This is a genomic window from Streptomyces sp. NPDC002520 (assembly GCF_053595235.1).
In genome coordinates this window covers 323,578-375,071 of record NZ_JBSFXG010000004.1, presented here as the reverse complement: position 1 = coordinate 375,071, position 51,494 = coordinate 323,578, and the positions used below count along the sequence as shown (strand labels likewise).

Annotated in this window: 74 protein-coding genes and 2 tRNA genes; 14 read left to right on the top strand and 62 right to left on the bottom strand. The window is 70.4% G+C overall.

The genetic code is table 11. The features are described 5' to 3' along the window. Positions 1-137 precede the first annotated feature (137 nt). The 54 genes from ACWD5D_RS09975 to ACWD5D_RS09710 all read right to left on the bottom strand — a co-directional run bounded on the left by ACWD5D_RS09975 (position 138) and on the right by ACWD5D_RS09710 (position 24,543). Complete coding sequence (locus ACWD5D_RS09975) at positions 138-335, bottom strand: hypothetical protein (protein ID WP_451372296.1); 198 nt, start codon at positions 333-335, stop codon at positions 138-140. Between the two features lie 60 nt (positions 336-395). Then, positions 396-524 carry a hypothetical protein gene (locus ACWD5D_RS09970; protein WP_451372295.1) on the bottom strand — a complete coding sequence of 43 codons (129 nt, stop codon included), beginning with the start codon at positions 522-524 and terminating at the stop codon, positions 396-398. Next, entirely contained in the window at positions 521-934 is a 414-nt protein-coding gene (locus tag ACWD5D_RS09965; protein ID WP_451372294.1) for a DUF6221 family protein, read from the bottom strand. Before ACWD5D_RS09965 ends, ACWD5D_RS09970 begins: the two co-directional genes overlap by 4 nt. A gap of 5 nt (positions 935-939) precedes the next feature. After that, positions 940-1,719, bottom strand: a complete 780-nt coding sequence (locus tag ACWD5D_RS09960) for a tRNA(His) guanylyltransferase Thg1 family protein (RefSeq protein WP_451372293.1) — start codon at positions 1,717-1,719, stop codon at positions 940-942. Beyond that, entirely contained in the window at positions 1,716-2,063 is a 348-nt protein-coding gene (locus ACWD5D_RS09955) for a hypothetical protein (protein WP_451372292.1), read from the bottom strand. Before ACWD5D_RS09955 ends, ACWD5D_RS09960 begins: the two co-directional genes overlap by 4 nt. Beyond that, positions 2,060-2,584: a hypothetical protein gene (locus ACWD5D_RS09950; protein ID WP_451372291.1), complete on the bottom strand. Its 525-nt coding sequence runs from the start codon at positions 2,582-2,584 to the stop codon at positions 2,060-2,062. The genes ACWD5D_RS09955 and ACWD5D_RS09950 overlap by 4 nt, the downstream gene beginning before the upstream one ends. Continuing rightward, entirely contained in the window at positions 2,581-3,009 is a 429-nt protein-coding gene (locus tag ACWD5D_RS09945) for a hypothetical protein (RefSeq protein WP_451372290.1), read from the bottom strand. Before ACWD5D_RS09945 ends, ACWD5D_RS09950 begins: the two co-directional genes overlap by 4 nt. After that, on the bottom strand, positions 3,006-3,473 hold the full coding sequence (locus ACWD5D_RS09940) for a hypothetical protein (protein ID WP_451372289.1): 468 nt from the start codon (positions 3,471-3,473) through the stop codon (positions 3,006-3,008). Before ACWD5D_RS09940 ends, ACWD5D_RS09945 begins: the two co-directional genes overlap by 4 nt. After that, complete coding sequence (locus tag ACWD5D_RS09935; protein ID WP_451372288.1) at positions 3,470-4,318, bottom strand: hypothetical protein; 849 nt, start codon at positions 4,316-4,318, stop codon at positions 3,470-3,472. Before ACWD5D_RS09935 ends, ACWD5D_RS09940 begins: the two co-directional genes overlap by 4 nt. After that, entirely contained in the window at positions 4,318-4,584 is a 267-nt protein-coding gene (locus ACWD5D_RS09930) for a hypothetical protein (RefSeq protein ID WP_451372287.1), read from the bottom strand. The genes ACWD5D_RS09935 and ACWD5D_RS09930 overlap by 1 nt, the downstream gene beginning before the upstream one ends. Then, on the bottom strand, positions 4,584-5,129 hold the full coding sequence (locus tag ACWD5D_RS09925; protein WP_451372286.1) for a hypothetical protein: 546 nt from the start codon (positions 5,127-5,129) through the stop codon (positions 4,584-4,586). Before ACWD5D_RS09925 ends, ACWD5D_RS09930 begins: the two co-directional genes overlap by 1 nt. 19 nt (positions 5,130-5,148) lie before the next feature. Further along, a complete protein-coding gene (locus tag ACWD5D_RS09920) occupies positions 5,149-5,523 on the bottom strand; it encodes a hypothetical protein (protein ID WP_451372285.1) in 375 nt (124 codons plus the stop codon). A 94-nt stretch (positions 5,524-5,617) separates the two neighbouring features. Further along, entirely contained in the window at positions 5,618-5,974 is a 357-nt protein-coding gene (locus tag ACWD5D_RS09915; RefSeq protein ID WP_451372284.1) for a hypothetical protein, read from the bottom strand. Positions 5,975-5,976: 2 nt separating this feature from the next. Next, positions 5,977-6,429, bottom strand: coding sequence for a group I intron-associated PD-(D/E)XK endonuclease (locus ACWD5D_RS09910; protein WP_451372283.1), 453 nt, complete (start codon positions 6,427-6,429; stop codon positions 5,977-5,979). A 1-nt stretch (position 6,430) separates the two neighbouring features. Then, positions 6,431-6,504: transfer RNA gene (locus ACWD5D_RS09905), tRNA-Tyr, on the bottom strand. 111 nt (positions 6,505-6,615) lie between these two features. After that, complete coding sequence (locus ACWD5D_RS09900; protein ID WP_451372282.1) at positions 6,616-6,972, bottom strand: hypothetical protein; 357 nt, start codon at positions 6,970-6,972, stop codon at positions 6,616-6,618. A 12-nt stretch (positions 6,973-6,984) separates the two neighbouring features. Beyond that, complete coding sequence (locus ACWD5D_RS09895; protein ID WP_451372281.1) at positions 6,985-7,230, bottom strand: hypothetical protein; 246 nt, start codon at positions 7,228-7,230, stop codon at positions 6,985-6,987. Between the two features lie 162 nt (positions 7,231-7,392). Further along, on the bottom strand, positions 7,393-7,959 hold the full coding sequence (locus ACWD5D_RS09890; protein WP_451372280.1) for a hypothetical protein: 567 nt from the start codon (positions 7,957-7,959) through the stop codon (positions 7,393-7,395). Then, on the bottom strand, positions 7,946-8,311 hold the full coding sequence (locus ACWD5D_RS09885) for a DUF6085 family protein (protein ID WP_451372279.1): 366 nt from the start codon (positions 8,309-8,311) through the stop codon (positions 7,946-7,948). Before ACWD5D_RS09885 ends, ACWD5D_RS09890 begins: the two co-directional genes overlap by 14 nt. Then, entirely contained in the window at positions 8,308-8,778 is a 471-nt protein-coding gene (locus ACWD5D_RS09880) for a hypothetical protein (protein WP_451372278.1), read from the bottom strand. Before ACWD5D_RS09880 ends, ACWD5D_RS09885 begins: the two co-directional genes overlap by 4 nt. Further along, entirely contained in the window at positions 8,775-8,924 is a 150-nt protein-coding gene (locus tag ACWD5D_RS09875; RefSeq protein WP_451372277.1) for a hypothetical protein, read from the bottom strand. The genes ACWD5D_RS09880 and ACWD5D_RS09875 overlap by 4 nt, the downstream gene beginning before the upstream one ends. A gap of 3 nt (positions 8,925-8,927) precedes the next feature. Continuing rightward, positions 8,928-9,314, bottom strand: coding sequence for a hypothetical protein (locus ACWD5D_RS09870; RefSeq protein ID WP_451372276.1), 387 nt, complete (start codon positions 9,312-9,314; stop codon positions 8,928-8,930). Next, on the bottom strand, positions 9,307-10,068 hold the full coding sequence (locus tag ACWD5D_RS09865) for a WhiB family transcriptional regulator (RefSeq protein ID WP_451372275.1): 762 nt from the start codon (positions 10,066-10,068) through the stop codon (positions 9,307-9,309). The genes ACWD5D_RS09870 and ACWD5D_RS09865 overlap by 8 nt, the downstream gene beginning before the upstream one ends. 6 nt (positions 10,069-10,074) lie before the next feature. Beyond that, the gene (locus tag ACWD5D_RS09860) at positions 10,075-10,365 is read right to left on the bottom strand and encodes a hypothetical protein (RefSeq protein WP_451372274.1); all 291 of its coding nucleotides are present in this window, start codon (positions 10,363-10,365) and stop codon (positions 10,075-10,077) included. Beyond that, positions 10,362-10,679 carry a hypothetical protein gene (locus ACWD5D_RS09855; RefSeq protein WP_451372273.1) on the bottom strand — a complete coding sequence of 106 codons (318 nt, stop codon included), beginning with the start codon at positions 10,677-10,679 and terminating at the stop codon, positions 10,362-10,364. The genes ACWD5D_RS09860 and ACWD5D_RS09855 overlap by 4 nt, the downstream gene beginning before the upstream one ends. Further along, complete coding sequence (locus ACWD5D_RS09850) at positions 10,676-10,942, bottom strand: hypothetical protein (RefSeq protein WP_451372272.1); 267 nt, start codon at positions 10,940-10,942, stop codon at positions 10,676-10,678. The genes ACWD5D_RS09855 and ACWD5D_RS09850 overlap by 4 nt, the downstream gene beginning before the upstream one ends. A gap of 220 nt (positions 10,943-11,162) precedes the next feature. Then, positions 11,163-12,014 carry a hypothetical protein gene (locus ACWD5D_RS09845; RefSeq protein WP_451372271.1) on the bottom strand — a complete coding sequence of 284 codons (852 nt, stop codon included), beginning with the start codon at positions 12,012-12,014 and terminating at the stop codon, positions 11,163-11,165. A 3-nt stretch (positions 12,015-12,017) separates the two neighbouring features. Continuing rightward, on the bottom strand, positions 12,018-12,230 hold the full coding sequence (locus ACWD5D_RS09840; RefSeq protein WP_451372270.1) for a hypothetical protein: 213 nt from the start codon (positions 12,228-12,230) through the stop codon (positions 12,018-12,020). Continuing rightward, positions 12,227-12,469 carry a hypothetical protein gene (locus ACWD5D_RS09835; RefSeq protein WP_451372269.1) on the bottom strand — a complete coding sequence of 81 codons (243 nt, stop codon included), beginning with the start codon at positions 12,467-12,469 and terminating at the stop codon, positions 12,227-12,229. The genes ACWD5D_RS09840 and ACWD5D_RS09835 overlap by 4 nt, the downstream gene beginning before the upstream one ends. Then, positions 12,469-12,678 (bottom strand): hypothetical protein, encoded by a 210-nt coding sequence (locus ACWD5D_RS09830; RefSeq protein WP_451372268.1) that lies wholly within the window; start codon positions 12,676-12,678, stop codon positions 12,469-12,471. Before ACWD5D_RS09830 ends, ACWD5D_RS09835 begins: the two co-directional genes overlap by 1 nt. Then, complete coding sequence (locus tag ACWD5D_RS09825) at positions 12,675-13,634, bottom strand: hypothetical protein (RefSeq protein ID WP_451372267.1); 960 nt, start codon at positions 13,632-13,634, stop codon at positions 12,675-12,677. The genes ACWD5D_RS09830 and ACWD5D_RS09825 overlap by 4 nt, the downstream gene beginning before the upstream one ends. Beyond that, the gene (locus tag ACWD5D_RS09820) at positions 13,631-14,098 is read right to left on the bottom strand and encodes a WhiB family transcriptional regulator (protein ID WP_451372266.1); all 468 of its coding nucleotides are present in this window, start codon (positions 14,096-14,098) and stop codon (positions 13,631-13,633) included. The genes ACWD5D_RS09825 and ACWD5D_RS09820 overlap by 4 nt, the downstream gene beginning before the upstream one ends. 3 nt (positions 14,099-14,101) lie before the next feature. Continuing rightward, complete coding sequence (locus tag ACWD5D_RS09815; RefSeq protein WP_451372265.1) at positions 14,102-14,464, bottom strand: HU family DNA-binding protein; 363 nt, start codon at positions 14,462-14,464, stop codon at positions 14,102-14,104. Between the two features lie 152 nt (positions 14,465-14,616). After that, positions 14,617-14,796, bottom strand: coding sequence for a hypothetical protein (locus ACWD5D_RS09810; protein ID WP_451372264.1), 180 nt, complete (start codon positions 14,794-14,796; stop codon positions 14,617-14,619). Next, on the bottom strand, positions 14,793-15,038 hold the full coding sequence (locus ACWD5D_RS09805; protein WP_451372263.1) for a hypothetical protein: 246 nt from the start codon (positions 15,036-15,038) through the stop codon (positions 14,793-14,795). Before ACWD5D_RS09805 ends, ACWD5D_RS09810 begins: the two co-directional genes overlap by 4 nt. Then, positions 15,038-15,391 carry a hypothetical protein gene (locus ACWD5D_RS09800; RefSeq protein WP_451372262.1) on the bottom strand — a complete coding sequence of 118 codons (354 nt, stop codon included), beginning with the start codon at positions 15,389-15,391 and terminating at the stop codon, positions 15,038-15,040. The genes ACWD5D_RS09805 and ACWD5D_RS09800 overlap by 1 nt, the downstream gene beginning before the upstream one ends. Beyond that, on the bottom strand, positions 15,388-15,744 hold the full coding sequence (locus ACWD5D_RS09795; RefSeq protein ID WP_451372261.1) for a hypothetical protein: 357 nt from the start codon (positions 15,742-15,744) through the stop codon (positions 15,388-15,390). Before ACWD5D_RS09795 ends, ACWD5D_RS09800 begins: the two co-directional genes overlap by 4 nt. Continuing rightward, positions 15,741-16,166, bottom strand: a complete 426-nt coding sequence (locus ACWD5D_RS09790; RefSeq protein WP_451372260.1) for a hypothetical protein — start codon at positions 16,164-16,166, stop codon at positions 15,741-15,743. The genes ACWD5D_RS09795 and ACWD5D_RS09790 overlap by 4 nt, the downstream gene beginning before the upstream one ends. 17 nt (positions 16,167-16,183) lie before the next feature. Continuing rightward, positions 16,184-16,492: a hypothetical protein gene (locus ACWD5D_RS09785; protein WP_451372259.1), complete on the bottom strand. Its 309-nt coding sequence runs from the start codon at positions 16,490-16,492 to the stop codon at positions 16,184-16,186. Beyond that, positions 16,489-17,769 carry a hypothetical protein gene (locus ACWD5D_RS09780; protein ID WP_451372258.1) on the bottom strand — a complete coding sequence of 427 codons (1,281 nt, stop codon included), beginning with the start codon at positions 17,767-17,769 and terminating at the stop codon, positions 16,489-16,491. Before ACWD5D_RS09780 ends, ACWD5D_RS09785 begins: the two co-directional genes overlap by 4 nt. A 46-nt stretch (positions 17,770-17,815) precedes the next feature. Then, positions 17,816-17,971 carry a hypothetical protein gene (locus tag ACWD5D_RS09775; protein ID WP_451372257.1) on the bottom strand — a complete coding sequence of 52 codons (156 nt, stop codon included), beginning with the start codon at positions 17,969-17,971 and terminating at the stop codon, positions 17,816-17,818. A gap of 3 nt (positions 17,972-17,974) precedes the next feature. Further along, a complete protein-coding gene (locus tag ACWD5D_RS09770) occupies positions 17,975-18,487 on the bottom strand; it encodes a hypothetical protein (protein WP_451372256.1) in 513 nt (170 codons plus the stop codon). Continuing rightward, positions 18,484-18,969, bottom strand: coding sequence for a RusA family crossover junction endodeoxyribonuclease (locus ACWD5D_RS09765; protein WP_451372255.1), 486 nt, complete (start codon positions 18,967-18,969; stop codon positions 18,484-18,486). The genes ACWD5D_RS09770 and ACWD5D_RS09765 overlap by 4 nt, the downstream gene beginning before the upstream one ends. Further along, positions 18,966-19,322 (bottom strand): hypothetical protein, encoded by a 357-nt coding sequence (locus tag ACWD5D_RS09760; RefSeq protein WP_451372254.1) that lies wholly within the window; start codon positions 19,320-19,322, stop codon positions 18,966-18,968. Before ACWD5D_RS09760 ends, ACWD5D_RS09765 begins: the two co-directional genes overlap by 4 nt. Next, a complete protein-coding gene (locus tag ACWD5D_RS09755; RefSeq protein ID WP_451372253.1) occupies positions 19,319-19,678 on the bottom strand; it encodes a hypothetical protein in 360 nt (119 codons plus the stop codon). Before ACWD5D_RS09755 ends, ACWD5D_RS09760 begins: the two co-directional genes overlap by 4 nt. After that, positions 19,675-20,583 (bottom strand): recombinase RecT, encoded by a 909-nt coding sequence (locus ACWD5D_RS09750; protein WP_451372252.1) that lies wholly within the window; start codon positions 20,581-20,583, stop codon positions 19,675-19,677. The genes ACWD5D_RS09755 and ACWD5D_RS09750 overlap by 4 nt, the downstream gene beginning before the upstream one ends. Before the next feature lie 2 nt (positions 20,584-20,585). Then, complete coding sequence (locus ACWD5D_RS09745) at positions 20,586-21,914, bottom strand: lambda-exonuclease family protein (RefSeq protein WP_451372251.1); 1,329 nt, start codon at positions 21,912-21,914, stop codon at positions 20,586-20,588. Further along, positions 21,911-22,381, bottom strand: a complete 471-nt coding sequence (locus ACWD5D_RS09740) for a hypothetical protein (protein ID WP_451372250.1) — start codon at positions 22,379-22,381, stop codon at positions 21,911-21,913. The genes ACWD5D_RS09745 and ACWD5D_RS09740 overlap by 4 nt, the downstream gene beginning before the upstream one ends. After that, positions 22,378-22,743, bottom strand: coding sequence for a hypothetical protein (locus ACWD5D_RS09735; RefSeq protein WP_451372249.1), 366 nt, complete (start codon positions 22,741-22,743; stop codon positions 22,378-22,380). Before ACWD5D_RS09735 ends, ACWD5D_RS09740 begins: the two co-directional genes overlap by 4 nt. Then, positions 22,740-23,396 (bottom strand): response regulator transcription factor, encoded by a 657-nt coding sequence (locus tag ACWD5D_RS09730; RefSeq protein ID WP_451372248.1) that lies wholly within the window; start codon positions 23,394-23,396, stop codon positions 22,740-22,742. The genes ACWD5D_RS09735 and ACWD5D_RS09730 overlap by 4 nt, the downstream gene beginning before the upstream one ends. Continuing rightward, positions 23,386-23,691: a hypothetical protein gene (locus tag ACWD5D_RS09725; protein WP_451372247.1), complete on the bottom strand. Its 306-nt coding sequence runs from the start codon at positions 23,689-23,691 to the stop codon at positions 23,386-23,388. The genes ACWD5D_RS09730 and ACWD5D_RS09725 overlap by 11 nt, the downstream gene beginning before the upstream one ends. Next, positions 23,684-23,911: a hypothetical protein gene (locus tag ACWD5D_RS09720; protein WP_451372246.1), complete on the bottom strand. Its 228-nt coding sequence runs from the start codon at positions 23,909-23,911 to the stop codon at positions 23,684-23,686. The genes ACWD5D_RS09725 and ACWD5D_RS09720 overlap by 8 nt, the downstream gene beginning before the upstream one ends. Positions 23,912-23,993: 82 nt before the next feature. Then, complete coding sequence (locus tag ACWD5D_RS09715) at positions 23,994-24,185, bottom strand: hypothetical protein (protein WP_451372245.1); 192 nt, start codon at positions 24,183-24,185, stop codon at positions 23,994-23,996. A gap of 118 nt (positions 24,186-24,303) precedes the next feature. Continuing rightward, the gene (locus ACWD5D_RS09710) at positions 24,304-24,543 is read right to left on the bottom strand and encodes a helix-turn-helix domain-containing protein (RefSeq protein WP_451372244.1); all 240 of its coding nucleotides are present in this window, start codon (positions 24,541-24,543) and stop codon (positions 24,304-24,306) included. A 151-nt stretch (positions 24,544-24,694) separates the two neighbouring features. Between ACWD5D_RS09710 and ACWD5D_RS09705 the strand changes: the two genes are divergently transcribed. Next, positions 24,695-25,189: a hypothetical protein gene (locus ACWD5D_RS09705; RefSeq protein ID WP_451372243.1), complete on the top strand. Its 495-nt coding sequence runs from the start codon at positions 24,695-24,697 to the stop codon at positions 25,187-25,189. Positions 25,190-25,335: 146 nt separating this feature from the next. Continuing rightward, complete coding sequence (locus ACWD5D_RS09700; protein WP_451372242.1) at positions 25,336-26,199, top strand: hypothetical protein; 864 nt, start codon at positions 25,336-25,338, stop codon at positions 26,197-26,199. Here ACWD5D_RS09700 and ACWD5D_RS09695 read toward each other — a convergent pair. From ACWD5D_RS09695 to ACWD5D_RS09685, 3 genes are all read right to left on the bottom strand, one after another. Then, a complete protein-coding gene (locus ACWD5D_RS09695) occupies positions 26,196-27,863 on the bottom strand; it encodes a recombinase family protein (protein WP_451372319.1) in 1,668 nt (555 codons plus the stop codon). The two genes, ACWD5D_RS09700 and ACWD5D_RS09695, sit on opposite strands and share 4 nt — an antisense overlap. A gap of 564 nt (positions 27,864-28,427) precedes the next feature. Further along, positions 28,428-30,608 (bottom strand): GTPase, encoded by a 2,181-nt coding sequence (locus ACWD5D_RS09690; protein WP_451372241.1) that lies wholly within the window; start codon positions 30,606-30,608, stop codon positions 28,428-28,430. A gap of 351 nt (positions 30,609-30,959) precedes the next feature. Next, positions 30,960-32,567 carry a dynamin family protein gene (locus tag ACWD5D_RS09685; protein WP_451372240.1) on the bottom strand — a complete coding sequence of 536 codons (1,608 nt, stop codon included), beginning with the start codon at positions 32,565-32,567 and terminating at the stop codon, positions 30,960-30,962. 271 nt (positions 32,568-32,838) lie between these two features. Here ACWD5D_RS09685 and ACWD5D_RS09680 point away from each other — a divergent pair. After that, positions 32,839-32,911, top strand: a tRNA-Arg gene (locus ACWD5D_RS09680). 355 nt (positions 32,912-33,266) lie between these two features. Here the strand turns inward: ACWD5D_RS09680 and ACWD5D_RS09675 are convergent. After that, a complete protein-coding gene (locus tag ACWD5D_RS09675; RefSeq protein WP_451372239.1) occupies positions 33,267-34,031 on the bottom strand; it encodes an IclR family transcriptional regulator in 765 nt (254 codons plus the stop codon). Between the two features lie 183 nt (positions 34,032-34,214). Between ACWD5D_RS09675 and ACWD5D_RS09670 the strand changes: the two genes are divergently transcribed. The 5 genes from ACWD5D_RS09670 (at position 34,215) to ACWD5D_RS09650 (ending at position 38,306) form a co-directional block, all read left to right on the top strand. After that, the gene (locus ACWD5D_RS09670; RefSeq protein ID WP_451372238.1) at positions 34,215-34,676 is read left to right on the top strand and encodes a hypothetical protein; all 462 of its coding nucleotides are present in this window, start codon (positions 34,215-34,217) and stop codon (positions 34,674-34,676) included. Positions 34,677-34,862: 186 nt separating this feature from the next. Beyond that, positions 34,863-36,311, top strand: coding sequence for an amino acid permease (locus ACWD5D_RS09665; RefSeq protein WP_451372237.1), 1,449 nt, complete (start codon positions 34,863-34,865; stop codon positions 36,309-36,311). Next, the gene (locus ACWD5D_RS09660) at positions 36,308-36,988 is read left to right on the top strand and encodes an HAD hydrolase-like protein (protein ID WP_451372236.1); all 681 of its coding nucleotides are present in this window, start codon (positions 36,308-36,310) and stop codon (positions 36,986-36,988) included. Before ACWD5D_RS09665 ends, ACWD5D_RS09660 begins: the two co-directional genes overlap by 4 nt. Then, positions 36,985-37,776, top strand: coding sequence for a cyclase family protein (locus ACWD5D_RS09655; RefSeq protein ID WP_356205516.1), 792 nt, complete (start codon positions 36,985-36,987; stop codon positions 37,774-37,776). The genes ACWD5D_RS09660 and ACWD5D_RS09655 overlap by 4 nt, the downstream gene beginning before the upstream one ends. Before the next feature lie 92 nt (positions 37,777-37,868). Then, entirely contained in the window at positions 37,869-38,306 is a 438-nt protein-coding gene (locus ACWD5D_RS09650) for an Lrp/AsnC family transcriptional regulator (RefSeq protein WP_451372235.1), read from the top strand. Here the strand turns inward: ACWD5D_RS09650 and ACWD5D_RS09645 are convergent. From ACWD5D_RS09645 to ACWD5D_RS09635, 3 genes are read right to left on the bottom strand one after another with little or no spacing between them, the layout of a single operon-like run. After that, complete coding sequence (locus ACWD5D_RS09645) at positions 38,290-39,717, bottom strand: aspartate ammonia-lyase (RefSeq protein WP_451372234.1); 1,428 nt, start codon at positions 39,715-39,717, stop codon at positions 38,290-38,292. The genes ACWD5D_RS09650 and ACWD5D_RS09645 overlap by 17 nt on opposite strands. After that, positions 39,714-41,144 carry an aldehyde dehydrogenase family protein gene (locus ACWD5D_RS09640; RefSeq protein ID WP_451372233.1) on the bottom strand — a complete coding sequence of 477 codons (1,431 nt, stop codon included), beginning with the start codon at positions 41,142-41,144 and terminating at the stop codon, positions 39,714-39,716. The genes ACWD5D_RS09645 and ACWD5D_RS09640 overlap by 4 nt, the downstream gene beginning before the upstream one ends. Continuing rightward, complete coding sequence (locus ACWD5D_RS09635; RefSeq protein ID WP_451372232.1) at positions 41,137-42,222, bottom strand: homoserine dehydrogenase; 1,086 nt, start codon at positions 42,220-42,222, stop codon at positions 41,137-41,139. The genes ACWD5D_RS09640 and ACWD5D_RS09635 overlap by 8 nt, the downstream gene beginning before the upstream one ends. A gap of 185 nt (positions 42,223-42,407) precedes the next feature. Between ACWD5D_RS09635 and ACWD5D_RS09630 the strand changes: the two genes are divergently transcribed. Next, complete coding sequence (locus ACWD5D_RS09630; protein WP_451372231.1) at positions 42,408-43,217, top strand: IclR family transcriptional regulator domain-containing protein; 810 nt, start codon at positions 42,408-42,410, stop codon at positions 43,215-43,217. A 193-nt stretch (positions 43,218-43,410) separates the two neighbouring features. Here ACWD5D_RS09630 and ACWD5D_RS09625 read toward each other — a convergent pair whose 3' ends face one another. Continuing rightward, on the bottom strand, positions 43,411-43,896 hold the full coding sequence (locus ACWD5D_RS09625; protein ID WP_451372230.1) for an SLATT domain-containing protein: 486 nt from the start codon (positions 43,894-43,896) through the stop codon (positions 43,411-43,413). A 1,266-nt stretch (positions 43,897-45,162) separates the two neighbouring features. Here ACWD5D_RS09625 and ACWD5D_RS09620 point away from each other — a divergent pair. The 5 genes from ACWD5D_RS09620 to ACWD5D_RS09600 form a co-directional block, all read left to right on the top strand. Next, positions 45,163-45,519 (top strand): hypothetical protein, encoded by a 357-nt coding sequence (locus ACWD5D_RS09620; protein ID WP_451372229.1) that lies wholly within the window; start codon positions 45,163-45,165, stop codon positions 45,517-45,519. Between the two features lie 550 nt (positions 45,520-46,069). Next, positions 46,070-47,248, top strand: coding sequence for a CapA family protein (locus ACWD5D_RS09615; RefSeq protein ID WP_451372228.1), 1,179 nt, complete (start codon positions 46,070-46,072; stop codon positions 47,246-47,248). Positions 47,249-47,917: 669 nt separating this feature from the next. Next, positions 47,918-49,336 carry a DUF2079 domain-containing protein gene (locus ACWD5D_RS09610; RefSeq protein WP_451372227.1) on the top strand — a complete coding sequence of 473 codons (1,419 nt, stop codon included), beginning with the start codon at positions 47,918-47,920 and terminating at the stop codon, positions 49,334-49,336. 66 nt (positions 49,337-49,402) lie between these two features. Continuing rightward, positions 49,403-50,539, top strand: a complete 1,137-nt coding sequence (locus ACWD5D_RS09605; protein ID WP_451372226.1) for a glycosyltransferase — start codon at positions 49,403-49,405, stop codon at positions 50,537-50,539. 111 nt (positions 50,540-50,650) lie between these two features. Further along, a partial coding sequence (locus ACWD5D_RS09600; protein WP_451372225.1) for an SH3 domain-containing protein occupies positions 50,651-51,494 on the top strand: 844 nt, incomplete at its 3' end.

The window sequence follows — 51,494 nt, the reverse complement described above, 5'->3', positions numbered from 1 at the left end:
GCGCGCATCACCGTGGCGCGGGTGTGGGCGTGGCTTCGAATCGCCCCTATGTACTGGGTGCCGCCTGAGGGCAATGGGCCATGCGCCCGATTCGACCAGAAGGGAAGGGGTGTGCCTGGTCCAGTCGACCCGTGGGCCTATGGTGCGCCTTCGTCGTCAACGTCGTAGCCAAGTACGCGGAGGCGTCGGTACTCGAGAGCCCTCCCCGCTACCTCGTGGGCCAGGCGCCGGGCGAGCAGGTAGAGCCGGTGGGTCGTATGTTCGCGGCCCTTGTCTCCTTCGTCGTCCTCGACTTCGACGAGGATGCTGAGGCGGACACGGCGCGGGCTGCTCACGGTGCCACGGTACGTGGGCCGGTCCTGGGGCGCGGGAAGCGGCCGGGCCGCTTCACACCTTCAGCGGGTCGAGCCACTCCCGTCGGCGGCCTTGCGGTAGCCGCGGCGCCCCTCGAGGGCCTGGACAACGATCTCGGCCTGGTCGCCGAACAGCAGCAGGACTCGGACGGTCACTCGCTCGGTGGTCATGGGCGCCATTCCTCTCGGTAGTCGGGGTGGGCGGCATACTTCATGGCCCGGCACCGCACGGCCTCGCCCAATCCGACTGCGCGGCCGTCGGCGAACTCTGGCTCGGCGTCCTCTCTGTCCATGTCGGCAACAGCCTCGTAGAGGGCCAGCAGTGTCCGGTCAGCTTCGATGTCGGCCAGGACGCGGGCCGGATCCTGCCGGGACGCGAACTCGGCCGCGTCGATCGCCCCGTATCCGTCGAAGACGGGCTTGCCCGGGGCAGAGACGATCCGAGCATCGAAGCTGTTCTCTGCGTAACGCCGCCAGTCAGCCCGCCAGTCAGCGGAGCCGGTTACGCGCTGAGCTTGTCGCGCGATCTGCGCCCTCTCATCGAGGCGCGCGCGGACGAAGGCCACCAGATCGTTGGTCATAGCGGTCATCTTCTCGTGAGGGTCGGCAGGGCGGGGATGACCTCTGCGAGCCAGGAACCCGGCTCAGTGGTGAAGTGTGGAGCCGCGGTCGTCTCCCACCAGGAGCGCACCGCGGTCGTGAGCACGGTCTGCTGCGTGCGCTTGTCGAAGTACTCGACGGTCCGCTCGCCCGTGAGCCGCACGGTGACGCGGCCGCGCTTGCAGCCGTCAGGGAAGTCGTTCCAGTTGATCCCAGCCTCAGACCGGAGCAGCTCCTGCATCCCGTTCGTGTCCACGCCGTGCAGCCGCCGGTGGGAGAAGTGGGCCTGTGCCGCCATGCTGACGGAGTTCCGCACGGCGTCGCGCTGCCGCCACAGGAAGTAGTTCGCCACTTCAACCGGGTCCGAGAGCGTGAAGACGCGGGCGTCGAACAGGGCGCGGCGCCCGGGCCGGCGTTCGTTGAGGACGGCGGTGGCGATCGCGGCGGAGATGCTGATCTGCTTGGCGACGACTCCCCCGAACCAGGGTTCGGTCTGCTCGGTGGCGAAGTCCGTGACGAGGACGCTGATCTCGTCGGACTGGGTGTAAGCGATCGCGCTGCCAGTGATCTCCTGGCAGCACGTCTCGGCGACGGCGTCCATGTCGGCCATGAACGCCTCGTCGAAGGGCTTGACGGCCCCGCGTAGGTAGGTGTGGAAGGCGCGCCCGTCGACCCGGATCACGGTGTACGTGCGCCGGGGCAGCACGGCCCGGAACGCCGCCTCGTGGCGCTTCATCCGGTCGCCAAGAGCGGTGCGGTCGCTCATGCCCGTCCCTTCTGGTCGATCTCGTTGCTTGCCACGATCATGCAGCGGCTCGGCTCCTTGCTCGGCAGTGAGCAAGCCGGGGCGCCGCTGGCGCACCGTACGCCGTCGCGAGTGGCGACGTGGACGTGCTGGCCGGCCTTCACCGCCTGGTCGAGGACCTGGGCCACAATGACCGTCTTGCCGGTCTTCCTCGGGTGCTCAAAGGCGGCCCGCAGCGCCTCGCCGAGGTCGCGTCCGGTCGTGGTGAACGGGTTCCACCGCTTCGGCTGGCACGGCTGCGGAGGTCTGCCGCGCTCCAGCTGGGCCAGGGCGCGGTCGACGTTGGGGTACGGGCGGTGGTTCATCGCTGCACTTCCTGAAGCAGGGTGAACAGACGGTCGATGTCGGCGGGCAGCAGGTGGTCCCACTCGCCGAGGGCGCACCGTAGCCGGACGTCGATCTGTGCGGCGACGGCGGCCTCTGTCCAGTGGATGGCCATGTCGCGGGCCTCGTCGGGGCTGAGTTGGCCTTTCATAGAGCCGCGGGCGATGTGGACGTACGGCCGGCCCGTCCTGGCGCCGGCGACGGCCTCGATGCGTAGTGCGGTCTTTCCGGTGGGGGCGGGGCGCTCCGCGCGGATGTCGCGGACCATGTGGCCGATGGTCGTCATGTCGAGCGTGAGGCCGGAGCGGAAGACGCGGATGAGGGCGATGTCGGTTTCGGCATGGGCGGCGGCCGCCGTGAGGTCGCGGGCGGTGGTGAGAACGACGTCCGGAGTGAGCAGGGCCTGAATGGGGCCCCATTCGAGGAGGCAGGCAGCCGTACCGTCCTCGGGGTCGGTGGTGGACCGGATGTAGCAGACTGCGTTGGATAGGTCATCGCTCACGCGCCGGCCCTCCAGATGATCACGGGCTGAGCGGAGTAGCCCTCGGCGACCTTGACGATTCCCGGGTTGATCCACATGACAGTCTTCATCGGTAGGTCGAGCACCTTCAGCTCGAACCCAGCGTGCTCGGCCGCGTCTGCGAGCACCGGGTCAGGGCCGTAGTCGACCATGATCGAGCGCATGTAGGAACCGAAGTCCGGCTCATCCGGACGCCAGCTGTACTTCTCGACGTGCTGTTCGATCTCCTCGGCCAGGGCCTCGCGGAAGGCCTCGATCTGGGCCTGGCTGCGCTGCCGCTGTACGAGTGCGGAGACCGTGTTGGCGAGCGCGTTCGACTCGGTGGCGCCGACGTCGTGCCGTGCCGGGCTGGCGAGCTTCGCGGCCCACCAGTCGGCTGCGGCGATCGCTTCGGGTCGGGGGCTCACTGGGTGGGGCCTTTCGGGTTGTAGGGGTAGAGCTTGACGACACGGACGCGGGGCGCGATGCCGTGCGGGTAGAGGCCGAACTTCCAGGCGCCCTCGTAGGCGCGGGCGAGGACAGCGACGGCGAGACGTACGGCGTCCTCGGGGGTGTGCCCGGCGTGAGCGAGCACGGTGAGGCCGGTGCGCAGCTGGTCGTCGAGCGCCACGGTGAGACGGTCGGCGTCCGGTGGCGCATCGGCCGGTGCGCCGTCGGGCGCGTCCGGCGCGCCCTCTGGCTCGACGGCGTCCGGTTCCGGCGCAGCCTGGGCGTCTTCCTGGCTGATCGCTTCGAGGTCCCGAAGGATCGTGTCCTTCCCGACGCCGACCTGACCTGCGATCTTCCTGGCGCTCAGTGTCGGATCGTCAGCTCTGAGCTGGCGTACGAGGGCGCGGCGGGTGGCGACCGTCATGGCGGGCGGCTGGCTCACGGCTCTGCTCGCTCACTGTCGCCAGTGGCGCACCGCAGCGTCTCGCCAGCGGCGATCCGCTGTGCCAAGGGCCACGCCTCAGCGAGTGGGAACCGCGTGTCGGTGCGGGTGCTCTCGTTCTCGTTCTGCGCCTCGTACACGAAGCCGTGCTCGCGGTGCCAGCGGCGGCCCTCCCGGTCGCCGATCCACCACCGGTCGCCGCCGGCATAGCTGCGCTGGAGCAGCAGCGGCCGCCAATGGCCGGGCCGCGGGATCTCGAACGAGCTGGCGGATGCGAGCAGTTCGGCAACGTCGGGTGCGAGCCAGCCCGCTATCCTGCGGCGGGTCTCCTCGTCGAAGAGCAGTGCGACCGGACGGCCGTCCTCGGCCAGCGCGCCGACCGTGAGTACCGGCTCCTCGTCGGGGGCCGGTTCGATGACCACATCGTACCGGGACACGACCACCGGCGTGGGCTCCGCCTTCCCCGCCTTCTCCCGGAGCATGGCGGCGAGTTTGCGCGGCTGGCAGGAGTCACAGCCGCCGCAGTCGCACTCGTCGTCGTTGTCGATGGCGGCGGCGGCTTCGAGGAACGCCTCGGCGCGCACCTTGGCGAACTCGTCGCGCAAGCGGTCGATCTCGTCGAGCAGCTCGGGCACGGCCGCGCGGGCGGTGGCGATGAACTCGGCGAGGTGCGCCCCGTAGTCGGGGACGACCGCGACGAGCCCAGCCAGCGGGTGGTCGGTCGCGTACATCACCCGCCAGGTGCCGTCCTCCATGTCCGGGTGCAGCGTCCAGGGCGGCCCGTACACGGTCGGGATGGACTCGCGGATCTCCTGCTCCCGCTCGGGGCTCAGCGGCTCGGCCATCAGTCCTCACCGCTCCTGTGTGTCGGCGTCTTCACGCCGGCCGCCTTGTACCAGGCATCGAACTCGCGCGAGCCCATGCCGCACTCGGAACCGTCGACGGGCGCCTGCATGGCGGTAGCGGCCGCGAGTGCGAGCGTGGCATGCACCTGGGCTTCGGTGGCGAGGGCGGCCCCGGTGACCGGGTCGGCGCTGTCGCCGTAGGTGAAGCGGTGCGCGTCTCGTACGAGCCGTTCGGCCTCTCGGTAGTGCTCGGGTCCGGTGGCCATCAGGCGACCTCTCCCGGCGTGCAGTCGGGTGCACCCTGGCACGGGGCGAAGCCGTTGTGCTGGGAGCACTGGAGCTGCGACGGGTACGGGTTGCCGCCCTTGGCGGGGTCGAGGTAGTCAGCCACCTCTCGCCACTGCTTGGCGCCCGGGGCGTCCGGGGCGGCCACCTCCATCCGGACGTCCTTCGCGGCCTCGGCCACGGCCAGGCCGCCGATGGTCTGCTGGTAGCGCAGGTAGACGTCGTCGGCGAGGATCCGGCGCAGGTGCTGGTCGATCTCGGCCGGGGGCGCGTCGAACCGACCGGGCAGGGCGACGGCCGGGGCCGGCGGCCGGTTCGCGGCGGCGCGCGCCACCCAGGACGCGATGACGGCGACCGTCGCCCACTCCCAGTGGGACAGCCAGTCGATGATCTGCCGCTCGTACGCGCCGAGGTCGATGCCGACGGCCGTGAGGGTGTCGCGGAGGACGGCGACCTGGACGGCGTGCTCCTCGAAGCCGTCGGGGCGGTCGTTGATCGGCACCATGGGGATGCTCTGTGTGGTCATGGGTGGTGTCTCCTGAAGCTCAGTCGTCGAACTCGGGCAGGCCACGGGTGTCCAGGCCCAGCGGGGAGGCGGCGGAGTGCATGCGGTCCGCTGCGGCGAACAGGAGCCGAGCGAGGTGGACGGCCTCCCCCACGGCCGCACGCAGCTCGGCGACGGCCTGCTCCGGGGCCCGGCCGCCGTCGACAGTGACGCGGCCGTGCTCGTGCGTGCGCTCCACGGGCCGCATGGTCTGCTCGATGGCCTGCGGCAGCATGCGCACCATGTAGGCGAGGGAGCCGATCGCGTCGTACGCGTGTGGCGGGTACTGCCAACCGTCGCCGGTGGCGATCGTCTCGTGGTTGAACTGGCGGATGAGGTCGCCGGCCTGCGAGGCGATCCGGCTGGGCGTCGTCATGGGGTACTCCGAAGGGCGGTGGGGGCTCGGCGGCGGGAAGCGAGTCGATGCGCCGTGGCGCGGTCGCGTGTCCAGCCGCCGAGCGGTCAGGGGGTCAGCGTCCGGCGATCTCACGGAGCCGGGAGAGGGCGTCATCGCCGGGCCACCAGAAGATCTCGTTCGTCTCGCAGTCGAGGCCGAGCGCGTCGGTGGCGACGCTTTCGATGAGGCGGCTCTCGCCGTCCTTGATCGCGTGGAGCGAGTTGTAGAGCGTCCAGCCCGTGACGTGGGCGGCCCACCCGGCGATGCACATCGTGGTGCCGCAGTCGGGCTCGTCGGACGGCAGCAACGCGCGGTGCTGGGGCTGGTAGAACCACTCGTTCATGCGGAAGGCGTCACGGCGCCGTTCGATCGCGTCGAGGACGGCGGCCGCCACCTCGGCGGGCGTCGTGGGGTAGGTGGTCTTGGGCATGGTCAACTCCGGTTTTCAGGGGCGTCGTCTGTGGAGGGCGCGGGCTGGAGGCGGTACAACTCCGCCAGGCGCGTGCCGTAGACCTGGTTGTTCTTCGCCGGAGCCGTCCGGAACGCCAGGTAGTTGCCCTGGCAGTCGACGACGGGGACCCAGAAGAAGGCGTGACTCTTGGGGTGGTAGGCGATGAAGGCCTCGATCTGGCCGTCGTACCGCGTCTTCTTGCCGGACAGCGGGTGGGTGCTCACCGTGTTGAACTCGATGGTTCCGGCGTTGCGACCATTGCGGGCCGTCTTCACCTGCACGCGGTGCAGCTGGCGGCCGTCGTCCACGATCATGTCGTAGCGGCGGTTGTCGCCGAACGGCATCGAGACCGAGTAGCCGTACTCGATCAGCTTCGCGAGGACTATCGCCTCGGTCAGCTCACCTCGCGCCTTGGGGCTGAGTTTCTTCTCCACGTAGTGCTGACAGGACTCGAACCTGCGACACGACCCTTATAAGTGAGCCTGCTCTGCCAACTGAGCTACAGCACCTCGGTGTTGAGTTGTGCGAGCCGCGCCCCGCCGGGTGGGGTGGTGGCGCGGGGCGCGGCCCTGGGGTGACGGCCGGGCTGGGGGGATGGCCCGGCCGCCGGTCTCGGTGATCTACGGATGGCTCCGGATGGGGCCACCGCTCGGCGTCCACCGCATCGCGTCGATGCTGGACACCCAGCCCGGCGCGGCACGGTGGGTACGGACGGTGCGGCGCCGGTTCCCGGCAGTGCAGCCGTACCGGTCCCACGCGGCCGTCAGGACGTGCGTCTCGGACGGCAGGTAGGCCATGACGCGGCGGAAGCGGCCGTTGATGAACCGCCACGCCTTGCCCGGCTCGCGCCGGTAGGTCTGGCGGTAGATCTCAGCGGCGACGCGTCCGAGCGGGGAGCCGAAGCGCCAGTCGGCCGGGAGGCCGCGCCGTACGAGGTACTCGGCGACCGTGGTCCTGCGGGTCAGCGAAGCGTTCACGATGGCCTCCCTTCAGGTGCAGGCGACGGAGCGGGTGACGGACTGGCTGCGGACGTGGAAGGGGCCGGGCAGCTCGCCCCACGGGTCGGCCAGCGCGAACCGGGTCTCGGGGAGGCCGAGCCGGTCGATCGCGCGGCAGAGGCTGCACGTGCACGGGATGGCCAGCCACAGGCCGTGCAGCTCCTCGATGGAGCCGTGGTAGAGCACGAGGTCGCCGGGCTCGATCAGGTCCAGTGAGCGGATGAGCGTGTCCGACATGGCGACCTCCTCAGGGAGTTGCGCCGGGGGTTGCGGCCCCGACCTCTGTAACCAGAGTACGAGAAAGTACGACTCACCACAACGGTTGAGTCGTACTTTCTTTGACAACTCCCGGATCGCCAGCACCTGTTTGTGATCAGCAGACCCCTGCCGTCGGCTCCCCTACAAGGCGCGGTACTCCGTCAGCAGGTACAGGCGGGCCCCCTCGTACCGTGCGGGTGCGCCGGTGTCGCCGTCCGTGCACGCGTCGTTGATGCACCACGCCCGCGGCCGGTCGTCGTCCGCGCGGCCGTACACGGTGCGCTCCCCGCAGGCCAGGCAGAGGGCATGCCGGAAGTGCACCGACGGGCCCCGCAGGCCGAGCACGGTCAGCACGGTGCCGTGCCAGCGGCCGACGATGCTGGTCACCTCCGGCACCCGGCCGGCGGTCTCGGCGCCCGGCGGAATCGCCTTCAACGCGCGGCGCCAAGGCTGTGTGTGTGCCGAGCCGCGAAGCCGCATATCCAGGCCGATGGCGTCCACCTTGATGCGCTGCGACCAGGACACGGCCTCGAGCGACGTCGGCGGCCGGGAGCCCGGCGGGGCGTGCCCGCCGTCCCTCGGCTGCCTGGTGCGCAGGCCGAGAGTGTCGAGGCGGTGGATGAGGCCAGGGCCGCCGTCGCCGGGGTGCTGCTCGTCGCCGGTGTAGCGGTCCAGGAGGTCGGCGACCAGGTCGTCAAGCGTCTGCATCGGTCGTCTCCTGCGTGTCGAGCCGCTGGAACGACCAGTCACCGTCCCGCTCGACGGCTCGGTAGCGCCCGGGAGATTCCGGCGGCCCAGGAAGGGACACGCAGTGCCAGTGCAAATCGCATCGCATCAGAACGTCGCCGAGTCGCTCGCGCAGCGGGTGCCGGATCGTGAAGCCATCGGCATGGAACTGCACTATGTGCTCGGTCTCACGATCGGCCAGGAGATCCCGGACGGCGTACTTCTGAGGGCAGTACGTCGCCTGGCACACGATCACTCCGTCAGTGCCGCGGCGCTCCAGCGTCTGGCCACAACCCATCGGGCAGTAGCCGGGAACGCGCATGTTGTCGGTCATGCCCGGCCGTCCTCTCGCGCGATCACGTCCCAGCGGAGGTCCCGGATGCCGTGTGCCAGGACCTCCATGCCGAACCGGTCACGCGGCAGCTGCACCTGGGCACGCGGGTACGTGCGGAAGCGCTCCAGGACGAAGGAGCACACGGCGTCGCCGTAGCGGCCGTCCGGGTCCGGCTCGTAGCGGACCGGCCAGCGCGCGACGAGGCGCCGCGCGTACCAGCGGTGGGCGTGGCGCTTCTTCCACATCTGCCAGGTGGAGGCCGGCACCTCGAAGGTGACCCGCTTCCGCTCGGCGAGCATGTGGGGCGGCAGCTCGTCGGTAAGGATCTTGGTGCGCATCTGGAACAGGGCTTGGTCGAACATCGTGCGCTGCACTGAGACGTCGAGGTCGAGGAAGAGCGCCTCGTCGACCATGAACTGGTGGGCGTACTGCTTGAAGGTCAGTACGACGCTGTCCGCATTGATCACTGCGCACTCCCACGGGCGTTGGCTGTGATGAGCGCCTTCAGCAGCTCCAGGGCCTGGTGCTCGGTGAAGCCGGCCCCGATCCAGGCCTGGAAGACCTCGTGGTGCTCGGCTGCGGCTGCGGCCAGCTGCGTGATGGGTTCGTCCACTGGTCAGGCCTTCCTGTGGTTCAGGATGCGCTCAGCGGCGGACCAGGTAGCGCAGGGCCAGGAGACGATCGAGCCGTGGACGGAGCACGCGGCGCACAGCGCGCCGGGCTTGGCGGGGTCGGCGTGTGGCTGGGGCCTGTGTTCGTCGCGCAGGGCGGCCAGCTCGGTGCGTATGCGCGTGACCTCGACACAGGCCTGTGAGCCGGCCATCAGGCCGTGCCGCATGCTCTCCATGACGGCCTTGGCCTCTGCCGGGTCGGGCATCGAGCCGGGCTCGCGCAGCATCAGCTTGAGCATCCCCATGATCGCTGTGCCGATGGTGCTGTTGGCGGCATCGAGGTCGAACGGCTTGGACTCGGCGCTCGGGCCGAGGAAGGGCATGTCAGGCATCGGGAATCTCCTTGTTCTCGTGCGCGGCCCCCCAGGCTTCGACAACGGTCTTTGGGACGCGGCCGACCGGCGGGCAGGGGATGTTGTTCGCACGGGCCCAGGCCCGCACCGGGGCGGCCTCGTAGCTGGGCGTGGCACGGCGCTTCTTCGACTTGGCCGGAGCCAGCTCCTGCCTACGGGACCGCAGCTCGGCGAGGCGCTGCTCCAGCTGCTCGGCCTCCGTGGTGATGGCGGCCAGCTCCTGGTCGGCGGCGTAGCGCTTACGCAGGCCGGCGAGGGCCGCGCCGACACGGGCAGCCTGGTCCTGGACCTCCGGCTCCGGGTGCTCGGCGCCCCACTTCAGGAGCTTGCCGACGGGCAGCTTCTCGGGGTCCGTGGCCGAAGCGGGCGGTTTCATTTCGGCCGGGGTGGAGGCGGTCTGGGTACCGCTCATGGGCTGGTCGTTCCCTTCGTCTGGTGCGGTGTCGTCCTCGGGCAGCGGTAGCAGCTCGCGGAGCATGGCGATGGCGTCGGCCTTGTCACTGGGCAAGGCGGGGAGTGACTTCCGGTCCGTACGGGTGAGGCCGCCCCGGACGCCGTACGCGGTGTGGGGCGTCTCGGTCTGAAGGGCGTCGTACAGGCACTCGGGCCGGACGTGGCATCCCCCGCAGATCTCCTGAGCCCGCGTGGGGTTCGTGGAGAACCACAGGTTCGTGTCCTTGCCTGCGCAGGCCGCGCGCTCCTGCCAGTCCGCGCTCAGGTCAGCGACGGTCATGGCTCGTCAGCCGAGCCGGTCCGCGATGTGTCCGTCCTGCCCACGCCCCGGCTCGGTCACCGCATTGACGACGCGGGCCACGTCGACAGCCAGGACGTCGTACATGCCGCGGGCGGCGACGTACTGCGCCTGTTCTTCCAGCCATCGGGCGAGCGGCTCGCGCAGCCGTAGCAGGATGCGGATCATCTCCAGCAGCTCACGACTGCCGGAGTCGACGCGGTGGCCGTTCAGGTTGCGGTCGTCGCGCAGCCGGGCGGCAGCGGTGCGCAACTCGGTTTCCAGGCTGGTGGTAGTCACCGCTCACCACCCGTCGCCCTCAGCCACTGCGGCTTCGGGGCGACCCGCAGCACAGCTGTACGGTCGTCGGTGGCGGCCCGGTCTGGGTTGTCGGGGTCGATGTACTTGTGGCCGTCGTCGGTGGTCAGATAGGCCTCGTGGCGGATGACCATCCCGTACGCGCTGTCCTCGATGACCAGCTCGGAGTCCAGGGGCACGTCGTGAGGGTCGATGCCGTTGAGGCGGAGCCACCGGCGCACGGCGCGCAGGCCACCGGGCTGGCCCACTACCGTCTCCCACAGCTCGTGGCAGTCGATGACGAGACGTTCGCTCATGGGCGGGTCACCTCCAGACGCCGGCGGCCGCCGCGGTCCTGCTGGGTGGGCACGACGTGGTAGCCCTTGGCGCGCAACCCGGTGGTGACGGCGGCGAGTTGGTCGGCCTCCCCTGGCCCGTCGTAGAAGACGTTGACCTGGCGCGGCCCGGCCTGGGCGACGCGGAAGCCGGGGTCCCACTCCCCTGCCTCGAACTCGCTGAACTCGTGGCCCTGGTCGATGAGGAGACGATCGACGTCGGCGGCCTTGATACGGCGTGCCATGGTCACCGCCTCCCGGTACGGCGGAGGGTCGCGACAGCGCGCGATGCGTCGATGTGGATGACGACGCTCGTCTGTTTGTAACGCCCCGTGCGGTGCTGGCAGTCGCACGGGGCGCCCGGGCCGCCGTCGGCGTCGCAGTGGGCTTCGGGGCCAGCCTGCTGGTCTGCGGCCTCAGCGCAGTCGGAGCAGATCAATGTCAGGCCTCCATCTCGTGCGGGAGTCAGCACTGGGCTGCGGGATCGGCGGGGTGCCCGGCGGCGTCGAGGGCACGGTTCACCGCGCGCCAGATGTGTGACCGGGTGGCCAGCGAGGCGTAGCCGAGGGTCAACATGTGCTCGCTGACGGCCTTGTAGGCGCGCTGTCGCGGGGTGAGGCCGGCGCCCTCCGAGTCGGTCGGAGGCACCGGGATGCCGGGGCCGCCCACGCGCACCTCGGGGTGCTGCTCGCGGACGTGGTCGTCCATGAGGTGCCGTGGGACGAGCGGGCAGCCCTCGCAGTACGGGCACGGGTGCCGCACCTCGATGCCGCTCAACGGGCCCTGGTTGGGCGGAGCCTGGGAGTCGTCGACGGGGTACACGGCCACGGTGTCGGACCAGTGGAAGCCGTTCTCATCGATGTGGTCCCCGCAGTGCTGCGCGGCCCGAATGCACTGGCGTACGCCGAACTCGAAGCCGCCGTTGTACTGAGCAGAGCACTCGACGGCAGCAAGCCCCCGGCCGTCGGCCTGGTCCTCCTCGAGGACGTCGCGCAACTCGGCGCCGGCGGTCCGTACGAGGAACATCGCCGCCCCGTGCGCCGCCTGCCAGCGCTCCGCCAGCTTGTAGGCCCGGTCAGCAGCGGACTGGGCGCGGCTGTCGTCGGCCCACACGACGCGGGTGGCGCCGTCGTGGCCGTGCACCGACAGCATCAGTTCGAGGCTGTCCCAGACGGCGGTGGACGGCCGCTCCCGCCAACGGAGTACGACCGTGCCGTCCGCCCACTGGACGCCGTCGGCGACGTCGCCCGCGCCGGAGACGCCAGTGATGTCCCGGTCGCGGCGCAGGACGAACAGGCGAGGTATGGAATGAGGCATCGGTCAGTCCTTCAGGTCGTCGATCGTGGTGAAGCTGTCGAGCCGGCGGCGGCCGTCTTTCAGGGCCCGGCGCCGCTCGCGGTGGGCATCGCATGCCTCGAGGAGCCGAGTGGCCGCGGCGAACAGGGCGAGCGCGATGAGTGCGAAGCCGAACAGGCCGAGTACGGCGCCCAGGCCTCCGAGAGCAGAGACGATGAGCACCTGACCAGGGGTCACTGCCGCCTCCGGGATCGGCTGGCGGTGTAGACGGCGTGCACGGAGGCGCCGGCGAGCATCGCGCCGGACAGGAGGAAGGCGAAGGCCCACAGGGTGAGGCCGCGGTAGACCGCGTCGGCGCCGCCCAGGAGACAGGCGAGGGCGAGCAGGGCGCAGAACCAGCAGTCGGGCAGGCCGAGGCAGAGGCCGACGACGGCGGCCAAGGCCACGGCGATCGCGATGACGGTGAGGGTGGACATCAGGTTTCCTGGGTGGGGTCGAAGGTGTCGATGGGCGGGAGGGTCTCGATGTCGCGGATCCGGCCGCGCAGGATGAGCGCGCGGCCGTCGGCGATGTCGTCGAGCTGCTCGAGGGCGGCCTCGTCGGGTGGCTCTTCCTCGGCGCAGAGGCAGTAGCCGTAGGCGTCACAGCTGCCGTACGGGCAGGCGAACAGGGCCGGCTGGGTCACGCCGCCCCCGCTTTGCGTGCCAGGCCCACGGCCGTGTGCGCGTCCTTGCAGGGCTGGCAGGCGGGCAGGAGCCGGTGGCGGCGGTGTGCGAAGTACCCCTCGGGTGTGCCGCACTGGCCCGTCCAGTCCGGCTTGGCGATCGGGTCGTCGATGGTGTCCTCGTCCCATGCGCCGACCGGCGCCCACTGCTTAGCGCGAGCCTGGTTACGGGCGCGGGAGACGGCTTGCAGGCTGACGCCGTGGTTCAGCGGGTCCGCGTTCCACAGTTCGTCGTAGAGCTGGCTCACGGCGCGGGCCGTGGACATGAGCACGCGTTCCGAGTGCAGCGTCAACCCGAAGTTGCTCGGCTCCATGGCCAGGCGCCGCGCGAGCTGTGCCTGCGGCCAGCCGCCCGCGATGAGGGCCTGTAGGCGGCGGCCCGTGCCGGTGCCTTCGGTGGTGGTGTGGCCGCCCAGGTTCCCTGGGGTTGGCTTCACTGCGAGGAGCTTGGCCTCGGTCTCCGGCCGCACCCGCATGGACGGAGCCATGCCGCGCCGCGAGTCCCCGTAGAGCAGCTTGGCCACTGCGCCAGTGGGCACGTCGGCCAGGTGGGCGATGCGTTTCCAGCCGAGCCCGTAGGCCTGCAAGGCCTTCACGTGCTCGCGGGCTGGTCCGGCGTCCACGTATGGCTGCCAACGGCCGTACGCCTGGAGCCTGGACGAATTCCCGTGTTCCAGCCGGTTGGCCTCCCGGCACGGCTTGCACCGGCACTTCTCCACCACGTACTTGGCGCGGGTGCCGTGATCGCGGTGGCTCTGTCCGGCGATCGGCCCGACCTTCATGTCCCGGTAGTCGGGCAGACGAAGGGCGCGGCGAGCCTCGCCCACCTTGCCGGGGTGGATGCCGAGCCGCCGGGAGATCTCGGCGTTGGACAGGCCGTCCTGCAGCAGTTCGGCGACGTCGGCGCGGACCTTCATGAGACCCTCGCCATCTCGGTATTCTGCTCCGCCGCCCCGGTGACCCGGTTGAGGCGATCACGCCGCACCTCCCCGCTCCAGCACTCCGGGTCCATACGCTCGCCCAGCCACAGGTGCCTCAGCAGCGCGTTGTACGTGCCGCACCTCGGAGGGGCGCCGGTGAAGACGAGCACCGGCTTGCTCGGGTCGTGGCCGGGGGCGTCGGCGTCGAGGCGCCACCGCTCGTGCGCGGTGAGCCCGGCGACGACGCCGTCCCGGCGGATCTCTGCGTCGCCGCGCTCCAGACGCTTGACGTTGGCGAGGCACTGGGCGCGCACCGGGCAGCGCACGGCGCAGATGATGCGCGCCTGGTGCTCGTGCTGCTTGTCGGAGAACAGATTGGGGTCCTCGGCGCGGCAGGCCATGCGGGCCATCCAGTCGAGGTGGCGGGTCACGGTGTCGGGGACGGAACCGGTGTAGTTCATGGCTCACTCCGCGGGCTTCCGGCTGCCCTTGGGGGCCTTGTGGATGGTGACGTTGCGGTCGCGGCGTCGGACGGCGTCGGCGAGGTGATCGGAGACGCGGAGCCGGACGGCCTGGTGGGCGGGCGCGGTGAACATCTCGCCGGTCTGCGGGTTACGGCGCTTGGTCCGCTTGACGCGGTGCGAGATGAACGTGACGAAGTTGGTGATCGCCACGTCGTGGCCGGAGGCATTGGCGCGGGCGATGACGCCGAAGGTGGCCATCACCGTGTCGCGGACGGCGGCCGGGGTGGTGCCGAGGTCCGCGGCCACGTGCTCGATCAGCAAGGTGGTGTTGAGGCGGTTCTTGATCGGTGTGGGCTTCTTCACGAGGTGCTCCTGGACGGTGTGATGTGAGGCGGGCAGATGCAGGGATAGGCCCGCTTGCAGAAGGGGCAGACCATGAACGGCCTCCTGGCGGTGGTGGTGCCGCCCGCCGCCGGGGCCGGGTGTCATCCGCGGCGGCGGGCGGTGTCATGGGGTCAGGCGCTGGCGCGCCAGGCGGTGGGGGTGGCGTCGACGAACTCCTGCACGTGGTCAGGAAGCACGCTGGCGTCGTCGGCCCGGCGGGCAGCGTCCACCGGCCCTTCCCCGTAGCGAACGGCGACGGCCACCAGGCCCACAGCGAGCCCGAAAACGCCGAGGAACACGTACGCGATCACTGTTCGCCGCCCTTCAGACCCCAGCCAGCCGGAGCAGGCTTGGGCTGGGAAGGGAATGTCTGCCTGCGGTCGAAACGGGGCCCTCCTGCGGCGTCGTACTGAGCCCGGTAGTGACCCTCGTTCGCGGCCTGGAGGTCGGCGAGACGCTCAGCGAGGGCGGCGAGCTGGTTGCGGAGATCGCGGTTCTCCGCTTTCAGCCGTCGCTCATTCGCGGTCTCCGTGCGCTTGAAGGCGTCCAGCATCAGGACCTCCGGGGTGTGTCGCAGGCCGCGTCGAGGCGGTGGGAGAAGTCGTCGAGGGACTCGGTCATGCGGGCGGCGAGCGACGCCCGAAAGTCGCGCGTGTGCTGTTCGCTCGGGGCGACGTAGCAGACCCACAAGTCAGCGCCGTCCTGCGTGACCTCCATGCGCGCCCGGAAGGCGCCCGCCGGCCGGTAGGCGGCCAGACGCTCGCCGGTGCGGACCTGGAGCGCGGCTGAGGTGGCGCTCGCGCCGCTGGCGTAGGTGCCGGCGAGGACCCATTGCCCGGGCATCTCCCGGGCCTGCTGGGCGGCGTGCTGGTGGTCGGCGCGCGGCCGGGGCTTGGTCTGGCTCACTGCTCGTCACCCCGCAGGCACTCGGGCATCGGCGTGACGTGCTCGCGCAGAGCCCCGGTCTCGACGTCGTAGTCCTGGGCGCGGGCCCAGTTGGCGTGCGGGAACGCGTCTCGCAGCAGCAGCGCGATCTCCCGGTGCTGACTGCCGTCGGGGAGCGGCACTTCGCGGTGGCCGAACGGCGGCTGGGGATCGACGGTGAGGGCGAGAGCGCACCAGCGCAGGCCGTCGTCCCAGCGCACGCGCGTGATGCGGACCTCGGCGATGTTCCGGCCGGTGATGCGCCACAGGTTGTCCCGCAGGGCCCGCCGCGTCCGCTTGTTGGCGATGTACTCGGGTGCGGTCTCGGTGGTCACGCCGTGCCCCCGTCCGGGTGGAAGCAGGCGCGGACGTCAGCCTGGAGCCGCTCGTAGCTGGCGATGGTTCGCGGCGACCAGCGGTGCTCGGGCCCGTGGACGTCGCGGAACCAGGCGTCGCACGTGGCGAGGAGCAGCTGCTCGCGGTCCTTCTCGCGGGCGGCCGGGCCGCCGTCGGCCGAAGTGACCGCGGTCGGGTGCTCGGCGGCCAGCTGCTGGAGCGCACGCTCGAGGGCCGGGGACTCCAGGGCGTACCGGTCGGGGTCGTCCAGGGGCAGGCTGTCGTGCAGCCGCTGGAACATGGCCGCCTGGACGCGGCGGGAGTGCTTGAGGGTGAAGCCGGCCCACCAGGTGCGCAGGCCGGTCAGCGGTCGGGGCTGTGCTGCGCCATGTGGTGCGGCGATGTGCGTCGTTGCGGTCATCGCCGTCTCCTCTCGGATCAAGTGGTGCTGTCGGTGTGGGTGTTGAGGGCCGCACGCACGGCGGCGGCGCCACGGTGTGCGGTCTCAGGTCCGGGCGGCCGCCGGCGGTAGCGCCACGGCTCCGGTAGTTCGGCGAGTAGGTCCGGCGGCTCGGCGTTGGGGTCGGCGATCAGCTGGGCGACCAGGACCAGGACGCGACTCCAGGCCATGCCTTCGGTGCGGGCCTGAGCGAGGACGTCGCGGAGCTGGTCCGGGGACCAGTCCGGCCGGGCGGCGGCGGCGAGCGCGAGCAGCTGCGGCGTAGCTGACTGCGGCACTTCGGTCATCGCAGGCTCCTCAGCAGGTCGGCGGGCGGGCGACAGGGACGGCACAGGCCGTCGGCGAACGGCTCGCGGGACGGGGCGTGGCAGGACTCGCACTCGTGCCAGCGGCCTGGCGGCCGCGGGTACACGGGGCGTCGGGGGCCGGGCGGCCTGCCAGGCGGTCTCTGCCCGTCGGCCGCGCGCAGCTCGGCGCACACCTCGCAGGGCGCGCCGGTGCGCCAGATCCGCCCGGACTCGCAGGCGGGGAGCTCGCAGCCGCGCCGTACGACGGCTGCGCCGAGCAGCCACCGTCCCGCGTCCCGGATGGTCTCGGTCGAGGCGTAGCGGAACTCCAGCCGCGTGCGGATCCGTTCCGGCTCCAGGCCCTCATCGAGCTGGCGGCCGATCTCCCGGGCCAACTCGCGGACCACGTACGGCGACAGGCCCGGCAGCAGCAGCTTGACCGGTTCGAGGACTCGCCAAATCCGCGGAGCGAGACTCAGCTGCGGCCCCGAGTACGGGCGCCGGAACGCGGCGGGCAGCGGCGGGCTTTCCACAGGCCCTCGCGCTACTACCTGCTCTCGCCTACGGCGGATAGGAGAAGCGGCGGGGGGCGGATCGTCAGGTGAGTCAGTCAGGTGGTGTTCCTTAGACGCGAGGGACCCATCGCCAAGATCCCCACCAGATCCCTCATCAAGATCCGCAGTCAGGGCCGCCTGCACCGGCTCGTCGTGCACCGTGTAGACGTGACGGCCGCGGTATCCGGCGCGCCGATCCACACTGATCCAGCCCAGGTCTTCGAGGGCCCGGAGGATGCGGCGCACGGAGCGAGGGTCGAGGGGCTGGCCGGCCTTCTTCCCGGACCGGTGCCGCAGCACCCTGCCCAGGTCGGCGAGGGTGATCCGGTGACCAGTCGCCGTGGCGTAGCTGAGGGCGGCGTACGCCCGCAACTGGCGGGGGCTGAGGGCTTCGGCGGCACGGGTCGGCACCCATGCGCCGTGCTCGGCCCGGCCGACGACGCGCACGCGCCGCACGGCCGTCGTGCCGGTACCGCCAGGCAGCGTGCGCCGGTAGCTGGTGACCTCGGACACGTCGTCATCCGGGGCCGGGCGCATCAGCTCGGTCAGGGCCCGCTCGACGGTCGACCGGGATATGCCGAGCAACGCCGCAAGGTAGGCGACCCCGGCCTCGCATCCGGTCTCGCGCCGCTCCAGGGCGGCGACCTTCGTGTACACGGACACAGCGGCGTCGCTGTAGAAGCCGACGACGACGCGCAGCGGGACACGAACGCGTTGAGGCATGGGGATCACCTCCTCTCAGGCGCGATGGGAAGCGGGCAGGGACAGGTCAGTCGTCGAAGATCAGCAGGGTGGCGACGCCGCACCAGGTGAGGGCAGCTGCGATGACGCCCGCCAGGGCGGCGAGGTGGCCGTCGGCGGTGAGTCCGTACGTGACGCCGCCCGAGATGCCGCCGAGGCCAAGACCAGCGAGGAATGTGGGCATGGCTCAGTCCTCGCCGTCGTGGTCGCGGGCGGTGTTCAGCAGGGCGGTGAGGCCGTCGGCGAGGGCCTGCATCTCGTGGCGCATCTCAGTGACCGTGAGGTCGGGGCCGCGCATCAGCCGCTGCGCGTACTCCCGCCAGTGCACCAGGCCCGCCCGCAGCCGGGCGGTCTCGATGAAGGCGAGCATTCCGCCGGTCAGCCGGAGCGTGGAGTCGGCGAGTTCGAGCTGGCCATCGTCGTCGAAGGTGCCGTGCGCGGTGCGCTGGAGGTGGAGGAACCGCAGCGCATCGCGCACGGCGTCTTCCTGCTCCCGGTTCGGCAGCTCCAGGTGCGTGATGCGCACCTTGACGGAGGCTTCCTTCTCCGTGCCCGGCGCGGGCTCTGTGCGCTCGATGTGCGCGAACTCGCCGAGGAACAGTCGTCGGGCGCCGGGCTGGTCGTACACCGGCCGCACGTGCGACTCCAGAGCCTCCTGCGCGCTCGCCGACACCTTTGCGTCGAACTTCAACTGGGTCACGACTCGGACTCCTTGGGCTTGCTCAGGCGCCAGACCCGAATGACGGCGCCGGGATGCGAGAGGGTGTCGGCGGCGGTGAGTACGTATCGCTTGGCGGCGACCGTGTCGGTGACGACGCTGTCGTCCAGGAGCACGCCCGCGTCCTTCAAGGCGTCCTGGGTCGAGCGGAGCAACTTGTCCGTGTCCGGCTTGCCGACCGGGAACTGCGGAGCGGACGGCTTCGCCACGCCCGCGTTGCGGCCGGTACCGAAATGGTGCTTCGGCCGGGGCAGCGTGAACACGACCTCCAGCCGGACCGCCTCGCGGAGCGGCTGCCACGTCTCGTCGTGGGCGAGGGCATCGAGCGCGGCCGACTTCACGGCCTCCCGCCACGGCTTCACCTTGGCCGACGACTCGTACAGTGCACCGGCAGCGTTCCGAGTCTTGGAGCCCTGCGGGCCCGGCGTGCCGTGCACGGTGATGTGGAAGGCAGGGCTGGTCACGACTCGCCACCCGCCGCCTGCTGGTCCAGCTCGTCGGCGGCCGTCTGGAACATCCCGGCCAGGGTGGTGCCGTGCAGGTGGTGCAGCTCGGCCATGACCCCGCCGGCTCCTCCGGCGGCCAGGAGCACGGTGGCGATGTCAGCCGGAGGCAGGTCGACGACGTTGGCGATCTCCTGGGCGAGGTGCCGGGCGGCGTCGCCCACAAAATGCACGTGCGGGTCACTGGCGTTGCGGCGCCGGTTCTCCCTGACCGCGTCGAGCATGCCCTGCCGGGTGTACTGCTCGGCGGTGAACGCTCGCCTGCCTCGCCGGGCGAGTTCGCGGATGACGGCTTCGCGTCGGGCGTCGGTCACGGCTGCTCACAGCCGTTCGCCTGTTGGTGCAGTTCGTCGGCGGCGGCCCCCATGACGTTGGTGATGGCGACCGCGGGCAGGTTGTTCACGGCCGCGAGGCCGCCGAGCCACGAGGACGCGTACAGCAGGACGGCGGAGATGTCGGCCGGGGCGAGACCGGTCTGCTGCGTGACGTCCTCGGCGAAGCCCGCACCCCAGCTGTTCACGGCCATGCCCTCGCGGGTGTTGGCGTAGCGGCGCCGGTTCTCGCGCAGCACGCTCAGGGCCCGCTCGGGCGTCCACTCCTCAGCGACCATGGCCGTCGTTCCCGCTGCGCGCAGCTGAGCGATGATCTCTTCGCGTTCGTCGTGGCTCACAGTTCGTCACCGGCCTCGGGGCTGTCCTGGGCGCCGGACCCGGGCTGGGCGGTCTTCGGCCATGCCGCCGACGGCTGCTCGCTGGCGCTGCTGTCGGTCTGGTCCTCACGGGCGATGACGGTGCCCCGGATGACGGGCGGGGCGGCCTGGGTGTCGTCGAGGTCGTCGTCGGTCTGGATCAGCTCGGCGAGTTCGGTCGACGTGGGCACAACTTTGCGGAGGCGGAGCACGCCCGACTTGGCCCACATGGCGTCGAAGTCGGTATGCCAGGGGCTGTCCTTGGTGCCCTCGCGCTCGGCCTTCTTGTAGGCCTTCGAGTATTTGTCGCGGATCTTCGTGGCCTGGTCCCGGTTGAGGATGATCACCTGAGAGCGGCGGCCGTCGATCCACGCGAAGGCGTAGGCGAGGATGACCGGCCCGCGGTCTTCCTCCGACAGGTCGACGCGGGGCTTGTGGAAGAAGTCTCGGGGGCTCGGTTCAGTAGGCGTGTAGTCCCACTGGTCCTTCTCCCGGATCCACCCGAAGTGAACGGAGTCGACCCTCGGGTGCCGGTACATCAGCTCGATGTAGCCCTCGTACATCGGCTGGAAGGTCGCGACGCCCTTGTACGGAACGATCGCGGCCTGACGGCCGTCCGGCTCCAGACCGAACCGGGCACAGGCAAGCAGCGCGGTGTTGATGCTTGCGGGCGTGCAGTCCTTCAGCTTCTCCATGGCGGAGAGCGCAACGGCTGTGAAGTGTGCCTTGTCGACATGTCGCGGGAGCGCGTCCGTGAAGTAGGTCTGGCGGCGCTGGAGCCACTGGCGCGCGGTGTCGGTGATGGCGAGATCGGTGATCGGCGCCTGTTCCGGCGGCTGTTCGTCGGCGCCGGTTGCTGCCTTCACGCGGTCCTTCAACTCGGACATGGTCATCCTTCCGAGGGCACGCGCAGCACGCGGGCCCTGAACTTGCGGTAGATCTCGGGGCGGTCGGTGGCGAGGCGTTCGGTGTCGATGGCCGGGACCAGGTGGGTGTAGTCGGCGGCCAGCTGCGGTTCGGCCTCGCGGAAGCGGGCGTGCGCAAACTGGCCGTTCTGCCGCCAGGTGTAGGCCGGGCGGGCGCCGATCGTGGCGACCTCGGCGTTCCCGGCGTTGGCCCGCATCTGGTTCTCGACCTCGGTGAGTTCGTCACCCAGCTCGGCGAGCTGTTCCTTCAGTTCGCGGCGGCGCTGCTTCAGCAGCATCGTCTCCACCGGGTCGACTTCGACGGTGGCTTCCTCGCGGGCGTTCCACAGCCGGGACAGGAGATCGGCGGTGGCCTGCGAGCCGTCGGGCTTCGGCGGGAGGCCGGCGAGGACGTGGTCGTGCCAGAACTGGTCGACGGCGTCGGCGAGCAGGCTGCACAGTTCGTCATCGCGCTCCAGCCGCCACCACTCCAGGTCGTCATCGATGAGCCCGGCGACGTGCGCGTGCCGGTAGCCGGTGACGGTCAGGTACCAGTGGGCTTGGATGGCGGGCCGGTCGGGTGCTTGGTCGCCGTGCCAGCCCTCGGTGCGGGCGGAACGCCAGGTGCGGGATTTGCACTCCAGGACGCCCAGTTCGTCGTGGGCCTGGTCGTCGGAGGCGGCGGTGAGCCGGTCGGGGTTGGCGATCCAGTGCGGGTGGTCGATGTGCTGGAGGGTGCCGGGCGAGTCGAGGACGGTCAGGCCGGACTCTTCGGCGAAGAACTCGGCGGTGAGGCCTTCGAGTCGATGTCCGCGCCGGGCCGCCCGCTCCAGCCGGGCGTCGCGCCGTTCGGGTGCCTGACCGGTCTTCTCCAGCCACACGTGCAGCGGTCCGCGGTGCGGGTCCATGCCGAGGATGGCGGCGACGTCGGACCCACCCACGCCCCGCCCGCGCGCAGCGTGCCAGTCCTCCACTGGTGCTCCGGCAGGCAGCAGGAGGCGTGCGGTGGGGGTGACCGGGCGGGAGACACGGATCGTCGCCTCCCGCCCGGCCGGGGGCCCGCTCAGCGCAGGCGGGTTCTTCGGGGTACAGGCACAGGGCAGCCCCTCGCCCGCCTTCGCTCCCGCCGCTGTGTCGCGCGGGCCAGCGGCGGGTGACGTTGACGCTGAGCGGGTGGTCGGGGACCCGCCCGGAGCAGGCGGGGTCCCTGGGGCAGAGGTACGGATGTGCCCCTCCCCTGCCTTCGCTTCCACGGCGGCCGTGTTCGTGTCGGCGGCGGCGGATGACGTGAACTCCGGGCGGGTGGTCTTCATGGCAGCCTCACCATCCGCACGGTGAGGCTGGGGGTGGGCCCGGTCCGGACGTGGTCGGCGATCTCGCGCATCGACTCGGCCCAGCTGGGTGAGAAGTCGCGCGGTGTCTGCCCGGCGAGCGCCTTGAGGACGTCGCCGTGCACGGTGTCGAGCGCGGTCACGGGCTTCGGCAGGGAACAGATCTCCAGCAGGCCGAGCGGGGTGTTGTCCGGGTTCCAGCCGGTGAAGACGACGGCCCCGGCGTACGGCTGGATCGACGCGCCGAGCGCGGCGAGCACGCACGAGCCGACGATGTTGCGCGGGTACCGGTCGGGGTAGAGCAGGCCGATGTCGTTGGCCCAGCCGGTCACAGCCAGCCCAGGCAGTTGGACGCGCGCCTTGACCTCGGGGCCGAGGAGCAGCCCCCAGTCCGGCTCGTCGTCGTGGTGGGTGAGTTCGCCGTCGGCGGCGATCATCGCGTACCTCATCGACGGCCACCGATCAGGGCCCTGTTGCCGGGCCGGTTGGTCGCCGGAGCGGAGCCGCGCCGGATCTTGGCCACCGGCACCCAGACGCCCCAGGTCAGGTCGGACTCGTTCTGCCAGTGCGCGAACACCATCGGCTCTTGCCACTCGCCTGCCAGGCAGACAGTGCTCGGCTGGCCGTCGAAGAGGCCGGGCACGTGTTCCGGCTGGTCAAGGGCGACGGTGCCCTGCCGGCCGCAAGCGTGGACGACGCGGGAACCGACGCGGTACCGCTCGGCGAGTACGGCCAGGCGCGTCAGCACCTCCTGCGACTCCGGCCGGTCCGGCACGACGGTGCCCCGGTAGTCGAGCGTGTGGGCGCTCATGACGCTTGCCTTTCGGTAGTGGTGGTGGGTGTGCCGATGAAGCGGGCGAGGACGATCCAGCCGCCATTGGCACGGACTGGCTCTGCGTCGAAGGACCCGGCGGGCTCGAACGGCTGGTACACGCCCCGACGGATGCACCGGGCTGCGTTGCGGGCACCGTTGTGCGACGTGTAAGGCCCGATCGGGAGCTGGCTTCCGGGGAGCCGTCGCAGGGCGGCCGCGTGCTGCTGGTGCCTTCGGGCCCAGGCACGCCCCAGCCGCACCGGTGGCTCCTCGACCGGCACGGGCATACGCAGACCGGCGAGCCAGCCGTGGCGTTCTGCGATGGCCGCCGCATGGGCGATGTTCTTGGCGCCGAGCCGCGCGTAAATCTGCTGGCAGCGGGCGCGCACCGTCTCGGTGGAGAGGCCCAGCTTGCGGCCCGCGCTCTCCTTGGTCTCCCCGCTGGCCAGTTCGGTGAGGATGTCCAGTTCGCGCTCGGTCAGCGGGCACTGCACCGGGTCTGGGGCGTGTTCCGCGATGACCTTTTCGATCGCGTCGAGAGTGGCGAGGTCGTTGTCGCCGGAGGCAGCACCCCAGAGGTCTTCGATGAACGCTGCGAGCTGGTCGGCGTCGTACTCGCGGGCCCACGGGAAGGTCAGGTCAGCGGACATGGCGCTCACCGCCTCCAGCCTGCTCCAGCTGGCGCACGCGCCGCTCCAGGGCGCGGATCTGGTCGCGCTGCCGGGACACCTCGCCGACGTACCGGGGCAGTGCCTCGCGGGCGTGGCCGACGAACTGGACGATCGGCATCTGGTACTCGTCGGAGCCGGTCTCCAGGAAGGAGATCGGGCCGACGCCGTCCGGCGCGCCGTGGTCGTTGGGGGTCGGCTCCCAGGGGCCTGCCGGGACGGCAGCGATGATCTGCTGCGTCGTGCGCAGGTAGTCGTCGGTGAGCGGCTCAGGCACGGGGATCGCCGTCCTCGACGTCGAGCGCGTCCAGCACCTGGCGCAGGGACTCGCAGACACCGCCGAACTCGCGGGCGATGGCGAAGGAGTCGGCGACTGTCAGGTCCAAGGCGTTCGCCCGGTCGAGCGCGTGACGGGCCAGGGCGCGGGCGATGTCGAGCGGGGGGACGTAGGTCGGCTGGGGGCCGAGCAGATCGGTGTGTGCGATGCTGGTTTGCATCGGGTCCACCTCGGTTCTCTCAAGGTGATGGGCTGGTGGGCCGAGGGCTCGTCGGGTGCAGGCCGGCGGGCCCTCAGTGCGTTCAGGCGGCGGTGCGGGCGGTTCGCAGCGGTGCCGTGCGCAGCGGCGTGACCGTCGACGCGTCGACGGCGAGCAGAGTGCGGACGCGGTCCAGGAGGCGCGTCGGCGGCTCGGGCGCGGTGTCCGCGATCCGGCTGATGAAGGCCTCGACGGACTCGCCGGGCTGGATGGTCAGGACGATCTCGCGGCTCATGACGCACCTGCCCTGAACTCGCGGTCGGCGCCGCAGGAACGGCACTGGGCGCGCCAAATCGGGTTGCGGTGGCCGCAGTTGCAGACCCACCGGCACACAGCGTCGATGCGGGCGCGCATCAGACTCCGACCTTCGCGGTCTTGGCGGCGGTCTGGTCGTCCTCGGGAAGCAGCAGGTCACGGATCGTGCAGCCGAGGGCATCAGCGATCGCCTTGAGGTTCTTGGGGGAAAACCCGGCGCGCCCGTTCTCGACGTCCGAGATGTGACTCGGCGCGACCCCGGCCTGCTTGGCGAGGTCGGTCTGGCTGAGACCGGCCTCGATCCGCCGACGGCGGAAGGCTCTTGGGTCTTCGTTCATGTGGACGACTGTACGACTCACCACCACTTTTCACAAGTGGCAAGTCCTGAAACCAACTACTGCATGTGAAAGAGTCGTGCACGCCCTCGCGTGACCTGGTGATCTTCAATAAAGTTCGAGAAAGTACGAGTGACCACGAGGGGGAGCAAGCATGGCTGACCAGGACCTCAGCCCGCCGGGCTACGGCACACTCATCCGCGTCGCCCGCGAGGCCAAGGGCTGGAGTCCGGAGACCGCGGCGGCGAACATGCCGTTCCGCTTCTCGGGGTCCAGCTGGCGGCAGATCGAGGCCGGCTACCGAGGGAGCGGGGAGAAGCGCAAGCCGGTGCCGGGCAAGGCGTCCACGGTGGCGGCGATGGCGCGCACTGTCGGGATCACGTCGGAGCGCCTCCAGGATCACCATTCAGATGCGGCCGCCATCCTGAAGGAGATGGAGCGCCAGGAGGCGCAGCAGGCGCCGGCCATGCCGGACGTGCTGCGGTCGGCCCCTTCACACGTACGCCGCATGATCGATGCCGCTCTGGAGGACGTGGACCCCGAGGACAGGGCGGCCGTGCTGCGCGAGATGGCGGCCGACTATGAGGCGGTCATGAAGCAGCGGGCCCGGAGGGCGTCCGGCCCGCAACACCCGCGCCGCACTGGGTAGTTCCTCAGGGCAAAGCTGTATAACGGTTCAGTCACGTTCCTCTGGAATATGCGTGACAGCCACGTCACTCTGTGCGCAGGATGCATCTCCCGTACAGGAACGAACAATTGTGCGGGTGACCGACGCGCACGCGACAGGGGAACGGCATGACTGTGGTCATCGTCGCGGGTGTGCTCGGCGTCATCACAATCTGTGGCGGTCTGTTCTTGCGGCGCCTGTTCGGCGAGTTGGCCGAACTCAGGCGGCAGATCACCTGGGTCGACAGGCAGATGCGCGCCCAGCGAGCCCGAGTGACATTTCTCAGACAACTGATAACCGAAGACGACGAGATCGAAGACCGAGACGGAGACGGACCGCCTCAGCAGGCAGCTGTCGCCAACGGTCACGATCCCGAACTTTCGCCCACCATCGCGGTCTTACCAACCCGGCTTGGGCCCGTCCGGCACAGAAGACATCTGCGGCTGTACTCCGGCGGCGCCGTGACCGCCGCGCTGGTGACCATCGGCACGGCCGCACGTGAAGCCATCCGCCAACACCGCAGCCATGTCGCCGCAGCAGTAACAGGAACCCTGGTCACCACCGCGACCGTCACCTTGGTTACGGTGCAGCCGTGGGCGGCCGACGCCGACCAGCAGACGCCGCCATCGGCTCCGCCGGCCGTCTCATCTCCCGCCTACGCGCCGCAGTCAGCGCCGGGCAGGACGGCCCCGCCGGCGAGCCCGACGCAGCCCAGCACCAGCGAGAGCCTGACTACTCCGCCAGCCGTGCCCGAATCACTGGTGCTGACCGCCAAGCCGGCCCACCAGCGCGCTGCCAAGTCGCAGGGCCGGGGCGGCAAGCAGACCGTGCCGCCGGGCCACACCCAGCGGCCCGCTACGCAGCCGCCGAGCCGAGCCACACCCCCACCCCCCGGACCGCCGGGCTCCACACACAGGCAGGAGCCGACCACGCGGCCCACCACACCGTCTGGCAGGAGCGACCTCTCCCCGAACGTCAAGTCCGCCCGTTAATCGTCCTGAGCGTGTGCTTCGGATGCCGTTGATGGGTCCCCACGGTGCCAGGCGAGCCGCTCGGCCACCGGGACAGCATTCCTCTTGACGGGCGACGGCATGATGCGCACCTCGCCTAGCAGTTTGGGCGTCAGAAGCGTTGCGGCGATGGCCCGCTGCTTCTCGACGCCCGTCTGCTGCCACCAGCGCACCACATCGGTGATGGGCTCATCCGGCAACAGCCGGGCGAGCGGTGCCGGCGTCGTCGCGCGCCTCAGCTTTGCTTCCGCCTCGGCGATGCTCTTCTCGTACTCCTCGATGTCCTTGGTGCGTTCGATCCTGGCCAGTGCCGTCGTCGGCTTCGGCGCGTCCTTCAGCAACTTCAGCTCTCGGTTGAGCACGTCCAGTTCGGCGCGGAGCGTCTTCAGCTGACGGTCGTCTTCTGGACGGTGCCGCAGAGCGGCGTGCCGGTCCGGGTTCGCCAGCCACGCCAGGATCACCCCCAGCTTCGGCGGTAGCCGCTCGCCCGTAACTGGATCGAAGCGGTCCAGCTCGCCGATGATGAGGTGGTCCGTCTCCTCCATGGGCACCCAGCAGCAGCCGTCGAGCTGGCACTCGTAACCTTGTTTCCCCTTCCGCTTTCCGACGACCATCGGACCGCCGCACTTGTCGGCACGTATCGTCGTGGACAAGACCCACCGGATCCCGCCGCCCTGGTACGTCTTCCTGGACGGGTCGGCCAGGATGTCCTGGACCAGATCGAACAGCTCGCGCGCGACGAGTGGTGTCATCCCCTCCCACTCCGGGAGGATCTGGCCGTTGAACTTGCGCAGGCCCGCGTACACGTGGCGAACGAGGAACGCCCGCAGGTGCTGCGGACTGTACGGCCGCGACGGGATCACCTCACCATTCACGACCTTTTCCGGGATCCAGTCCCCGCGCGCCTCCCACTGCTTGGCGATCGCGTGAATCGTCTCCGAAAGTGCATCCTCGCCGGTGTCCCGCACGAACAGGAGCGGTACCCGCTCATCGCCCATCCGGTTGTCTGCCACTCCGGCGGCGCGCACGAACAGCTCGGCGATCAGCTTCCCGTTTGCCGGGTCCGGATACTGGCGGACGCACCGCTGACGGCCGTCGATCATCTCGTAGTCCCGGGCGAAGCCGAACGGGATCCGGCCATGCGGACGGCCCTCCTTCGCCGCGGACCTGATGCCCCGGTTGGTACGGGCGGAGAGACGGCGCGCTTCCTTCTCCGCTTCGGCAATGCCGGTGATCAGCTCGTGCCGGTCGTTATAGTTGCGCGGGTTGTACGTGCGCTCGTGGCTGGTGATGTGGATCAGGTATTCGCCGGCCTCGCTCAGGTCGACGATCTCGACGCCTTTGCCCGTCTCCCGGGCGAGGCGGGAGATCTCCCACAGTACGAGGACGTCGCCGGGCTTGCCGAAGGCTCTGGTCCGCAGGTCGTTCAGCAGCTTCTCGAAGTCGTCACGCGAACGGGTGGCGTATTTTGAAGCCGACCCTGTGTCCTTGTAGGGCTCGCCCCACGTCCACGGTCCGAAGTCCTCCTCGGCCGCAAGGTTCTCGGTGTGCTGGTCCGTGATACTGCGGGCCACGCGACCTCTGCCTTTGGATACGCGGAGGTACTCCCGGGCAGTCCGCTCAGTTACCTCGGATGCCCCCAACACGGCTTTCAGTGTGGTCACTTCATCCCCTCCCTGACCGACACCCCAAGGATACCCACGACTAAGATGAGACCACGGTCTCGTTCATCGCGAACCCCTCCCTCGCCCGGCCCCTTCCGGTCGGACGGTCTCGCGTACGGGCCCCTCCCGTACGGCTGCGTCTGCCGTGCCGGCGCACACGCCTCGCGTGCCGCGCCGCGCACCCCGCCGATCGCCGACGCCGCACGCCCGTGCGCCCGTTTCACCGGGTGCGTGGGACCTGCGACGCGATCGCCGTGGGACCAGACTGCCTCCGCCCGCGCCGAGCCCGCCGAGCGCTGTGGAGGGCCTCCCGCCTGTGGAAATCTCCCTCACCCGCACGAGGGAGCCCCCGTCGGCGCCGTCACCCCACCGGCGCCGAGCCCCCGTCAGCCCCGTCAGTCCCTTCACCCCCTGCCGCCCCCGTCACCTCACCGGCCTCGCACCCTTCCCCCTCCTCATCGCGCCGACGCCCACCTCACCCCCGCCGACGCGCCCGCCCCGTCGCCCACCTCACCCCCCGCCGACGCGCCCGCCCCGTCGCTCACCTCATCCCACCCCGGCCCGCACCACCCGCCCGTACTGCTCCCGAACCTCCCGGTACCGCAACAGCTCCGCCGCCACCGGATCCAGCACCCGGGCCCGGCCGCAGTTGGAGGCCGCCTCCCGCAGCCGTCTCTCCGCCTCCAGGCCGTACCTCCTCGCCGGCCCCCGCGCCGCCATCCGGCAGCCCCACTCCACCAGCGGGCCACCGACGATCCCGCACAGCATCAGCAGCACGGGCACACCCAGGTTGGGCGCCATGACACCGGCGATCTGGCCCGCCAACCACAGGCCACCGACGATCTGGAGCAGCGTCATCGCCGCCTGCACCAGGACCGCCAGCGGCCACCACCCGGGCCGGGGCGGCCGGCCCGGCGGCACGATCGCCCCCGCCGCCAGCTCGTCCAGCGCCTCGGGCAGCCCCTGCGAGCCGCGTACGGCCGCCTCGCGCACCGCCAGCGCCCAGGGCGCGGGCAGGCCCGCCGAGGCCCGGTCGGACACCGTACGCACCGCCTGTTCCACGCGCTGGCGTGCCGTGGCCTCCTCGTCGGCCAGGGAGCGGACCGGCAGTCTGCTCGTGGGCGCTCCGCCGCGGTCCTGGTACCAGCGCCACAGTCGCAGCCAGGGCGTGCCGCAGGCGCGGTTGGCGTTGCGCAGCCACGCGCGTTCGGCGGCCTCGCCGGCCGCGGTGGCGCCCACCGCGTCCGCGAGCCGGGCGGAGAACTCCTCCCGTGCCTCCTCGGTGAGGCCGGTGCGGCGCCCGGTGGCGTACACGGGCCGCAGTCCGGCCGCGGCGGAGTCCACGTCGGCCGAGACCCGGCGGGCCGGCGCGCCGCGCTCCGCCAGGAACTGTCCGAGTGCTTCGCGCAGTTCAGGGACGCCCTTGCCGGTGAGCGCGGACAGCGGGAGCACCGTGGCGCCCGGTTCGCCGTGCTCGCCGAGCGCGATGCCGTCCTCGTCCAGCAGCCGGCGCAGATCGTCCAGGACCTGGTCGGCTGCCTCTCCGGGCAGCCGGTCGACCTGGTTGAGGACGACGAACATCACTTCGGCGTGGCCGGCCATCGGCCGCAGATAGCGCTCGTGCAGGACGGCGTCGGCGTACTTCTCCGGGTCGACCACCCAGATCACCGCGTCCACCAGTTTCAGGATCCGGTCGACCTGTTGGCGGTGCTGTACGGCCGCGGAGTCGTGGTCGGGCAGGTCGACCAGGACCAGCCCGCGCAGTTGCGCCTCGGCCTCCGCGCTCTGCACCGGGCGGCGGCGCAGCCGCCCCGGGATGCCGAGGCGGTCGATGAGGGTCGAGGCGCCGTCGCTCCAGCTGCACACGATGGGCAAGGCGGTGGTCGGGCGCCGTACGCCGGTCTCCGAAATGGCCACTCCGGCAAGGGCGTTGAACAGCTGCGACTTCCCGCTGCCGGTGGCTCCCGCGATGGCGACGACGGTGTGCTGCCCGGACAGCCTGCGCCGGGCGGACGCCTCGTCGAGGACGTGGCCCGCCTCGGCGAGGGTATGACTGTCCAGCCGGGCGCGGGACAGGCCGACGAGTTCGCGCAGGGCGTCCAGGCGGGAGCGCAGGGGAGCGTCGTACACGAGAGGCTCCACGGCGCCACCGGCCGAGCCGGTGCGGGTGGTGGCGTCGAGGACGGCGGCGCGCTCGGGAGCGTGGCTGGCGGCGTGGGTGGGGGCGTGGTTGGCGGCGTTGCTCTCTGTCACGCGGCGGGCGATGAGGCCGTCGTCCCAGTTCCCGGCGGACTCGGGGTCCGCGTCCGGGGCGGAGCCCGGGTCCGCACCGGCTGTGCCGCCACCCTTGGCGCGGGCCGGTCCGTCGCCCTTGACGCGGGCCGGTCCGTCGCTCTTCGCCCGCGCTCTGCCGTCGCCGTTGGGCCGGGCGTGCGGCCTGTCGCCGGAACCGGCCTTCGCCCGGCGCGCGTGCCGTTCTCCGTTCCCGGAATCCGCCGCGTCGGCCCCGTCCGCAGAGGCCGCCGAGGACGACGGGGGCACCGGGGCCGTCCTGCCCGGCCGGGAGTCCGCCGCCGAGTCCGCCTGGTCCGCCAGGTCCGGGGAATCCGCCGAGCGCACCGACTCTCCCGGTACGCGCGCGTGCGGCCCGCCGCTCGCCCTCTTGCTCACGCCCTTGCCCTCCCCCGTGTCGTCGGCAGCGCCTCCGGCCTCCGTACGGACGTCCACACCGCTCTCCGTGCGTCGTGCTCGCGTACCCGGCCCACCCGAACGGCCCTCTCCGGCCCCCCCGGCACCGGAGTCCGCTCCCCCGAGGTCGTCCACGTGCTCGGAACCATGCTCGTCCGGTTTCATCTGCCTCACGTCGCCCAAGCGGCCCATGCGGTCCTGGTGGCCCAAGTGGTTCGTGTGCCCCGAGTCGTTCATGTGATCCGCACCCAAGTGATCCATGTAGCCCGTGTCGTCCGTGCGATCCCCGCGATCCGTGTGATCCGTGTGATCCGCGTGATCCGCGTGATCCGTGTGATCCGTGTGATCCGCGTGATCCGTGTGTTCCTGGTCAGTGACGGCGGTCACCGGTCACCTCTCCTTCTGCAGTACGGACAGCGCGGCGATGAGTTCGGCCTGGGGCTCGGCGCGGACGTCCAGGGCGTCGAGCGGGGCGAGACGGCGCTCGCGTTCGATGCGCATCACCCGGTCGGTGTGCTCGGTCAGCAGGCGCTCCGCCCGCTCGCGCAGCCGCATCGCGCCGCGCGGGCCCATCCGCTCGGCGAGCCGCTCGCCCGCGACACGTGCCCGGCGTCCGCCCAGCAGCACCGTGGCGACAAGGACGGCGACGGACTCGGGGTCGGGCGCGACGCCGCGTTCGAGATCCCGCACCTCCTCCTCGGCGTACTCCTCCAGCTCGCGTCGCCAGCGCCGTACCGCGAGCCCGATGCGGTGCTCGGCGCTCTCCAGGGAGGGATCCCGGTCGGCGAGTCCCGGAGCGCCGGCGGCGGGTTCGCGCCGCCAGGCCTCGTCGATCCGCTCGTCGGCGGCGGTGACGGCGCACAGCAGCAGCGCGGCCAGGCTCCCCACGAGGGCGTCGAACAGTTCGCCCGCGCTGCAGTCCAGCGGATAGGCGCGCCAGCGCTTGAGCGCGTCCCCGGCGAGCACGGCCCCGGACTGCAGCCGGCCGCGCACGCGCCCGTGCTCGCTGTCGTAGGCGCTGTCTACGGCGGAGGTGAGCCGGAGGGCGGCCGCGTACTGGGCGGCGGCCGCGCTGGCCAGCTCGGGCACGCGCGCGTTCAGCGAGTCCAGGATGCCGTACGCGGTCCGGGCCATGACGTGCTGGCGGGACGCGGGGTCCTGGGCGTGCTGCACGAGCCAGGTGTGCAAGGGCGCCACGGCGGTCACGGGAAGCAGACCGCCACCCCAGGCCGATTCAGGCAACTCGGGCACGGTGAAGCGGGGCAGGTCGCCGAGGCCGGCCTTCGTGAGCAGGGCGGCGTACTGGCGCGAGACCTCCGAGACGACCTGGTGGGGCACCCGGTCGAGGACGGTCACCAAAGTGGCCCGGTACTCCTTGGCGGTGCGCAGCATGTACCAGGGCACGGCGTCGGCGTAGCGGGCGGCCGTGGTCACCATGACCCAGATGTCGGCGGCGCTGAGGAGCTGGGCGGCGAGAACACGGTTCTCGGCGACCAGGGAGTCGATGTCGGGGGCGTCGAGCAGGGCGAGCCCGCGCGGCACGCTGTCGGCGGTCTCGACGCGCAACACGCGCGCGGGTTCCTCGCCGGGGGGCAGGAGGTCGTCACCGCGCTCCCGGTGGGGCACCCAGACACGGGTGAGGTCCGGGAGCACCCGCATGCCGCTGAACCAGTGGTGATCCTCCGGATGGCAGACCAGCACCGGTGTCCGGGTCGTCGGACGGAGCACGCCCGCCTCACTGACCCGCCGTGCCACCAGGGAGTTCACCAGGGTCGACTTCCCGGCGCCGGTGGATCCGCCCACGACGGCCAGCAGCGGGGCCTCGGGCGAGCGCAGCCTGGGAACCAGGTAGTCGTCGAGCTGAGCTAGCAGTTCGTCGCGGTTGGCACGCGCGCGCGGGGCTCCCGCGAGCGGCAGCGGAAAGCGTGCGGCGGCGACACGTTCGCGCAGCGCGGAGAGTGTGTCGAGCAGCTGAGGCCGTACGTCCAAGGTCACCACATGCGAAGAATGCCCAATTTTAGGGGAATTCTGAAGCATATAGACATGTCTGCGCGCCGACGGAACAGAAGGGATGGAAGGGATGACTGGGACGCGGGCACAGCTCAGGCATAACGAGTGCACAACACCCGGTGCGTCGGACGCCAAAAGCGGTGCACGATTCGTACCTGCCTGCGATTATCGGGACCGCTTCACCGAACCTCCACACCGAGCCACGGAGGCGAAGCGACCGGGCCGAGGAACGGGGAGCTTTATCCTTGTCCCGCACCAGGCCCCCGTAGCTCAGTGGATAGAGCAGGTGCCTTCTAAGCACTTGGCCGCAGGTTCGAGTCCTGCCGGGGGCGCCCCTCAGAGCCCTCCCTCCGGGAGGGCTTTTTCGCTGGCCAGAGCGGGTGTGGACGCGCGCAGAGCAGCCCCGGACACTCCCCCGACGTGTCGAAGTTTTCGGTCAGGACGTCAGCCAGCGTCCGCCACCCGGGGGAGATCCCCCGCAGCTTCGAGCCGCCTCATGAGGTCAGGAAGCCGCCCCTCGACACACCGGGCCTCGTACGGCCTAGAGATCGCGATCTTCATGTCTGGGATGCGGCTTGCCGCCGGTAGTGACTGGTGCGTGATCGTGCCTGGTGGCGGCGGCGCCAGTCGGACCAGGCAAGGCGGTGGGCCGCGTCGCGGACGGGCCGGACGACGAGCGCGATGAGCTCAGGCCCCGCGCAGAGCTGTCTCCAAAAAGCGGCCCCCGCGCAGGGCGGCGTCGACGCAATCCTGTGTCCTTGGTTCCAGACGCCGTCGCGGTCCGACGACCTGTACGGCGGCGACGACCTCGCCGGCGAAGTCGCGGACCGGCACGGCGACCGAGTACAGGCCGGGCTCGGCCTCCTCGTCCACGACGGAGTATCCGCGCCGCCGGGTCAGCTCCAGCCGCCGCAGGAAGTCGTCGAGGTCGGTGGGGGTGTTGGGGCCGTGGCGGACGAACTCGGTGCGGGCGAAGACCGCGGCCACCTCGTCGTCGTCGGCGTCGCTCAGCAGCGCCTGGCCGCAATCGCTGCAGTAGGCCGGGTAGGGGCGGCCGATCCAGGAGCCGAGCTGGCGGCTGCCCGGCGGAACCCGTTCGGCGATGGTCACGGTGGTGTCGCCGACCAGGATGCCGAGGTAGCAGCTCTCGCCGGTCTCGGCGGCCATCCCCTCCAGCACGGTGAGCCCGTCGGTGCGCAGCCGGTGCGCGGTGAGGTCGCGCGCCGCGGCGTAGAGCCGCCAGTGCGGGGTGACACCGCCCGAGGTGTCGTCGCGGCCGACGAACTCCTCCGCGGTCATGGCGGTGAGCGTGCGGGACAGCTGGCTGCGGTCGCGGTCCAGCTGCCGGGCCAGCTCCGAGACGGACACGGCCGAGCCGAGCCGCCGGCCGCCGGCCGTACTGCGGGCGAGCGCCGACAGGGCGTCCAGGCCCCTCGCCACGCTTGAGTCCACGCGCCCCTCCGGCATGCCGACACCTGCGTCCACCGGGGCCGCCGTCCCCGTGACCTGTCGCTGCGCACTCTAGCGCCCACCCCTCAAGAGAATATGGAATGTGCAGCATCTGCATCTTGCCGTGCATTTAATGCACGCCTAACATCCTCGTACCAGCCGCCGAACGCCAAGGGATGAGAACGCATGGCCGCGACGACGATCACGCCGGAAGCCACCGCACAGGACGGAAAGCCCGTACGGCGCCGCACGGTCCGGGCGATCAAGGTGCACTGGCCGGTCCCGGCGGAGACCCTGGCCGCGTGCGCGTCGGGCGACCTGGACGCGTTGCGCGCCGACGAGTCCTTCGCCCCGCTGCTGCGGGTCCTGGAGACCTCACCCGAACTCGGCGACTTCGGCGTCTACGGCGATGTCTTCGAGGTGGCCCTCGGCGTGGAGAGCTTCACCGTGCGGACCGGCGCCAGGCCCACCCTCGGCTCGGTCGGCGGACGCTTCCTCTCCTCGACGCTCGCGGTGACCACGTACGTCGACGCCACGGCCGGCGACGACGAACTGGCACTGCTCCTCGGCCGCCTCACCGACGTCCACCCATGGGAGGTCCCGGTGATCGAGCTCTCCGCCCCCATGGACCTCGTCACCCGGGCCTGACCCCGCCCCACCCCCGACCTCCTCCTCCCGAGCCCGCCGCCCGCACCGGGCGACCGCTCCCCTCCGTGTGCGACCACCCCCGCGCGCACGCCTCCCCCCGCCGAAAGTGGCCCGACCCCGCAGCCATGCCCTGCCGATCACCCCCACGCCCCGTCCTCCCCGCCCCGCTCCGCAGAGGAGACCGCCGTGTCCGTCTCAGCCGTACCGGAAAACCCGCCGGCCGCCGCCGACTCCGCTCCCCAGCCGCCCTCCGACGGCCTGCGCAGAACCATGCGCTCCCGCCATCTCGTCATGATCGCGATGGGCGGTGTCATCGGCTCGGGGCTCTTCCTCAGCTCGGGGTTCACCGTCTCCCAGGCCGGCCCCCTCGGCGCCGTACTCGCCTACCTGGTTGGCGCGTTCGTCGTCTGGCTGGTGATGGCCTGCCTCGGTGAACTCGCCGTCACCTACCCCGTCTCCGGCGCCTTCCACGTCTACGCCTCCCGCTCGATCGGCCCCGCCACCGGCTTCGTCACCGCCTGGCTGTACTGGCTGACCTGGGCCGTCGCGCTCGGCTCCGAGTTCACCGCGTGCGGACTGCTGATGCAGCGCTGGTTCCCCGGGATCAGCGTCTGGGTGTGGTGCGTGGTCTTCGCGGCCGTCGTCTTCGGCGCGAACGCCTTCTCGGCCCGCGTCTTCGGCGAGACCGAGTACTGGTTCTCGCTGGTCAAGGTGATCGCCGTGGTCACGCTCATCGTCCTCGGCGGCGCCGCCCTGTTCGGCTTCCACCCGCTGGCCCCCGACGGCTCGCACCCCTTCCTCCTGCAGAACTTCGACACCCCCGACGGCCTCTTCCCGAACGGCTTCTCCGGCGTCCTGGTCACCGTGCTCGCCGCGTTCTACGCCTTCTCCGGCTCCGAGCTGATCGGCGTCGCCGCCGGCGAGACCGAGAACCCGGCCGAGGCCGTCCCGAAGGCGCTGCGCGTCACCGTCGTACGCCTGCTGGTCTTCTTCGTCGGCGCCATCACGGTGATCGCCGCGACCATCCCGTACCAGAAGGTCGGCCTGGACGAGAGCCCGTTCGTCACCGTCTTCTCGTCCCTCGGCATCCCCTACGCCGCCGACGCCATGAACTTCGTGATCATCACCGCGCTGCTGTCGGCCGGCAACAGCGGTCTGTACTCCTGCGCCCGGATGCTGTTCTCCCTCGCGGAGGAGAAGCAGGCCCCACAGGCGCTGCGCCGGCTCACCCGCCGCGGCATCCCGCTGACGGCGCTCGCGCTCAGCATGCTCGGCGGCCTCGCCTCCCTGGTGAGCAGCGTCGCGGCCCCCGAGACCGTCTACCTGGTGCTGGTGTCGATCGCCGGGTTCGCCGCCGTCGGCGTCTGGATGTCCATCGTCGCCGCGCAGTTCTTCCACCGCCGGGCCTTCCTCCGCGCGGGCGGCGCCCTCGGCAGCCTGCCCTACCGCACGCCCTTCTACCCGGTCGTCCCCGTCCTCGCCTTCGTCCTGTGCCTCGCCTCGCTCGTCGGTATCGCCATGGACCCGGCGCAGGCGACGGCCCTGTACTTCGGCGTCCCGTTCGTCGCGGGCTGCTACCTCTACCACTGGCTGCGGTACGACCGCCGCCGCACTGCTGCCGGGGCGGTCGCGTGAAGCCGCCCACCTGCGTCCTGCTCGACCTCGACGGCACCCTCGTGGACTCCGCCGCAGGCGTGACCGCCAGCGCCGCCGAGGCCCTGCGGGCGGTCGGGGCCCCGGTCCCCGACGCGCCCACGCTGCGCACCTTCGTCGGCCCGCCGATGTACGACACCTTCCGCGACGTCGTAGGCCTGCCGGAGCCCGCCGCGCGGGCCGCTCTCGCCGCCTACCGCGCGGAGTACGCCCGCACCGGCGCCTCCGCCGCCGCCGTGTACGAGGGGATACCCGAACTCCTCGACACCCTGGCCGCGCGCGGGCTCCCGCTCGGCATCGCCACCTCCAAGGTGCAGGACCAGGCCGAGCTGATGGCCCGCCGCTTCGGCCTCGACTCCCGGCTGAGCGCCGTCTGCGGGGTGTCCGACGAGGCCGGCCGTACGACGAAACGGCTGGTGATCCGGGAGTGCGTCGCCCGGCTGCGGGCGGCCGGCGCGGACGTCAGCCGCCCGCTCATGGTAGGTGACCGGGCCTACGACATCGAGAGCGCCGCCGCCGAAGGGATCCCCGCCGTCCATGTGCGGTGGGGGTACGGCGGCCCCGAGGAGTCGGCGGGCGCCCTCGGATCCGTCACCGAACCGGCCGAACTCGCCGAGCTGTTGAAGAACACCGTCGAAACAGAGGACCAGCACGCATGACATCGCACGCGCACCCGGTCACCACCCCGTCCACCGCTCCCGAACCGCCCTTGTGGGCCCTGCACCGGGAACTGATCGGCAAGACGGTCCGCACCGATCTCACGCACGCCTTCCACCCGGGCCAGCCGCACTTCCCGGCCTTCCCGGACGAGAAGCGCGAGATGCCCTTCGACATGTCCCGCGGCGACGGCTTCAACGTGCACCTGTACACGATCGTCGGGCAGTGGGGCACCCATGTCGACCCGCCCGTGCACTTCGTCGACGGTGCCCGGCCCCTGGACGAGATACCCGTCGACGAGATGATCCTGCCGCTCGTCGTCCTCGACATCACCGAGCGCGTCGACGCCGACCCGGACGCCGTACCGACGCTGGCCGACGTGGCGGCCTGGGAAGCGCGCAACGGCCGCATCCCGCAAGGGGCGTTCGTCGCACTGCGCACCGGCTGGGGCCGCCGCTGGCCCGACCCGGCGGCCATGGCCAACAAGGACGCGGCGGGGGTGAGCCACTACCCGGGCTGGTCCGCCGAGGTACTGACCCACCTCTTCGAGGAGGCCGGCGTCACCGCGATCGGGCACGAGCAGACCGACACCGACCCCGGACTGGCCACCTCCGCCGGGGACTTCAGCCTGGAGAGCTACGTCCTGGAACGGGACCGCTGGCAGATCGAGCTGATGGCCGACCTCGACCGGGTGCCGGAGGCGGGCGCGCTGATCGTCGCCACCTGGCCCAAGCCGCAGGGCGGTTCGGGCTTCCCGGCCCGCGTCTTCGCCCTGCACCACGCCGACTGACCTCGCCGCACCACCAGCTCCGGCGGCCGTCCCGACCCGGCCGCCGGAGCTTTCGCCGGTCCGGAGACACCTGAGGAGACGGGCACAGCGCCATGGACGCCATCGACGAGCAGATCATCACCGAACTCACCCGCAACGCCCGGATCTCGCACGCCGAGCTGGGCCAGCGGGTGCGGCTGTCCCGCAACGCCGTGCGCCAGCGCGTCGAACGCCTGGAGCGGCAGGGGCACATCGGCGGCTACACGATCGTCCGCCCGTCCCACGGGCCGGACCGTGCCGTGGTCGCCGCGCACGTCCTGGTCTACCGCGAGGACCGGATGCGCGGCGGCGACGTCCTCGCCGCTCTCAGACGCATCCCCGAGGTGGTCTCCTGTGACGTCCTCAGCGGCCAGTTCGACCTGCTGGTCAGCGTGGAGGCGGCCACCCTGGAACGCGTACAGGGCATCTGGGAGCAGATAGCCCAGATGCCCGGTGTACGGGACACGGTGACGGCGCTGGCGCTGTCCCGGGTGGTCAGCCGGCCGCGGTGAGGTCCGTGGCCATCAGCCGCAGCGCGGTCTCGCGATCCAGCAGCCCGCGCCGTACGACCACGTCCACCACGTCCGCCCCGGTCCGCGCGGCCTCCCGGGAGACGTCGGCGGCGGTCTCGTGGCCGATGCGCGGGGCGAGCGCCGTCACCGCGCCGACTGTTCCGGCGCCAGTTCGCGCGAGGTGCTCCCGGTTGGCGGTGATGCCCGCCACACACCGGGTGCGTAGCGCCTCGCAGCCGCGCGTGAGCCAGCCGATGTGCTGCAACAGCAGGTGCCCGATGAGCGGTTCGAACGCATTGAGCTGCAACTGCCCGTTGTCGGCCGCCATGGTGATCGCGACGTCCGCGCCGGCGGTCGCGAACGCGATCTGGTTGACCATCTCGGGAATCACCGGGTTCACCTTCCCCGGCATCACCGACGAACCAGCCTGCAGAGCAGGCAGGTTGATCTCCGCGAGGCCCGCGTGCGGCCCGCTGGCGAGCAGCCGCAGATCGCTGCACACCTTCGACAGCTTCACCGCCGTACGCTTCAACACCCCCGACACCAGCAAGAACACACCGGTGTCCGAGGTGGCCTCCACCAGGTCGGTGGCGGGCGTGAGTTCGAGTCCGGTCAGCGCCCGCAGATGCCGTACGGCCGCCGCCGCGTAGCCCGGCTCGGCGGCGATGCCGGTGCCGATCGCGGTCGCGCCGAGGCTGGTCTCGGCCAGCAGCGGCAGGGTCTCGCCGATCCGCTGGACGTCCTCGGCGACTGTGACGCCGAAGGCGGCGAACTCCTGGCCCAGCGTCATCGGCACGGCGTCCTGCAACTGGGTGCGGCCCACTTTCACGACCGTCGCGAACTCCTCGCCCCTGTCAGCGAACTCCGCCGAGAGAAGGCTGAGTTCTCCGGTCAGCTCGGTCAGGGCGGCGCTGATGGCGATCCGCAGCGCGGTGGGGTAGGTGTCGTTCGTGGACTGACAGCGGTTGACATCGTCCAGCGGGTCGAGGTGCTCGTACCGCCCGCGCTCGTGGCCCAGGTGCTCCAGCGCGAGGTTCGCGATCACCTCGTTGGCGTTCATGTTGGTGCTGGTGCCCGCGCCGCCCTGGATGACGTCCACCCGGAACTGGTCGTGGTGACGGCCCTCCGCGACGACCCGGCAGGCCGCCGCGACGGCCTGCACCTTGTGGGGTTCCAAGGCCCCGATCTCGCCGTTGGCCAGCGCCGCCGCATGCTTCACCTGCGCCAGCGCGCGGACGAGACGGGGGTGGGCGCCGACGGGGACCCCACTGGCCCGGAAGTTCTCCAGGGCCCGTGCGGTGTGCACGCCCCAGTAGGCCTCGGCGGGCACCGGTACGTCCCCCAGTGCGTCGGACTCGATCCGGAACCCGCCGCCGAAGCCTCCGGATGTCCCGGTCCCCAACTGGCTCACTTCGCCTCCCTGTTGAGGCAGACCACCTTCGGCTGGGTCATCTCCTCGTAGGCGAAGCGCACGCCCTCGCGGCCCATGCTGCCGTACTTGAAGCCGCCGAAGGGCATCGCGTCGAAGCGGTAGTCGGAGGAGTCGTTGACCATCACGCCTCCGGCCTCCAGCAGCTGTGCGGCGGCCATCGCCCGGTCCAGCGAGTCCGTGAAGACGGCCGCGTGCAGGCTGAAGTCGATCTCGTTGGCCCGCTCGACGGCCTCCTCGAAGGAGTCCACGGGCTGGAGCACGACGACCGGTGCGAAGGCTTCCTCGCGCCAGAGCGCCGCCGTGCCCGGCACATCCTCCAGCACGGTCGGCGCGTAAAGGCCGCCGTCCCGCTCGTGCCCGCACAGCAGCCGGGCGCCCTCGGCGAGCGCGGCCGCGACCATGGCCTCGGCGGCGGCCGCCGCCTCCTTGCTGATCATCGGGCCGACGTCGGTGCGCACGTCCGCCGGGTCACCGGCCCGCAACCGCCGGGTCCGCTCGACGAAGGCGTTCCGGAACGCCTCGTACACCTCGCGCTCGACGAGGATGCGCTGGGTGCCGATGCAGTTCTGCCCGGCCGCCCAGAACGCCCCGGAGACGCACGCGTCCACGGCCGCGTCGAGGTCGGCGTCCGCGAACACCAGGACGGGAGCGTTGCCGCCCAGGTCCATCGCAAGTTTCTTCAGACCCGCGGTGCGGGCGATGGCCTCCCCGGTGCGGAACCCGCCGGTGAAGGACACCATCCGCACGTCCGGCGATGCCACCACGGCCGCGCCCAGCTCAGCGCCGCCGTTGACCACGGTCACCACCTCCTCCGGCAGCCCGGCCTCCACCAGCGTGTCGACCAGCCGCAGCGCGGACAGGGGTGTGAGCAGGGACGGTTTGAGGACGACCGCGTTGCCTCCCGCGATCGCCGGGCCGAGCTTGTGCGCGACCAAGTTGAGCGGGTCGTTGTACGGCGTGACAGCCGCGATGACGCCCAGCGGCTCACGGGTGAACCAGCCCAGCCGACCCTCGGATCCCGCGTACGCGTCGAACGGCACCACCTCGCCCGCGTTGCGGCGGACCTCGGCGGCGGACAGCCGCAGGGTGTTGACCGCGCGGCTGGTCTCCTTGCGGGCTTGGACCAGTGTCTTGCCCGCCTCAGCGACGATCAGCCTGGCGAACGACTCGGCGCGCTCCTCGATGAGCCGGGCCGCGCCGTCCAGCACGGCTGCGCGGGCGGCGCGGGAGAGCCGGCGGGCCGTCTCCCACCCGGCGCGGGCCCGCCGCAGCACGTCGTCCACGGCGGTGGCCGGGGTGAGACAGACGGAGCCGATGATCTCGCCTGTGTAGGGGTTGCGCACAGAGGCCATGCCCTCAGCCTGTGCGTGGCGGGGCAGGGCGATGTTCAGGGCGATGTCAGCCACGGTGGGCCTCCTGCAGGGTCTTGGCACCGGCGGCCGAGCTGCTCTGCTCGTGGATGCCGATGACGTCGGAGAGCAGGGCGTACGCCGTCTCGGTGCGTCCGGCGCCGGGTCCGCCGACCGTGACGGTGCCCAGCAGGTCGGTGTGGAAGGCGACGGTGTTGACGGGGCCGGTGACCCCGGCGAGGGGGTGCCCGTCGGGCAGCGCGGCCGGAGCGACCCGGGCCTCCACGGTGCCGTCCGGGCGGCGGGCGGCCGAGCCGACCAGCTTCCAGCGCAGCCCCTCGGCCTCTGCCCGCCGGATGTCCTCGGCGGTGAGCGCCGAGATGCCGGTGCACGGCACGTCCGCGCGGGTCAGGTCGGCGCCCAGCACCTCGTTCGCGAGGATCATGACCTTGAGCTGGACGTCGTACCCCTCGATGTCGGCGGTCGGATCGGCCTCCGCATATCCCAGGTCCTGGGCCTCGGCGACGGCGTCCGCGAAGGACAGGCCGGCCTCCAGGCGGCCGAGGACGTAGTTGGAGGTGCCGTTCAGGACGCCTTCGAAGCCGGTCACGGCCAGTCCGCCGAACATCCGGCGGGCGGTGCGCAGGACAGGGGTGCCGGACATCACCGTGCCCTCGAACTCGAAGCACACGCCGTGCCGCCGGGCCAGTTCGCGCAGGGCCTGGCAGTGCAGGGCGACCGGCCCCTTGTTGGTGGTGCACACGTGCTTGCCGGCCTCGATCGCCCACCGCACGTGCGACAGCGCGGGCTCGCCGTCGGCGGGGTTGGTGAAGGTCGCCTCGGCCACGATGTCGGCGGGCACCTCACGGATCACCCACTCGTTACGGGGCTCCACGCTGCCGCCGTCCATCGCGGAGAAGTCCAGTTCCCCGGGGACGGCGGCGAGCAGCGGTACCAGATCGATCCCGTCCCCGTCCGTGCGGACCAGCGATCCGGCCCGCAGATCGGTGATGGCCACCACCCGCAGCGCGAAACCGAGTTCGGCCTCCAGGGCGTCTCTGCGGCTGGCGATCAGCTCGGCGAGCGCACGGTTCACGCCCCCGAATCCGATGAGCGCGAGGTCGTATCGGGTCATCCGGTCCTCCTTCTCCAGCGGCGCCGCCCACCTGGCGGCCCGGCCACCCACAGCGTCGGGCGCGGGCAGGTCAGTACGACCATGCCGAAGCGATCGGACCGACTGCCGTTGTGCGCCGTCCACCTGCCGCACGTCCTGCCGTCGTCGCACCGGCCCGCTGACCAGCGACTCGCTATAGTGCGAACGTGACGACGAACGGCCCCGCACCCCGCCCGCCGGGCAGGGGAACAGCCTCCTCGCTGCGCATGGCCCTGCAGATGGTCAACACGGTCCTGGACCGCGAGGTCTCCGGCCGTAACGGCTTCAACGTCAGCCGACTCGCCGACGAGGTCGGCGTCGAGCGCAGCAAGGCGTCACGCACCATCCAGGATCTCTGCGACAAGGGCTTCCTGGAACGCCGCGACGACTCGACGCTCCGTGCCGGCACCGCCTTCTTCACGACGGCCGCGTCCCTGCACCCCGGCCTGCTCGGCCGCAGCCGTGCGCTGCTGCGCCGCCTGGCCGTCAAGCACGGTGTCGGCGCACGGCTCTCCGTCCGCGACGGCGTCCAGGTCCGGCTGCTGCGCGCCGAGTCCGCCGCGGGCCTCGGCCAGGAGTGGCAGGGCTTGGCGAGCCTCGTCACCCCATGCTGGTGCACCGGCGCCGGCCGCGCGCTCCTCCTCGACCACACCGCCGAGGAGATCACCGCCCTGCTGGACGACTACGAGCTGATCGGTGTCGGCGGCCCCAATGCGGCTCGTTCCGCGAGGGAGGTGGCCGCCGCCAACGACCGCGATCGGCTGCGCGGCTTCGTCGCGGCGCACGGTGAGTTCGAGCACGGCGTCACCGAGTACGCCATACCTGTGCGTGATACCGCCGGACACATCAGGGGCGCAGTATCGGTCGTCGGCAGGCAGGAGGATCTGGCGGCCCGTGAGGAGACCATCCGCACGGACCTCACGGCCGCCGCGACAGCACTGGCGAAGTACGTCGACGGTGACAACCCACCTCACTGACACCGCACACAAGAAAACCCCAAGTGGCCGGCCTGGGGTTTCTCTCTGGATCACAAGGCGACAGCGCCTGCCCGACTTCCCCAGGGAGGGCGTCATCATCCACCCCAGGGTCCAGTGAGGCCCCCGGCCCAAGTGAGTCGTTCTGACGTGATTCCCAAGGCCGATTTCTCCACTGCAGTAGAGGAAGCGGACGTCATGCGTCCGATCTCGGTAGCACTGACGTAATAGCAGGGTCGCCCTGCGTTTGACTCAGCATGGTCTCCCAGTACTCTGCATGCCTACCCGTGATGCGTTCGAACTCATCAAAGACTGCCCTCAACTGCACCTCGCCGATGCTATTTTGCGCCGCCCTAAGGTACTGAAACTGATGGCGCAGCGAGATTAGCTGATTGAGGATAACTTTCCTCTGCAGCCAATAGGTGTCCAAATTCCAGAACGAAAGCAGGGCCGTCAACAGGGTCCCCACACCACCCAGAATCAGAGCCACATTCCTCGACCACACCATGTAGCTCTCGTTACCTGATTTGATCCCCAGCAAGATGGTGACGCAAGTCCCAGCCAGGAGGACGCCGATGTGGAGAACCCAGGAAGCCCGCCGCAGGGCGTCCTTACGCTTTCGGTGCTCAGAAATCGTTTCCGTTAGCAGCTTCTCCAGGTGTTCGGCAAGTTGCTCCGCCACTATCCGACCTCCCCACGGCTCATTAATCATCTCTCATCCAGCCCTTGAAGCGCCAAATTTAGACATCAGCTGTCGGTCCAGCCATGTCCAGCAGTCCGACCTAAGCGCTCCCAGATCTCCACTCCGTGTTTTGCCCGAAGAAGTATCCCAGGATAATCAAGAAGCTATTAGTCAAAATGCTTGAGGGGCCTATTCCCAGGAACATCGCTACGGTTAGAACGATCGCGAGGACCGTAAGGATTAGAGACCCCACCAACGTTGCTACCGATTCGCGCTCAAGCAACCGATACCAGATCGCCCAGCGACATCACGCCCCCGTTCGTTCATGAGCACCTAGCGAAAGATATTCCCAGCCCAGAAGGGTCCATGCAGCCGTTTCCGTGAAGTCCCAGGGGGCACAAGCCTATATACCCCTAAAGCGCAGCAGTTAGGTACTTTACAGATAGTTCGGTGCGTGTGGCCCTGGAGATCACCCTGCACTCAAACCGCGACCAGCTCAGCGGGATCTCCGGCAACACCACCCTGACAGCCACACCTGACTGTCGGGGTGCGCCTCGGGGCTGAAGGCGCCTGTCGAATACGTGTCGAAGTCCTCGCTGCGGAGTGCTCAGTTGAGGAAAGCACAGGTCAACACCGGAGAGAACTCGACGCACAAGGCGCCTTCTCAGTACTTGACCGCAGGTTCGAGTCCTACCGGTGGCGCCCCAACTCAGCCCTCCCGGAGGGAGGGCTTTTTTGCTGGCCAGAGCGCGAGGTGTCCGGCGGATGCAGCCCCGGGTCCGACCGCCTCGTCGCCGTGGAAGCCCTGACCACCGTCGCCCCGGTCAAGGGCTCCAGGACTCGAAGGTTGTTTCCGTCAAGGCGTCCGAGAATCACCGCGGCACCCGCCACCGATCGACCGGATCGCCGCCGACTGCGGCAGGTCCCCCGAACGGCGGCACCCGTCGTTACTGAAGCCGTTGGGCCGTTCGAAGGAGTTGAGGCGGCGAGAGCGCCGAGTGGGTCACGGACCGGCAGCTGCTTTTTTCCTGCTCGCAGCATGATTCGGAGCTGGGGCAGGCCGGCGTCCGCTCCTTCCCCCGGTATCGATGGCCCATACAAGGGAGAGTTACAGACATATCCGCACTTTGTAACGCGAATCCTTTCGCGGGCCTGGTGGCGCCGTGGAGGGCCACAGTGTGAGGCCTCGGCACTGAGCCGGGAATTCGGGATTGCGCGTCCGGCCCCAACCAGGGGCGGTGTGCACGAACGTGAGGTGACAGATTGATGTCTGTTTCTCGTACGACGGTCCGCCTGATCGCCACCTGTGTGGCTTCGGGCGCCCTCATCGGCGCGGCCGCCATTCCGGCCCTTGCAGCCGGAGGCGACCATGACCGCGACAACGGGAGGAGTTACTCGCACAGCCAGAGGAGCGACCACGACCACGACGGTCACGGCGACTGGGACCGGGGCTGGGACCGGGACCGGAACCACGGCTGGGACCGGGACCGGGACCGTGACCGTGACCGTGGCTGGGGCTGGGGCCGGGGCTGGGGCCGGGACCGTGATCGGGACCGGGGCTGGCACCACGGCTGGTACAGCGACCGGCACCGGGATCACGACCGCTACTTCGACCACCGCTAGCCCGCCTTGGAGGCTGTGCCGTGACGCGGAGGCCGACCACGCCCTCTGTCAGGCGTCGTCGTAGCCGGCACAGCCGCAGCATCCCGCCGGAGGGCCGAAGACCATTCCTTGGGGGCATTCCTTGGTCTCATTTTTTGGAGACTTCGGCCCTCCGGCCACGTGACGCAAGCAAGGGAAGAGAACAGGTCTGACACGACGAAGCCCCGGGCACTCCCCCGACAGTCAACGACAGTCAAGGGGAGGCTCCGGGGCTGTTCGGCTGTCACCGGGTTCACGGCCCCAAGCGGCGGCTCGAAGATGCGGAGCTGCGGAGTTGCGGAGTTGCGGAGTTGCGGAGTTGCGGAGTTGCGGGGGATCTCCCCCGAGTCGGGCCGGTCTCCATCGCGGAGTCCGGGGCGAAACCCGGGCGGAGCAGCATCGTTCGAGGTCATCCATCGCGCGCGGGTCTCACAGACCGACCTGGCTGCAGACACTCCCGATTCACGGCGTCGGGAACACGCCAGCGCGTGACCTCCGTGAAGGATGGGGGCCCGCTTCGTAGCATGAGCCGATGATCACGTCCGACGGACAGCGCCCCCAGCGGCGGCGTGAGTGGCACAAGGCGGTGCGCCGTCACCGCCCGTTCGCTCTCGGCCTGGTCGGGACCGGTGTGGTGGTCGTTGCGGCGTTCGCGTTCCGCGCCGGCTCCGAGGAGGCGGCCTCCACCGGCTCCGCCCGGACCCCCGTACGGCCGACCGGGACCACGGTGTCCGGTGCGCCGGCGCCGCCGCGACCTGCCGGCGACGTGCGGATCGCCGCCGTGGGAGACGTCGTGATGGGCACGCTGCCGGACAAGCTGCCGCCGGATGACGGCGCCTCGTTCTTCGAGCCCGTCGACGACCTGCTCACCGGCGATGTGGTGCTCGGGAACCTGGAGGGCACGCTCACCACCGACGGTCCCAGCAAGTGCGACGACATCGACGGCCCGAACTGCTTCGCGTTCCGCGCCCCGCCGTCGTACGGCCGCTGGCTCAAGAAGGCCGGGTTCACGGTCATGAACACGGCGAACAACCACATCGACGACTTCGGGGCGGAGGGCCGGCGCCAGACGCTCGCCGCTCTGCGCTCCGTGAACCTGCCGTACACCGGCCGCCTGGGCCAGATCACCGTCCAGCGGGTGCACGGCGTCCGGGTCGCGCTGATCGGGTTCGCTCCCGACCGAGGGGCGAACGACCTCACGGACATCCCCGCCGCAAAGCGACTCACCGCCCGCGCCGCCAAGATGGCGGACATCGTGATCGTCACGATGCACGCCGGCGCGGAGGGCTCGGACCGCACCCATGTAGAGCCCGGCACCGAGTACTTCCTCGGCGAGGACCGCGGCGACAGCTACCGCTTCAGCCGTGCGGTGATCGACGCCGGCGCCGACCTCGTCGTGGGCAGCGGTCCGCACGTGATGCGGGGCATGGAGTTCTACAAGGGCCGGCTGATCGCCTACAGCCTGGGCAACTTCTCCGGCTACAAGGTGCTCGGACTCGGCGGCACACTCTCCACCAGCGGCGTACTGAACGTCACCCTCCGCGCCGACGGCACCTACGTGTCAGGACGCCTGCACCCGACCCAGATCGTGGCGCCCGGAACGCCGGAGCCGGGCGGTGACGCGATCGACCTCGTCTCCACCGTGTCGGACGAGGACTTCGGCTCGCACGCCGCCCGCATCTCGGAGGACGGGACGATCCAGCGCCCGTAGCCGGGCGGACAGATGGCCGACGGCGGGGGGCGTTCACTCCTCACGGTGCCGTTCGTGGTGGCGACGGCGTAGCGCGGCGCACGCGCCCCGGCGCCCTGGGGCTGCCGCGTGACATGGTGTCACCTCCGCCGACGAGTTCTGCGCGCCCGTCGCCCCAACCGGGCGCTCGGCGCGGCATGGCGCGACGACGGGTCGGTCGCGGCGGAGATCGTACCGACGGCAGCAGCACCTCACCGCACCCGCGCCACGCCACGCCCGCACCCACACCCACACCCACACCACGCAGCGCCATGCCCCGCCCCCGCCACGCCACGCCGCGACGACCGACGAGGGCAGCCAATGAGGGCAGCCGCGGCCTGTTCCCAGTGGCCCGGACAGCCGGACACAATCGGAAAGAGCTCATTTTTTCAATGATCTGAAATGCACATATCGACACGCCGAATTCCGCCGTTCGATGGATTATCGCCGCCCCTGCGTTTGACCGAGGGCGCGAAGTGAGGCATTGCTGGCATCTTGAGGACCACAGTCGCTTTCCGGGAGGTCCCCTTGCACGCCCCGTCCACCAGCCTCAGCACAAGCCTCCCCGCACAACATTCACCCCTCAGCAGAAAAGCCGAGAGCGAATCGACGCGCATCAGCCGGTTCGACGGCGAATGGTGGGCCTGGGCCATGGCGGGGGCGCTTTTCCTCGTCTACGCGACCTTGTCACTGCGCATCCATCACCGGATGCTCTCCAACAGCTATGACCTGGGAATCTTCGAACAGGCCGTCCGCTCGTACGCGGACGGGCATCTGCCCGTCTCCGAGTTGAAGGCGCCCGACTTCCCCATTCTGGGGGATCACTTCTCTCCCGTCCTCGCTCTCATCGCGCCCTTCTACGCACTGCACCGTTCAGCGGGAACCCTGCTCGTGGCACAGGCCGCGCTGATCGCCCTGAGCGTGGTCCCGCTGACGCTCTGGGCGCGCCGGTCCCTGGGTTCACTGGCCGGCGCGGTGATCGGTGCCTGCTACGGGCTCTCCTGGGGTGTCGCGAGCGCCGTCGGCTTCGACTTCCACGAAGTCGCCTTCGCGGCCCCGCTGCTCGCGTTCTCCCTCACCGCTCTCGGCAACGGCCGGCCGATCAACGCCGCGGGCTGGGCGTTGCCGCTGCTGCTCGTGAAGGAGGATCTCGGGCTCACCGTCGTCGTGATCGGTCTGGTCATCGCCTGGCGCGGGTCCCGAAAGCTCGGATTCATCACCGCGGCGCTCGGTCTGGCCGGGACGCTCTGGGCCCTGCTGGTGATCCTTCCGGCCTTCAACCCGAGTGGTTCGTTCGCCTATTGGTTCCTTGCGGACAACCCCGCGGGCGGTGCAAATGCCCCGGGTGCGGCTACCGGCGCCGGAGTGCTGGATCTGCTGTACAGGGGCACGGTGGGTCTCGTCGTCCCGCAGACCAAGGTGTCGACTCTCGCGCTCACGCTGGCTCCGACCGTGTTCCTGGCCGTGCGGTCGCCCCTGCTGTGGGTCGTCGCCCCGACGCTCGTCTGGCGCTTCTTCTCCAACAATTACGTCCACTGGGGCACCGGTTACCACTATTCGCTGGTCCTGATGCCGATCGTCTTCGCCGCCTTCATCGACGCCCTGGTCCAACGAGGCACGCGTCCGGCCGGCCTCAAGCGGTACCTCGCCGCCTCGGCCGCGGTCTGCCTGATGATCCTGCCGAACTTTCCGTTCTGGCAGCTCGTCACCCCAGGCACCTGGCGGACGGACCCCCGCGTCGCCGTCGCTCACAGTCTGATGAAGAAGATCCCGGACAACGCCACGGTCCAGGCGTCGACGTTCCTGGTCCCGCAGCTCACCAACCGCACGAGCGTCAGCCTGTACGGCTACCCGACCAGCCGTCCCGATCCCCAGTGGATCATGGTGGACACCTGGGTGGCGCCGGGTGCGCGCTGGCCGCTCTCCTACGTACAGGAGCACATTCAGCTGCTCCAGGCCCAGAACAAGGGCTACCGCACCGTGGCCGACCGTGACGGCTTCGTCCTGCTGCACCGGCCCGAACGCAAACCGGTCACCGGTGACTTGGACGCCTCCAAGCACAAGGGCTGATTTCACCGAGGGCACGTTCTGGTCAATGAGCCCGCACCGCAAAAGAGTTGAGAGCGTGATGCTGCTGTGAAGCCTTCCATCTGCCTGTGCATGATCGTCAAGAACGAGTCGGGTGTCATCGAGCGATGCCTTGCGTCCGTCCGTGGTCTGGTGGACACCTGGGTCATCACGGACACCGGATCGACCGACGGAACCCAGCGATTGATCCGCCGTGCCCTCGACGGAATCCCCGGCGAGCTCCACGACGAACCCTGGGTCAATTTCGGGCACAACCGCACCCTGAACATCCAGCATGCCCGCGGCAAGGCCGACTATCTGCTGCTCCTCGACGCGGACCACGTCGTCAGACAGGACCGCCCTCTGCACCGGCTGACCAGCGACGCGTACATGCTCCGGCACGAAGGCGCCACCGAATACCGGATCAGACGCCTGGTACGCGGTGACCTTCCGTGGCGATACGTGGGTGTCACCCACGAGTACCTCACCGCCGACGGGAACGAGAATCAGGAGAACCTCGACGCACTGGTCATCGAGGACCACGCGGACGGAGGCTCACGGCACGACAAGTTCGAGCGCGACGCGCGTCTGCTCAGCGCCGAGATGCAACGCGACCCCAGCAACACCCGCACGGTCTTCTACCTGGCCCAGACCATGCGCGACATGGGCAACACCCCTGAGGCGATCAGGCTGTACGAACACCGCGCGGCGATGGGCGGCTGGGTGGAGGAGGTCTACTACTCCCTGCTCCAGTCGGGCATCCTGCACGCCGCGTCGGGTGACTGGCCGGCCGGGATGGACGCTCTGACCCGGGCCTGGGAGTCGCGTCCGCAACGGCTCGAGGCGTGTTACGAACTGGCCTCGCGGCTGCGCGGCATGGGCCGGCACCACATGGCTCACGCGATCGTCGCCGCCGGCCTGGACAAGGAACAGCCGGACGACATCCTGTTCACCCAGCCATGGGTCTACCGCTGGGGCCTGCTGTCCGAGTTCTCGATCACGGCGTACTGGGTCGGCGACTTCAGAGGCTCGCTCCGGGCGTGCGACCGCCTGCTCGCCATGCCCGACCTGCCCCCGGCCCACCGCAAACAGACCGTCGTCAACCGCGAGTTCGCCGTGCGCAGACTCGCCACGATCCCGGTGCCGGGCAACAGCCTCAGGGCCACGAAGGGCAAGCGACGCCACAAGAGCGCACCGTCCCGCTGACACACCGAAGGCCGAGGCCCTCACCGGCCGCTACGCCGCGTCCGGAATCGACGCGGCCGCCCGGCCCGCCCCGAACAGGGGTCGCGCCGGGCGGCCGCGTCGATGAATTCCGTGATTTTCGCGGAGCTGATCGCTCCTCAGGGCGGGCCCGACGAAATCCCGAAGAAATCCACGATCGAAGCGCACCGCCATGCGGCACCGGAACACCGCATCAAGGCGGTTATTAGCTGTTTAATGCGGGCTTTCCGAGCGATATACGTGACGCTTTCAGACCATTTCATTGATTTTGCCTGGATTTGTTGGCGTTATATGCAGTTTGCTACTCACACCTCGTTTCGCACCGTTTTGTCAGGAAAGGCATGGTGGGTTTTGGTGCATGGAGCTGTTAAGGTCAGCGGCGCTTCGTCGCTCGTTCTCGGGGCGGTGAGCCTTGGCCTCACCCTGGGCTTGTGCGGCCCTGTCGCCGCGCAGGTGCAGTCCGCCCAGGATCAGGCCGCCTCTCTGCGTGGCGGGGCGCAGACGAACCACAAGGACCTTCGGGCGGCGGTCACGGGGACCGTCACCTCGAGTATCGGCGTGAACATCCGCGAGTCGCCGACGACGGGCTCGGCGTCGCTGGGTTCGTTCCCCTTCGAAGCGCAGATCTCTCTCCTGTGCCAGGAGCCGGGAGAGACCGTCGACGGGAACGAGTGGTGGTACAAGCTCGCCGACCGCGACGGGTGGGTGACCGCTCGCTACGTGAGCGCGTCGTCCGGCGTGCCGCTGTGCTCGGTGTCGCAGCTGCCCGGGCCCACGGGCCCGACCGGAGCCACCGGTAACACCGGCCCGCAGGGCTCCCTCGGCAACACCGGCCCGACGGGCGCCCACGGCAACACCGGCGCCACCGGCCCGACGGGCCCCTACGGCATCGGCAACACCGGCGCAGCCGGTCCCACGGGCGCCACCGGCCAGAACG

What these genes read in the sequence shown, in the direction of transcription:
- ACWD5D_RS09970 (WP_451372295.1), bottom strand. Translation starts at nt 524, where the DNA reads ATGACCACCGAGCGAGTGACCGTCCGAGTCCTGCTGCTGTTCGGCGAC.
- ACWD5D_RS09955 (WP_451372292.1), bottom strand. Translation starts at nt 2,063, where the DNA reads ATGAACCACCGCCCGTACCCCAACGTCGACCGCGCCCTGGCCCAGCTG.
- ACWD5D_RS09920 (WP_451372285.1), bottom strand. Translation starts at nt 5,523, where the DNA reads ATGACGACGCCCAGCCGGATCGCCTCGCAGGCCGGCGACCTCATCCGC.
- ACWD5D_RS09635 (WP_451372232.1), bottom strand. Translation starts at nt 42,222, where the DNA reads ATGACCCGATACGACCTCGCGCTCATCGGATTCGGGGGCGTGAACCGT.
- ACWD5D_RS09780 (WP_451372258.1), bottom strand. Translation starts at nt 17,769, where the DNA reads ATGCCTCAACGCGTTCGTGTCCCGCTGCGCGTCGTCGTCGGCTTCTAC.
- ACWD5D_RS09670 (WP_451372238.1), top strand. Translation starts at nt 34,215, where the DNA reads ATGGCCGCGACGACGATCACGCCGGAAGCCACCGCACAGGACGGAAAG.
- ACWD5D_RS09915 (WP_451372284.1), bottom strand. Translation starts at nt 5,974, where the DNA reads ATGCCCAAGACCACCTACCCCACGACGCCCGCCGAGGTGGCGGCCGCC.
- ACWD5D_RS09855 (WP_451372273.1), bottom strand. Translation starts at nt 10,679, where the DNA reads ATGAGCGAACGTCTCGTCATCGACTGCCACGAGCTGTGGGAGACGGTA.
- ACWD5D_RS09805 (WP_451372263.1), bottom strand. Translation starts at nt 15,038, where the DNA reads ATGCTGGACGCCTTCAAGCGCACGGAGACCGCGAATGAGCGACGGCTG.
- ACWD5D_RS09700 (WP_451372242.1), top strand. Translation starts at nt 25,336, where the DNA reads ATGACTGTGGTCATCGTCGCGGGTGTGCTCGGCGTCATCACAATCTGT.
- ACWD5D_RS09715 (WP_451372245.1), bottom strand. Translation starts at nt 24,185, where the DNA reads ATGAGCCGCGAGATCGTCCTGACCATCCAGCCCGGCGAGTCCGTCGAG.
- ACWD5D_RS09835 (WP_451372269.1), bottom strand. Translation starts at nt 12,469, where the DNA reads ATGTCCACCCTCACCGTCATCGCGATCGCCGTGGCCTTGGCCGCCGTC.
- ACWD5D_RS09785 (WP_451372259.1), bottom strand. Translation starts at nt 16,492, where the DNA reads ATGACCGAAGTGCCGCAGTCAGCTACGCCGCAGCTGCTCGCGCTCGCC.
- ACWD5D_RS09730 (WP_451372248.1), bottom strand. Translation starts at nt 23,396, where the DNA reads ATGTCCGCTGACCTGACCTTCCCGTGGGCCCGCGAGTACGACGCCGAC.
- ACWD5D_RS09825 (WP_451372267.1), bottom strand. Translation starts at nt 13,634, where the DNA reads ATGAAGGTCCGCGCCGACGTCGCCGAACTGCTGCAGGACGGCCTGTCC.
- ACWD5D_RS09865 (WP_451372275.1), bottom strand. Translation starts at nt 10,068, where the DNA reads ATGACCGTCGCTGACCTGAGCGCGGACTGGCAGGAGCGCGCGGCCTGC.
- ACWD5D_RS09790 (WP_451372260.1), bottom strand. Translation starts at nt 16,166, where the DNA reads ATGACCGCAACGACGCACATCGCCGCACCACATGGCGCAGCACAGCCC.
- ACWD5D_RS09705 (WP_451372243.1), top strand. Translation starts at nt 24,695, where the DNA reads ATGGCTGACCAGGACCTCAGCCCGCCGGGCTACGGCACACTCATCCGC.
- ACWD5D_RS09885 (WP_451372279.1), bottom strand. Translation starts at nt 8,311, where the DNA reads ATGACCGACAACATGCGCGTTCCCGGCTACTGCCCGATGGGTTGTGGC.
- ACWD5D_RS09750 (WP_451372252.1), bottom strand. Translation starts at nt 20,583, where the DNA reads ATGTCCGAGTTGAAGGACCGCGTGAAGGCAGCAACCGGCGCCGACGAA.
- ACWD5D_RS09610 (WP_451372227.1), top strand. Translation starts at nt 47,918, where the DNA reads ATGGCGGGGGCGCTTTTCCTCGTCTACGCGACCTTGTCACTGCGCATC.
- ACWD5D_RS09655 (WP_356205516.1), top strand. Translation starts at nt 36,985, where the DNA reads ATGACATCGCACGCGCACCCGGTCACCACCCCGTCCACCGCTCCCGAA.
- ACWD5D_RS09775 (WP_451372257.1), bottom strand. Translation starts at nt 17,971, where the DNA reads ATGCCCACATTCCTCGCTGGTCTTGGCCTCGGCGGCATCTCGGGCGGC.
- ACWD5D_RS09745 (WP_451372251.1), bottom strand. Translation starts at nt 21,914, where the DNA reads ATGAAGACCACCCGCCCGGAGTTCACGTCATCCGCCGCCGCCGACACG.
- ACWD5D_RS09735 (WP_451372249.1), bottom strand. Translation starts at nt 22,743, where the DNA reads ATGAGCGCCCACACGCTCGACTACCGGGGCACCGTCGTGCCGGACCGG.
- ACWD5D_RS09890 (WP_451372280.1), bottom strand. Translation starts at nt 7,959, where the DNA reads ATGCAGACGCTTGACGACCTGGTCGCCGACCTCCTGGACCGCTACACC.
- ACWD5D_RS09925 (WP_451372286.1), bottom strand. Translation starts at nt 5,129, where the DNA reads ATGACCACACAGAGCATCCCCATGGTGCCGATCAACGACCGCCCCGAC.
- ACWD5D_RS09935 (WP_451372288.1), bottom strand. Translation starts at nt 4,318, where the DNA reads ATGGCCGAGCCGCTGAGCCCCGAGCGGGAGCAGGAGATCCGCGAGTCC.
- ACWD5D_RS09965 (WP_451372294.1), bottom strand. Translation starts at nt 934, where the DNA reads ATGACCAACGATCTGGTGGCCTTCGTCCGCGCGCGCCTCGATGAGAGG.
- ACWD5D_RS09710 (WP_451372244.1), bottom strand. Translation starts at nt 24,543, where the DNA reads ATGAACGAAGACCCAAGAGCCTTCCGCCGTCGGCGGATCGAGGCCGGT.
- ACWD5D_RS09620 (WP_451372229.1), top strand. Translation starts at nt 45,163, where the DNA reads ATGTCTGTTTCTCGTACGACGGTCCGCCTGATCGCCACCTGTGTGGCT.
- ACWD5D_RS09650 (WP_451372235.1), top strand. Translation starts at nt 37,869, where the DNA reads ATGGACGCCATCGACGAGCAGATCATCACCGAACTCACCCGCAACGCC.
- ACWD5D_RS09720 (WP_451372246.1), bottom strand. Translation starts at nt 23,911, where the DNA reads ATGCAAACCAGCATCGCACACACCGATCTGCTCGGCCCCCAGCCGACC.
- ACWD5D_RS09820 (WP_451372266.1), bottom strand. Translation starts at nt 14,098, where the DNA reads ATGAACTACACCGGTTCCGTCCCCGACACCGTGACCCGCCACCTCGAC.
- ACWD5D_RS09850 (WP_451372272.1), bottom strand. Translation starts at nt 10,942, where the DNA reads ATGGCACGCCGTATCAAGGCCGCCGACGTCGATCGTCTCCTCATCGAC.
- ACWD5D_RS09845 (WP_451372271.1), bottom strand. Translation starts at nt 12,014, where the DNA reads ATGCCTCATTCCATACCTCGCCTGTTCGTCCTGCGCCGCGACCGGGAC.
- ACWD5D_RS09740 (WP_451372250.1), bottom strand. Translation starts at nt 22,381, where the DNA reads ATGAGGTACGCGATGATCGCCGCCGACGGCGAACTCACCCACCACGAC.
- ACWD5D_RS09870 (WP_451372276.1), bottom strand. Translation starts at nt 9,314, where the DNA reads ATGCCTGACATGCCCTTCCTCGGCCCGAGCGCCGAGTCCAAGCCGTTC.
- ACWD5D_RS09895 (WP_451372281.1), bottom strand. Translation starts at nt 7,230, where the DNA reads ATGTCGGACACGCTCATCCGCTCACTGGACCTGATCGAGCCCGGCGAC.
- ACWD5D_RS09960 (WP_451372293.1), bottom strand. Translation starts at nt 1,719, where the DNA reads ATGAGCGACCGCACCGCTCTTGGCGACCGGATGAAGCGCCACGAGGCG.
- ACWD5D_RS09930 (WP_451372287.1), bottom strand. Translation starts at nt 4,584, where the DNA reads ATGGCCACCGGACCCGAGCACTACCGAGAGGCCGAACGGCTCGTACGA.
- ACWD5D_RS09615 (WP_451372228.1), top strand. Translation starts at nt 46,070, where the DNA reads ATGATCACGTCCGACGGACAGCGCCCCCAGCGGCGGCGTGAGTGGCAC.